Genomic DNA, 52,668 nt, shown 5'->3' with positions numbered 1-52,668 from the left:
TGCTGACCGAGCTGACCGGCGACACGTTCTACGACGGCGCGGCCTCGGTCGCCATCGGGTTGCTCCTGGCCGTCGTCGCGCTCACGCTCGCGCGGGCCAACGTGTCGCTGCTCGTGGGTCAGGCGCCTTCGCGGCGCTGGCAACATGCGATACGCCGAGAGCTGGAAGCGGATCCGGTGATCGAGCGGGTGCTGACCCTCAACGCCATGTTCCTCGGTCCGGACAGCGTGCTGGTGGCGGCCGAGGTCGACGTGTCGGACACCGCGACGGGCGCGCAGATCGAGGCATCCGCCGACGCGGCGGCGACCCGGTTGCGCGAGAAGTACCCGGTGATCCGCCACGTCTACCTCGACCCCACCGGCACCCCGCCCCGGTGATCACGGCGGACCAACGGGGCGGGGCCTACTCGGCGGGGGTGGACCGGGGCCGGACGGCGGGGTGCCGTGCCGGCCGGGACCGCCGCCGAGCAGGCCGAGCTTGGCCGCCTTCAGGACGGCGTCGGCCTCGGCCTGAGTCAGCTAGGCGTACCGTAGCGATCTTCGTCAGTTCCCCGAGGGCCGGCGGCGCCAGGCGAGCCCGGCGAAGACCGCGGCCAGGGCGGCCACGACCAGGGCCGCGACGGCCAGTCCGGTGGCGGCGCCGGACGAGCCGGACGAGTCGGCCGACGCCACGGTGACCGCGCCGGCCGACGGCGAGGCGGCGGTCTTGCCGGTCAGCTTGAGCACCGGGGCCGGGTGGTCGGGCTCGGCCTGGCCGTCGGCCGGCACCTCGATCCAGCGCACGACGTCGCCGTCGGAGTAGGTCTGGAGCGCCTTGAACACGATCTGGTCGGCCTGCGGAAGCGGTCCGGCCGACACGTCGAACTCCTGAAACTGGCCAGGCTTGATCGCGGCCTCGGCGCCGGCGGTCCACGTGATCTTCGTGACCGCCGCGGTGATCGTGCTCTCCCCGGCCTGCACGGAGGCCGGGAGCTTGGTCTTCTCGGTGGCCACGGTCCAGCCCGGCACGGGCCTGACCGAGATGTGCCCGATGGGCTGCTCGACGGGGAGGACGACCTCCACCTTCGTCGTCGAGGCCGAGTCCTTCTCGTTCGGCACCCGGAAGATCAGCTTGGCGTAGCCGCCCTGCGCCGCCTGGCTCGGGTTCACCGTGACGTGCGCGGACGCGGCGCTCGCCGACACCGCGACCGCGGCGGTGGCGACAGCCAGTGTCACGAGCGCGCGCTTGAAGAGACTTCTCATCGGACCTCATCCCAGGTGACCTGTCCCGAACCGGGACCGGTTCGGGTGCGCCATCCAGGTCGCCGAAGGGTCCGGTCTGGTTCCCGGGAGATCGCCGAATTCGCGCCGAATCAGTCGCTGGCGGGACGGGAATGGGGGATCTCCGGCGGAATGGGCGGCTCCCGGCCGACCTGTCCGGCGTCGGTCTCCGGCTGGGCCAGCCGGTCGAAGAACCGCAGCAGCTCGACCGGGACGGGCATGACCAGGGTCGAGTTCTTCTCCGCCGCCACCTCGACGACGGTCTGCAACAGCCGCAGCTGCATCGCGCCGGGCGTCTCGGCCATGATCGTGGAGGCGTCGGCCAGGCTCTGCGCGGCGCGGAACTCGCCGTCGGCGGTGATGACCCGGGCCCGCCGCTCGCGCTCGGCCTCGGCCTGCTTCGACATCGCGCGCTTCATCTGCTCCGGCAGCTGGACGTCCTTGATCTCGACGCGGTCGACGTGCACGCCCCAGGCCTGGGTCGGGGCCTCCAGCAGGAGCCGCAGTTCGCGATGCAGCTCGTCCCGGTTGGACAGCAGGTCGTCCAGCTCGCTCTTGCCGATGACGGACCGCAGGGACGTCTGCGCCAGCAGCTCCACGGCGACCATGTAGTCCTGCACCTCGATCACGGCCCGGTAAGGATCGGAGACGCGGAAGTAGACCACGGCGTCGACCTTGACCGAGACGTTGTCCCGGGTGATGCCCTCCTGCGAGGGCACCGGCAGGGTCACGATCTGCACGTTCACCTTGCGAAGGCGGTCCACCAACGGGAGGACCACCGCCAGCCCCGGCGGGCGTACGCGGGTGCGGGCCCGGCCGAAACGGAAGACGATGCCCCGTTCGACCTGATTGACGATCCGGACGCCGCCCAACAGCACCCACCCGAAGACGAACGCGGCCAGCGCGCAGAGCGCCATGCCCAGCAGTGTCGCGACGTCGCCGTCCTCACCCATGACGGGCACCTTATCGAACTTTCGCGATACTTTGGGGGTCGCTCAGACGCCGTCGTCCTCTTCGTACGCCGATTCCCGGCCCTGGAGGAAGATGCGCAGATCGTTGGAGATCGTGGAGCCGTCGACGGAGTCGCGCTTGCGCAGGCCCCGGCGGACCGGCTGCGACCGCTTCCCGTTGCGGGACGCTGGGGGCGCCTGCAGCGTACTGATCTGGGTCTGCAACTCGGCGCACGCGGTCTCCACTGTGGCGATCAGTCGCGCCTCGGTGGCGGCGAGCTCGCGCCGGACTCGGGCCACCTCCACTCGCGTATATCCGACCACCAGCGCCAAGACGGCCGCGGCCGACAGTCCGATCACGAGGCTGACCGTCTTGAGGCGTACGTCGCCGAGCCCGGCGAGGATCCATCCGAGGCTCACCACCAGCCCGGAGGCGGCGCAGATCGCCAGGCGGATGAGGAGTTCGCCGCCGCGTCCGGTCGGCGTCCGCGGCGGTACGAGGACGGCAGGCACCTGTTCGGAATCGGTCTCCGCCATGGCCGGCCTCCCGTACTGACTCATCGGTCAACGTGACTGGGGTATCACAACCAGCCGCCGGGCGCACGGCCTGGCGGCGAAGGTCGTGGACGAGGCTACCTTCGGCCGACCCCGGAAGGCTTCGGTCGGACGGGGTCGGGGATCCGCTCCGGTTCCGGCGCCGGTGGCCCGGCCGGAACGTTGTTCAGATCCAGTTGCTGCCGCCAGTACGCTATCGCGCCTTTCACCGTCGCGCGCAGGTAGTCCTTGACGTCTCCCGGCAGGTGCGGATCGGCCAGGTGCCGCTGGGCGTCGAGGAGCACGGGGTCGACGCGGGGCTTCGGCGACGGCGGCGCGACCATGCCGAGTTCCTCCCGAGTGGCCAGTCCGGATTCGACCATCAGCTCGCCGAGGCGTACGCCGAGCACGGGAGCGAGCTTGCGCAGGTTCTCCGGGGTCGGGGTGATCTCGCCGGCTTGATACCGCGAGATCAGCGACGCCGACACGCCCGAGGCCGCCTCCAGGTCGCCGTCCGACAAGAATCCATGCTTATCCATGAGTCGGCGGAGATACCACCCGAAGGGACTCTGCGGGTCTCTCCGGCGGCGGCTCACCAGTCCGATGGTACCGACCGGTAAGGGGCGACGAGAGAGCGCGGGTCGCCGCTTTCGTGCGTCCGTGAAAGAGGGACTCCTCCAAACGGCCCGCAGGCTGTCACCCATCCGGGCGACTAGGCGTCGTGCATGCATGGCTCTATAGTGCATGCGTGCACGAATTTAGCAAGCTTCCACGCCTGGCGTACAACGGAAAAGCATTCGACGAGATCTTCGAGCTGCTGGGTCTCCGTACCGACGCCGAGAAGGCCAGATTCCTGGGCATCGCGGAGAGCAGCTTCAACCGGATCCGGCGCGGCGTCTCCATCCCAGGCGGGCAGTTCGTCGCGAGCGCGCTGTACGCGATGAAGTCCGAACCCCGGCTCGGCGGCCTGCCGGCCGAGCACACCCGGTTCGACCGGCTTTTCACGGTTGCGGTGGGCCGGCCCAGGTGAGGCGCGCGCTGCGCCGTCACCTCCTCGCCCTGCTGCTGATGGTGCCGATCTTCGCGGTCGCGGTCGTGACGACACTGCTCGACCCGTGGGCCGCCGCACTGATCTTCAGCGGAATGGCGATCGCGCTGGGCGCGGGAGGTGAGGCGATGCGCGCGTTCACCGACGGCGACGCCGCCGAGACTTCGAAGGAGAGGCAATCAACGTGAGCGATTGGGTCAGGTGCACCACGGGGTCCTACCGCCTGATCGGCGGAGACTCCCGGCACCGCAGGCCGAACGGCGGCCCGCGGCCCCGGCCCGTGGTCGCCGGCGCGGGTCGGGGCCGGGCCGCGCCGGCGGCGGGCCGGACCGAGGCCTGGCACCTCGTGGAACGCATTCAGCGGGGCGACGTCGAGGCGGTCGGCGAGTTCTACGACCGCTTCAACACGGAGGTCTACAAGTACGTCTGGCTCTGGTGTGGTGAGGAGAAGCTCGCCCAGGAGCTGGTGCGGGAGGTCTGGGACCGGGCGCTGCGGCTCATCGGCGGGCTGCGAGCGACCGCCGACTCTCCCTTGAGCTGGCTGCTGGGACTGGCCCGGGATCGGGCGGTACGCCACTTCCACTCCCGCCGCTATCGGCTCGGCCTGGTGGAGCTGGGGGAGCTGCGGGGACCGGAGGACGACGGACGCGAACTGCTGGCGGCGGTACGCCGGTTGTCCCCGCCCCAGCAGGAGGCGATCGCGCTGACGTTCTTCTGCGGGCTCGACGACGTCGACGCGGCGGCCGTCATGGGGCGTACGCCGGCGATGGTCCAGGCGCTCACCAAGCGCGGCCGGGTGAAGCTGGCCGCGATGCTCACCGGCGGTGCGCTGTGAACACGCTGACCTCGCTGACCGTCGGCCAGCTCTGCCTGGCGCTCATCGCGATCGTCGTCATCGTGGCGACCGCCACCGCGCTCCTGGCCCATGTGCGGGGCCGGGAGATCCAGGAGCTGTACACGTACGTCAACCGGTGGGCGGGCGTCGACGACGACCTCGCCGGCAGCAACTTCATGGACGGCGTACCGCACGGGCCGGATCGCCGCCGGGTCAGTGACCCGAGGGCGGCCGCACGGCATCGGGCGGCGCTGCGATGAGCCGGGCGCGACGGTCCGGCGGCGCGGCGCGCGCGGCCAAGCGGACCCATCTGGCCCGCCGCAAGGCTCTCCCCGCCGCGGTACGCAAGTTGGAGGTGCGGTCGAGTGCTCCCGACACTGCGGCCGCACCTCCGACGGAGAGCCGGAAACGCAAGACTCCCGTGAAACGCACGGGAAAGACTCCCGTGAAACGCACGGGAAAGAGCGCGGCGGGATCGCCGGCGGCGGCTTCCCGGGGGAAGCCGAAGATCCCGCCGCCCCGTGAACCGCACCTGGAGGACCGGCGTCAGCCCGGACGTGCGGAGTCGATCGGCAACGGCCGCGCCGCGGTCGCGATCTTCGACACGTCCGTGCCGGTGTACATGCAGACGGTCCGGGAGACCAGCATCTGCCCCGAGCTGAGCCCACTGCGGTCGCTGGTCGCCGCGGCCGATGTGGCGGCCGCCGACCTGGCGGCGTACGCGTTCCGCGCCGGGGCCGCCGATCCCGTGGGACCGCCGCCCGGCCTGGACCCGGCCTTCCTGGCGGCTCAGCACGACAGCGCCGCAGATGACCCCACCGCGAATGACAGCGCCTCGAATGACACCGCCCCGAAAGACGGCCCGCCGAACCCGGCGGGAGAGGAGGAAAGATGGAGCTAGAAACGGTCGAGCAGACGCCGCACCACGCGCATCCGCTCATGCGTACCGGCGAGGTCGCCCGGCTGTTCCGGGTCGACCCGTCGACGGTGATCCGCTGGGCGCAGAAGGGAAAGTTCCAGTGCGGCCGGACTTTGGGCGGTCAACGGCGGTACCTCCGCTCGGAGATCGAGGCGCTGGCCGAAGCCGACGGGATGGGGATGATCTGGCCCTGAATCCGATCGGGCGGGCGCGTCGCCTCGGTGCTCAGAGCAGCCCGAGGCGACGCGCCCGCCCGACGGCGTCCCGCCGGGTGCCGACCGACAGCTTGCGGTAGATGCTGCGTACGTGGGTCTTCACGGTGTTCTGCGAGACCGACAGCTCGGCCGCCACATCGCGAACGGTGAGCAGGCTCGGTAGATAGCGCAGCACCGCCAGCTCCCGATCCGTCAGGTCTTCCAGCAACCGGTCGCCCCCGCTCGCCGTGACGGCCGGGCGTACCGCGTCGAGGCGGACGCTCAACAATGGATAGTCGGCCACGAGGTCCCGATTGCGATCGAGGAGGGCGCGCGCTTCGCCGCCCACCTCACCGAACGGGGCGACCAGTCCGTCGACGTCGGCGATGACCAGGGCGGTGCCGATCGCGATGCGTACGGCGCCTTCGTGGCCCAGCCGGTCGGCGATCAGACTCTCCGCCAGCCACGCGTTCACCTGCGCCCACGGTCCGGCGGTCGCACTCGTCCGGTGCACCGCTTCGAGGATCCGGGACGCCGCGTTCAGCTCTCCGCCCGCCAGATGCGCTCGGGCGGCCACGATGCACGCGTGACTGTCGAGCGGCGTACGCCCGTCGCGCATGGCGTACCGTGCCGCGGTCACGGCCTTCGCCGGGCGTCCCTCCGCCAGATGCAACTCCGCGGTGGTGACCGCACGCCAATCGTCGAGAAGGGACGGTCCCGTCGCCGGTCCCGCCACGGCCAGCGCGTCCCGGGCCGCCGGCACGTTGCCGAGGGTCAACAGGATGCGTGCGCGGACCAGCCCGGTCGCGTACGCGCTGGGCTGGTCGTCGGCGTCGCCGGATTCGGTGCCCACCACGGTCAGCGCGTCGGCGGCCGCTCCCCGGAGCCAGAGCACCAGGCCTCGGGCGAGGCGCGCGGGTCGCCGATACGCCGCCGGCACGTCCGAGGCCGCCGGATCCCGCGCGTACGCGAGTTGGGCGGCCTGTCCCACATCCCCGCGGAGGGCGTGTACCAGGGCGAGCCCGCCCAGCGCCGCTCCGGAGGACAGGGTGAGCTCGTGGCGGCCACTGTGGACGGCCGCGGCCTCCAGGCTGGACCGGGCCAGTGTCAGATCGCCGGTCCACAGCGCGGCGTGGCCGAGACATTCGGCGGCGATCGCCCGCATTCCGTCGGCGGCCGGCACCAGGCCCGGCACGGTCGCGTCGAGCAGCTCGAGCAGAGCCGTCATGGTGAGGCCGATCGCCTCGACGTCCTCCCGTTGCCGGGCGAGTAGCAGATCACCCAGGCACAAAGCCGCCTGCATGGGCAGCCGTCGTTCCGTGGTGACCTCGGCGAACCGATCGCGGGCCAGTCGTGCGTACGCCCCGGCGGTGTGCGCGTCGTCGCGAGCCGCCGCGGCCAGCGCCAGCACGGTCGCCGTCTCCGGATGGCGTACCGCGTCCCGGGCTGGAATCCAGGTGGGCAGGTCCAGGAAGACGTCCCGAGCGGCGCCCAGCACGAGCGGAGCGGCGACGCGTACGCCCACCTCGGCGGCCAGGTCGGCTTGGCGGGACGCGGCGGCGTGCCGCAGTGCCGCTTCCGGCCGGTCGTGTTCGGCGTAATGCTGGGCGGCTCGGGCGTGCACGTCCGTGACGTGTTCGGCGATCAGCAGCCCGGCCTCGTCGCGAAGGAAGGCGGCGTAGGGCCGCCGAAGCTGTAGCCGCTCCGGGTCCTCCGCTGGGCGTACCAGGAGATGATGTTCGCGGCGCAGGTGATCCAGCAGGCGCGCGGCGTCGCGGCGGCCGGTGATCGCCTCCGCGGACCGGGCGTCGAGGTCGTCGAGCAGACTGCAGCGCAGGACGAAGTCCTGCTGCTCGGCCGGAAGGCGGCCGAGCAGCTCGGCGCGCAGGAAGTCGGCGAGGACGTCGGTGAACCCGGCGGTGTGGACGTCGGGCGCGCACACTCCGGCGGCGAGCCCGCCGGTGCGTTCGACCAGCGCGGTGGCCTCCGCCGGGGTGAGCACGCGCTGTCGCATCGACCAGTACTGGGCCGCTTCGCGCGGGCTGAACGCGAGGTCGTCCGGGCCCACCTCGGTGAGCCGGCCGATGAGCCGCAGCCGGCTCAGGTGCGCGGCCGGCGCCTCGCGCGTGGCGAAGACGACCCGCACCTGGGGCAGGTCGTGACTGAGCAGTGCCGAGACGGTTCCGGCGGACCGGCGCAGATACTCGCCGTTGTCCAGGACGATGACCAGCGGCTGCTCCACCTGAGCCAAGGAGCGTGCCAATGCGCCGACCGTCTCCGGCTGCCCGGTGACGCCGGTGGCCCGGTCGAGGGCGGTCGTCAGCGTGCCCCAGAAGACCGCTGGGTCGCCGTCCAGGGGGCTCAGACCGACCCAGGCGACCTGCGCGGCTACGGCTGCCTCCGCGGCCCACATGGCTAGCGCGGTGGTCTTCCCGGATCCGGCCGGACCGGCGACGACCAGCAGATCTCCGGCGTCGGCGCGATCGAAGGCCTCGTGCAGCCGCCGCCGGAGCAGACCGCCGGCGACCGGCGGCACCCAACTGTCCACAGTGGCTATCGCCACGTTGTCGATGACGTGAGTCATGGTGTCCCCGACCCCCCGCGGGAGCGAAACCGCCCCGGCTGGGGGAGTCCGACGGGCTCCAAGCCTGGGCGCTTTCGTAGCATAAGCCCAATATGGTGGCGTTCGTGGGCGACTCCGGTCATGCGTTTTGGCATCCCCGCTCACGCGGCGGACCTACTTATCGCCTTGCTCAACTTGGTTGCTACGCAACCGTTTTCACCTGACGAGGGTGACGTCGGCACTCGTTCGGGCGGCGAAGGTGGGCAGGTGAACGCCGTCGAGTTACGCGCCCGGGTGGACGATCTGATGTCGTCCGCCCATGATGATCTGGCCAAACTGATCGCCATCCGGTCGGTCGCCGGGTCCGGGGACCACACTGCCGCCGAGTGCGAACGAGCCGCCGAGTGGGTGGCGGAAACCTTGCGGGGGGCGGGATTCCCGCATGTCCGGCTCGTGCCGGTTCCGGACGCCGCTCCGGCGGTGTACGCCGAACGCGCCGATGCCGGGCCGTCCGCGCCGACCGTCCTGTTGTACGCCCACTACGACGTTCATCCGGCGCTGGACGAGGAAGTCTGGAAGACTCCGCCGTTCGAGCTGACCGAGATGGACGGCCGTTGGTACGGACGCGGCGCCGCCGACGGCAAGGGCAACCTGCTCATGCACCTGACGGCCGTACGCGCGCTGGGCGAGCGGCTGCCGGTGAACCTCAAAGTGATCGTCGAGGGCTCGGCCGAACGCGGTTCGGGCAGCCTCGCCCACTCGCTGGGGGAGTACGCCGACCTGCTGGCGGCCGACGTGTTCGTCATCGGCGACGCGGGGAACCTGGCGGTGGGCGTACCGGCGATCACGGTGAGCCTGCGTGGTCAGGTGGCGTTGTCGGTGACGGTGCAGACGCTCAGCGCGCCACGCGAGGCCGGCCCGTACGCCGGACCGGCGCCGGACGCGCTTGCGGCGTTGCTGCACATGCTCGCGAGCTTCCGCGACCCGGCGGGCAACACGAACGTCATGGGGCTGGACAACATGAGTGCCTGGGCGGGCGCGATCTATGCCCCGGCACGGTTCCGGGAGGACGCCGCCGTGCTGGACGGCGTCGCGTTGCTAGGGCATGGCGCGGTCGCCGACAGCCTCTGGGCGCGCCCGGCGATCACCGTGCTCGACATCGACTTCCCCGTCCGCGGGGAGCACGCCATGATCCAGCCGTGGGCACGGGCTCGGCTGGATCTACGCGTACCGCCGCACGTCGACGAGGTCAAGGCGGCCCAGGCGCTCGTCGGCCATCTGCACACGATCGTGCCCTGGGGCGCCCACGTACGCGTCGAGCGGGAGTCGGCCGTCCCGCCGTTCCTGGCCCGTGCGGGCGGTCCGGCGTACGCCGCCCTGGCCGAGGCGATGCGTGAGGTGTACGGCGAGGAGCCCGCCCAACTCGGCCGGGGCGGCACCAATCCGCTCTGCGTGGGGCTGGCCGAGGCCTTCCCGGAGGCTGAGATCCTGCTGATCGGAGTGGAGGAGCCGCTGACCCGGCGGCACGAGCCGGACGAGAGCGTGGATCCGGCCGAGATCGCCGATATGGCCCTGGTCGAGGCCCTCTTCCTGCGACGATGTGGACGTGTCTCACCCATGGCGGGCGAAGACCCGGGCGGCGGGGGCCCCGGACGATGACCGGATGAGCAACCCGACCGAAGCGTTCTTCACGGAGCTGGCCGATCGCGGGCAGGACCCGCGACTGGCCGGCGCGTCAGGCGCCCTGCGGATCGACGTCCACACCGATGGTGACCTGGCCGGGAAACCGTCCGGGCACTGGCTGATCACATTCGGCGACGGCGAGGTGGCGGTGGCCCGGGGCAAGGCGCCCGCGGACTGCGTCGTGCAGATCACCGACGATCTGCTCGACCGCCTCGTGACCGGCGAGGCCAACGGGATGGCCTCGGTGCTGCGCGGCGCGATGTCGATCCAAGGCGACATCGAGCTGCCCATTCAACTGCAGCGGATCTTCCCGGGGCCGCCGGCCTCCCGGGTCTCCGCGCTCGAGGCGAGCGGGAGTGCGTCATGAGCGTGAGCATCCTGCACGGGAACACCTTCGTGGTCAGCGACGACCGCGGGGACATCGAGGCGAGCCCGACCGAACCGGACGGGCTGTTCGCCTGGGACACCCGATTCCTGTCCCGCTGGGTGCTGACCGTCGACGGACAACGGCTGCAGGCCCTGTCCACCGACGACATGCAGTACTTCGAGACCCGGTTCTTCCTGGTTCCGGAGACCGGCACGGTGTACGTCGACGCGAAACTGTCGGTCATCCGGCGGCGTACCGTCACGCCCAGCGGCTTCGACGAGCAGCTGACTTTGCTCAACCACGCGGACGAGGCGGTCGAGCTCGCGGTGCGGCTGGACGTGGCGTGCGACTTCGCCGACCTGTTCGACGTCAAGAACGCGCAGGAGAAGAAGGGCAAGCTCTACACCCGCCTCGACGGCGACCGGCTGGTGTGCGGCTACGAACGCGAGACGTACCACCGCGAGACGATCATCTCCAGCACCGTCCCGGCTGTCATGGACGACCACGGGATGTCGTTCTTCCTGCACATCGCGCCGCACGAGCAGTGGACCACCGACCTGCACCTGGCGGCGGCCATCGTCGGCCCCGGCGGCCATCCGGCGACGCTGGCCAAGGACCGGACCAAGCCCGACCTCGAGCACGACCTGGAGCACTGGATCCGGCAGGCGCCGCGGACCGAGTGCGACTGGCGGCCGCTGGCCGACATCTATCAACGCAGCCTGACCGACCTGGCCGCGCTGCGATTCTCGCCGCTCACCTCGGGCGGGCGGAGCCTGCCCGCCGCCGGGCTGCCGTGGTTCATGACGATGTTCGGCCGCGACAGCATCTTCACGAGCCTCCAGGCGCTGCCGTTCGAACCGGAACTGGCCGCGACCACGCTGAAGGAACTCGGCGCGCGGCAGGGCACCCGGATCGACGACTTCCGGGACGAGGATCCCGGGCGCATCCTGCACGAGATGCGGTACGGCGAGTCGGCCGCCTTCGAGGAGCAGCCGCACAGCCCGTACTTCGGCAACGCCGACGCCACCCCGCTGTTCGTCGTGCTCCTCGACGAGTACGAGCGGTGGACCGGCGACACGAAACTCGTGAAGGCGCTGGAGTTCCAGGCGCGGGCGGCGCTCGACTGGATCGACCAGTACGCCGACCTCATGGGCAACGGGTACATCTCGTACCAGCGGCGCAACGAGGAGACCGGCCTGGAGAACCAGTGCTGGAAGGACTCCTGGGACTCCATCTCGTACCACGACGGCCGGCTGCCGGGCTTTCCGCGAGCCACCTGCGAACTGCAGGGGTACGCGTACGACGCGAAGGTGCGGGGCGCCCGGCTGGCCCGGACCGTGTGGAACGATCCGGCGCTGGCGGATCGGCTGGAGAAGTCGGCGGCCGACCTGAAGAAGCGGTTCAACCGCGACTTCTGGGTGGCCGAGGGCCGGTACTTCGCCATCGCCGTCGAGTCGGACGGCAGCCAGGTGGACGCGTTGTCGTCCAACATCGGGCATCTGCTGTGGAGCGGCATCGTCGACAACGGCAAGGCCAAGGCCATCGCCGGGCACCTGATGAGCCCGCAGCTGTTCTCCGGTTGGGGCGTACGCACGCTGGCCACGGACGCGCAGCGGTTCAATCCGATCGGCTACCACACCGGCACGGTGTGGCCGTTCGACAACTCGTTCATCGCCTGGGGTCTGCGCCGGTACGGGTTCAAGCGGGAGGCGGCCCGGATCGCGGCGGGCATCCTGGACGCCGCGACGTACTTCGAGGGCCGCCTACCGGAGGCGTTCGGCGGATACGAACGCGACCTGACCCGCTATCCCGTGCAATATCCGACGGCGTGCAGCCCGCAGGCCTGGTCCACCGGGGCACCGCTGCTGTTCCTGCGTACCATGCTCGGGCTCGAGCCACTGGGCGAGCATCTGGTGGTCGACCCGGCCCTGCCGGCCGGCATGGGCCATCTGGCGTTGCTCGACATTCCCGGCCGCTGGGGGCAGATCGACGCGTTCGGCCGGGGCCGGATCGACGTCGGTCCGGGGCGGAGGTCCCGGCGGCAACTGGGAACCGAGCAGGGTCAGGAGAGTCTGTCGACCGGATCAGCGTGACCGCCTGGTTCCGGGCTCGGCTCGGCGCCCGGTTCAGGGCTCGTTGAAGCGGGACTCACGTCCCTGCAAGTACATCTGAAACTCGTCGGAGAGGATCTGCCCCGGGTTGTCGGCGTTCGGCCGTCGCTGAGTCGGCCGGCGCCGGCGCCGGGGGCGATTCGGCCGCTGTCGCTGCTGCTGCGGCGCGACGAGGTTGGCCTGGACCGAGACGGTCTGGGCCACCGCGGCCACCGCCGACTGCATTCTGGCCTCGGCCACCACGATCTCCCGGCGGACGCGGCCCACTTCCATCAAGGCGTGCCCGGCCAGCAGAGCCGCGGTCACGGATAGCCCGATGATCACCGACCATGCCTTGACCACGGGATCGACTGCGCTGCCGATGATCCAGACCAGGCTGACGACCAGGGCCGAGACCATTCCGTAGGCGATCCGCATGATCGTGTCGGTGCTGCTGCGCCCCGGTGCCTCCGGGGCTTGGGTGATGATGACCGGCCCGACGCCGGCCCAAGACTCCTTACGCTCCTCCGCCATCGTTGGCTCCTCCCGGCGGCGTGGTGGGTGCGTCCGGTCCATCGGGCCGACGTCCGCATCCGCCACGCGATCGAGTAGCCACCGTCCGTCACGACAGAGGCGGTGCGACATCGTACTTTCGGGTGGGCCTCCGTACCCGACTGGCCGCGTATGCAAGTTCCATGTTGCAAGCCGGGGTCGCACGTGCACGCATGGACAAACGTCGAATCATGACGTCAGGGACGACACGACCGGCAGATTTCGGCTGACATCCGTGGAACTTCCATCACGGATTTGCCGATCGGCTGAGTGCTGATCGTCCAAATAGGGGAACGCGCACGCGCGACGGAGTTGCTAACGCTCTGTCAATCAGGAGTCAGGCGGCGCGTACGCCCCGGCCGACGGCGCGCTCGGCGGCGCTCGGCTCGGCGGGCGACTTGAGTCCGGTCTGCTGCCGCCAGAACGCGATCGCCCCCCGGAGGGTGTCGCGCAGATAATCCTTGGCGGAGTCGGGACGCGTGGGGTCCGACAGCAAGCGCTGCGCCTCCGCGAGGCTGGCGTCCAGCTTGGTCGTCGCCGTCGCCCGGGGCACCATCCCGAGCTCCTCGCGGGTCGCGAGGCTCGCCTCGACCATCAGCTCCCCGAGGCTGACCCCCAGATATGGGGCGAGCCGGCGGAGGTTCTGCACGCTGGGCTCGATGTCACCGGACTGGTAACGAGAGATGAGCGAAGCGGAGACGCCGGTGGCGGAGGCCAGTTCGCCGTCGGAGGCGAAACCGTGGGCCTCCATGAGGGCCCGGAGGTACCACCCGAAGGGTGTCTGCGGGTCACGGCGCTTCTTGCTCACATGCAAGATCTTACGCCCCTGGTCAGACGCTCGTCACGAGATGGTGACGTATTTCTTGCACGTGTGCAGGACATTTCGGGTTATCCCGGGCTGGTATCACTCGAACGGTGGATATGATCCATGCATGCATGACTTTACTATGCATGCGTGCGTGAACACAAGAACGCTCTTCTGAGCCCGGTGGTGACGAGGTGACCTTGCGGAACATTCGTCACCCCGCACCCCGCACCGTCGATCACCCCTCCGGTTCCGGCCGCGTACGCGACCGGGCTGCCCTGCCCGATTCCGACGGCGACCCGTGGTCGCTGATCGAGCGGGCCCAACAGGGCGATGTCAGCGCCTTCGGCGAGCTGTACGCGCGGTACAACGCCGAGGTCTTCCGCTACCTGTGGCAGCGCTGCGGCCACGTCCAGCTGGCCCAGGATCTGGCCGGCGACGTCTGGGAACGGGCGTTGCGCGGCATCGGCCGGCTGAACTACCGGGGGGCGCCCCCGCTGGCCTGGCTGATGACGATCGCCCGCAACCGGGCGATCGACCACTTCCGGTCCGGCCGCTTCCGCATGGAGGTCCTCAGTGACGCGACCCGGGACATGGGACAGATCGACGACTCGGCCGACATCGAGCAGATCGCCGTAACCCGGTTGGAGTCGGCCGTCGTACTGCGGGCGGTCCAGGAGTTGTCAGCCGCTCAGCGACAGGCCATCACCTTGACCTACTTCGCCGGGCTGACCTGTCCCGAGGCGGCGGTCCGGATGGGCGTGACCGAGGACGCGGTCAAGGCGCTCAACATGCGCGCCCGCCGGACCATGGCCCGGCGGCTGAGCGTGGGCGTCGAACGCGCCGCCCTGGCCGGGTGATGCCGATGCTGCGTGAGATCCGGCCCCTGATCGGCGTCGGCCCCCGGCCGGGCTGGGCGGTCATCCCGCCGCCCGACCGTGGGCCGTACCGGCAGGCCGTCCAGCTGCCGACCGCCGAGGTCAAAGCACTCCGTGCGCACGGCGTCGCCGCCCTCGGCGACCTCTCACCGAGCCGGGTCGTCGCGATCGCGCGGGCGGCTCGCGTACCCAACTTCCGCACCGCACCGCGAAGGAGAACCCGGTGAGCCTGAACGACAACGTGACGGTCGGTCTGCTGTGTCTGTCCTGTGGTGCGGCCACCCTGGTGACGGTGGTGGCCACGGCGCTCGTCGTCCACGTCCGCCACCGAGACGTCCGGCGGCAGGCCGAACAGATCCGGCGCTGGGTGGACTCCCGCGTGGAGCGCAAGGCGTTGCCGCCGCTGCAGACGCTGCCCGACGGCTTCGAGGAGGTGCCGGAGGCCCCGGTCGTGTACGCCTGGTGGACGCCGTCCAAGGAGGACCTGACCGAGACGGCCGTCCTTCCCCGGATGACCGACGACATCCTGACGGCGGAGGCGCTGCGGTTCGAGGTGACCCAGGTTCTGCAGACGATCCCGTGGCGGGACGCCACCACGGTGCCCGTCCGGCGCGGTCACCTCGACGTCATCGACGGCTACGCCCGTGTCGGGCGGCACCGGGCGGGACCCCGGTGACCCAACCGACCGACACCGTCGCGCCCCCTGCGCCGGGCCGGCACCGTTCCCCGGAGCCGCCGTACGACCACCGCCGCGTCGCCGTCCTGGTGATCGCGGCGGTGGCCCTCGTCCTCGCGGCCGGGATCAGCGTCGCGGCGTTCGTCGCCGTCGCCTCTGATCCCGGCCCGCCGGCGGGCACCCGGCGGTAGCCGTAGACCGGTGGTGATCATGCCGTCGGGGAGTCGATCAGGACGCCAGGGACACGACACGCGGTCGATCACGACCGATAGTTCATGATCGTGCGGGGAGCGGGGCATCAAGCGGAGCGGGCGAGGGGGAGGGGTCCGCAGAGCACGACGGATGTCGGCGGGACGGTCGTCGCGAGCGCGACGACGAGGTCGCCGCCGACGCGTACGTCGGTCAGGTGAATGTCCTCCGTGGGCCAGTCCGCTGCCACGCCGTCGGCGATCGCGAGCGGCCCGCGAGTGTCTAGGGCGTCGAAGCGTACGGCGAGTCCGTGGCCGGTCAGTTTGACGGCCGCCTCTTTGCGGGTCCACCGGCGCAGGAACCACTCTGTCCGCGCCGGCTCGGGCACGGCCGCGAACTCGGTCCGTTCGGCGCCGGTGAGCGTACCGGTCAGGGAGTCCAGATCGCGGGTCGTGGCCTGGTGCTCCAGATCGACGCCGACTCGCCCGGACCCCACGACGGCAAGGACCACCCACTCGCGCGTGTGGCTCACGGACAGGTCGATCGGTCCCTGGACGGCGGGACGTCCGTGCGGCCCGCCGCAGCGGCGACAGGTCCGCTCGATCGTCACCTCTCCCGGCAAAACGCCCAGGTAGCGCGCGGCCACCTCGCGCTGCGCGCTGCGCGAGGTGAGGAATGTCCGGCGCGCGTGCTCGGCCAGGAATCGGTCCGCCTGGGCCCACTCTTCGTCGGAGATCCAGCTGGTACGCCCACCGACCGGAACGGGCCAGAGGTGACAGACGCCGGGCGGGGGAGCCGACGCCGCGACCGGTAGGGCGGCCTCGCCCCAGATCTCGTCCACGCGCTCACCTTAGCCGTTGACGCCCTGACAAAATGAGCCTAGATTGTCAGTGTGTCAGAGAATCGCCGCGACCAGATCGTGACGGCAGCCCTGGAGGTGTTCGGGCGCTACGGCTACCGCCGCAGTTCCATGGACCTGATCGCGCAGGCCGCCCGCATCTCCCGGCCGGCCGTGTACCAGTACTTCCCCGGCAAGGAGGCCGTCTTCCGGGCGGTCGGGCAGAAGATCGCCGACGAGGTGCTCGCCGCGGCGGCCGACGCGGGGGCGACCGGCTCCGGTGGCGTCGCCGACCGGCTCACCGAGGTGCTGGCCCAGAAACTCGACCTGTTCGGCGGCGCCATCGGGGCCGGCTTCAAAGCCGAGTTGTTCGCCGAGGCCGGGCAGCTCGCCGGGGACGTCATCGCGAGCTTCCACGACCGGTACGCCGACCTCGTGGAACGCATCGTCGCCGACTCCGGTCTGCCGGGGCTCGGCCGCACGATCAGTCCGCGCGACGTGGCGCTGGTGCTGACCGACGCACTGCCCGGCATCGCGCAGGAGCCCGACGCCGCAACAGCCCGACGCCGCCTGCGTCAGCTCGTCGACCTCGTCGTCCGAGGTCTGTCCGCTTAGGAGTTTCCGTGGTGCAGACGATCTTGTTGGGTTTCCTCGCCGGGGTGTTCGGGGCGAACGGCGTACCGCACTTCGTGCGGGGGATAACGAAGAGCACGTATCCCTCGATGTTCGGCTATGGTCCCGTCGTCAACCTGCTCAGTGGCTGGGCCATGTTCGTGCTCGCCGGAGTCGTGGCGTACGCCGCACACGTGGCCGACCATCCGGTCGCGGCCTTCACCGCCGCGGCGGCCGGCGTACTCCTCATGGGACTGTTCCACGCCGGCGTCGGGGCGTTCGGCCGTCGCCCGCCGGCCGACGTCAGCTCTTCAACCGGTAGGTGATCTGCACGAACTGACCGTTCTGCGCGGCCGAGACGAGTTCGAGCCGGTCGGGTCCCAGCCGACGGGGGAGCAGCGGCTTACCCGCGCCGAGGGTCGCCGGGGCCATTCCCAGGATCACCTCGTCGAGCAGGCCGGCGTCGGCGAAGCGGCCGACCAGCTCACCCCCGCCGACCAGCCAGATGTTCTTCTCCCCGGCGGCTTGGCTCAGCTGCTCGTGCACCGGGCGTACGTCGCCCTGCACGAACCGCAGATCCACGCCGGGGATGGGTGGCAGCTCGCGATGGGTGAAGACCCAGCAGGGAACGTCGGCGTAGTAGGACTTCCACTTCTCGGGGTTCTCGAGGAGGTCGTCGTGCGCGAGGACCCATTCGTAGGTCGTCGCGCCCATCGCGAACGCGCCGATTCCGGTGAAGAACTCGGCGAACCTGTTCTCGCCCTCCGCCACCGCGAACAGCCAGTCGAGCGAGTCGTCCGGGTCGGCGATGAAGCCGTCGATCGTGGTCGCCGTGTAGTACTGCGTCTTCGGCATGCCCTCACTTTCGCACGCTGCGCGCCCGGACGTGCAGCCGTTCGCCTTGGCGGCCGAAGAGGCTGAGCACCTCCACCGGCCGGTCGGTCGCGCTGCCGAACCAGTGCGGCAAGCGGGTGTCGAACTCGGCCGCCTCGCCGGTCGGCAGCTCGAGATCGTGGTCGGCGAGCAGCAGCCGCAGCCGCCCGGACAGGACGTAGAGCCACTCGTAGCCCTCGTGCGTCTTCCGGTCCGGCTCCTCGCCCGGCGGCAGGATCAGCTTGTACGCCTGAAGTCCGCCCGGTTGCCGGGTCAGCGGGATCATGGTGCGGCCGCCTTCGCGGATGGGCGTCGGCCGGATCCGCGGATCGCCGACGGCGGGGGCGCCCACGAGTTCGTCCAGCGGCACCTTGTGCGCCTGAGCGATCGGCAGCAGCAGTTCCAGGCTCGGCTTGCGCTGGCCGGTCTCCAGCCGGGACAGGGTGCTCTTGGAGATCCCGGTCGCCGCTGAGAGGGCGGACAGCGTCACTCCGCGCTTCTTGCGTACCTCTTGGAGGCGGGGGCCGACCTGCGCCAGCGTCTTCGTGATCTCGTCCACCCCTCCATTGCAGCGCGCCGTCCCGGTTTCGGCAACAAAGGTTGTCGAGATCGCGGCGGCCTCCGCACCATCGGACGCGGAGGTGAGCGCGATGGACGCGTACGACGTGGTGGTGATCGGAGGCGGCGCGGCGGGGCTGAACGCCGCCCTGGTGCTGGGCCGGGCCCGTCGCCGGGTGGCGGTGGTGGACGCGGGCGAGCCCCGCAACGCACCCGCCGCCCACATGCAGGGGTTCCTCTCCCGGGACGGGATGCCCCCGGCCGAGCTGCTGGCGGTGGGCCGGGCGGAGGTCACCCGGTACGGCGGGGTCATCGTCGCCGGCCGGGTGACCGCGATCGAACCGGGCTTCACCGTCCGGCTCGCCGACGGCTCGGCCTTGAGCGCGCGACGGATCCTGGTCGCGACGGGGCTGCGAGACGACCTGCCGGAGCTGCCCGGACTGGCCGAACTCTGGGGCCGGGACGTTCTGCACTGCCCCTACTGCCACGGCTGGGAGGTACGCGATCAGGCGATCGGCGTACTCGGGACCGACGAGCGCGCGGTGCACCAGGCGTTGCTGGTCAAGCAGTGGAGCGACGACGTGGTGCTCTTCGCCCACGCGTACGCCCCGACGGCCGAGGACCGGCGGAAGCTCGACGCCCGCAAGGTGCCCGTCGTCGAGGGACCGGCCGCCGGTCTCGTCACCGAAGACGGCCGGCTCCGGGGCGTACGGCTCGGCAGCGGCCGGATCGTCGAGCGGTCGGCGTTGTTCGTCGCACCCCGGTTCGTGCCGATCGACGAGCTGCTGCGCGACCTCGGCTGCGTGGTCGAGAACGGACTGGTCAAGGTGGACGCCTTCGGGCGTACCAGTGTGGACGGCGTGTGGGCCGCCGGGAACGTGGTCCTGCCGATGGCGTCGGTCGTGATGGCGGCCGCCGCCGGAGCCGCGGCCGCCATGGTCGTCAACGGCGATCTGGTGGACGCGGACGTCCGGGCGGCGCTGGGCTAGATCCCGGCGCGCGCGGCGCGGACGGCGTCGACGACGGCTTCGGCGTCGGCGCTGCCCATCCGGGGGTTGACCACGCAGGCCCGCAAGGCGAAGACCCCGTTCACCGTCGTTCCGGCGAGGAAGGCCCGCCCGGTGCGGTTCAGTTCGGTCAGCACCGCGCGGTTCTCCTCGTCGGTCAGCCCGGCGTACCGGAAGCAGACCACGCTCAACCCGTGGGCGAGCAGCTCCAGGCCGGGCTCGGCGGCCACCGCGGCGGCGAGCCGCCCGGCGACCGCGAGATCCCGGGCGATCAGCCGCCGGTAGCCGTCGAGGCCGAGGTGTCGAAGTTGCGCCCAGATCTTGAGCGCCCGGAACGGGCGGGTCTGCTCGAAGCCGAACTCGCTGAACCAAGGCTCGTCGTCGGTTCGCAGGTAGGGCGGGACGAGGCTGAACGCGTCCCGGGCGAGCTGGCGGTCCTTCAGGAGCACGAGGCCCGCGTCGACCGGGGCGTACAGCCACTTGTGCGGATCGAGGGCGATGCTGTCCACCGCGGACAACGCTGCCTTGACCGGGGCGTACTCGTCGAGGAGCAGGACCGCCGGGCCGCCGTAGGAACCGTCGACGTGCAGCCAGACGTCGTGGTCCGCGCAGACCTCGGCGATCTCGGCCAGCGGATCGATCGCTCCGGTGTTGACCGTCCCGGCACTCGCCATCACGGCGACCGGCACGGCACCCGCCGCTCGGTCCGCCACGATCTCCCGCCGCAGCAGATCCGGGCGCAGGCGGTGGCCGGCGTCGGCCGGGATGAGCCGGACGTTCGCCGACCCGATGCCGAGCAGTTCGGCCGCCTTCCGGGCGGATCCGTGCCCTTCCGTCCCGAGGTAGACGACGAATCTCCGCCCGGCCAGGCCGTCGCGGCGGACGTCGATCCCGTGCCGCTCGGCCGCGCGATGGCGGGCGACCGCGAACGCCGTGAGGGTGGCCATGGAACCGCCGCTGACCAGCAGGCCGGTGCCCGTCTCGGGAAACCCCGCGAGGTCACGGAACACCCGGACGACCTCGTGCTCGACGTGGACCGCCGCGTGATCGCCCCCGGCGACGCTCGGGTTCAGCGCGGCGGCCAGTGCCTCGGCGTACGCCCCGAGGACGTGCGGGGGAGAGTTCACCCAGGCCGCGTACCGGGGATGACCGTTGCCGAACGGGTACGCCAGGACGTGCCGGCCGATGTCGGCGAGCACCTCGTCCACGTCGACCGGGCCCCCGTCGGCCGGTGGCACGGTGGACGCGTACGGCTGCCAGACCGGTTTCTGTGACACCGTGGTCAGGTGGTCCGCGACGAGGTCGGCGACCCGGTGGCCGATGCGGCGTACCTCGTCGGCGTCCCACTCCCAGGCGGGCGCGATCGGCTCGTTCGGCGCGAGCGGCGCGTTCGGAAGGTTCGGCTCGCTCATCGCAGGTCCATGACCAGGTAGTAGACGCACGGCTCGACGCCGGGATTGGCGAACCCGTGATGGCAGTCGCCGGCGTAGTAGACGCTGTCCCCAGCGTCCAACTCGGTGACCTCGTCGTCGAGCGACAGGCGCAGCGTCCCGGCCTCGACCGCCAGATACTCACGGGTGCCGGGCGCGTGCGGGGTGAAGACTCCGGCGTCCACGCCCGCCTCGATGGTCGTGCGCATGAACTCGAACTCGACGCCGGGCACCACCGGGCTGAGGATGCGCCGCTGCCAGCCCTCGGCCTGGGCGACGTCCTGCTTGTCGTGTCGCAGCAAGACCCGGCGCTCGGGCGACTCCGGTCGCAGCAGGCGGGCGACGCTGGTGCCCAACCCGGTCGCGATGCGATCGAGGACGAGCACGGTCGGCGTACGGCTGCCGCGTTCCACTTCGGACAGCATGCTGCGGCTGACGCCGCTGGCGGCGGCCAGCTCGTCCAGGGTCAGGTTGCGGCGGCGGCGTTCGGAGCGCACGCGTACGCCGAGATCGTCGATCATGAAATCCACTATAGCGGAATTCCGCTATAGTGGAACAGGCCTGACGGTTGCTCAGTGCTTGCCGAAGCGCAACTTCCACGGCACGAGCGCGGATTCGAGCTGTACGCCGAGGCTCATCTTCGACGCGCCCTCGACCCGCTCCTCGAACCGGATCGGCACCTCGGCGATCCGCATCCCGCGGCTGACCACGCGATAGTTCATCTCGACCTGGAAGGCGTACCCGTTGCTCTGCACCGACGCGACGTCGATGTCCCGCAGCGTCTGGGCGCGCCAGGCCTTGAACCCGGCGGTGGCGTCCTTGACGTGCAGCCGCAGGATCGTGTTGACGTAGAAGTTCGCCCAGGCCGACAGCGCCTTGCGATGCCATGGCCATTCGCTGGCGGTCGCGCCGCCCGCGACATACCGGGAGCCGAGGACCACGGCGGCGTCGGTGGTCGCCAGCTTCTCGATCATCACCGGGATGGCGGTCACCGGGTGCGACAGGTCGGCGTCCATCTGCACCACGATGTCGGCGCCCTCGTCGAGCGCCCGCGTCATCCCGGCGACGTACGCACGGCCGAGCCCGTCCTTCACCGTGCGGTGCAGGACGCCGACCGGGATCGGGGCCTCGACCGCGAGCTTCTCGGCGACCTCGCCGGTGCCGTCGGGGGAGTTGTCGTCGACGACCAGGACGTGCAGATCGGGCAGTCCCAGACCGGCGAGCAGGCTGACGAGCTTGGGCAGGTTGTCGCGCTCGTTGTACGTCGGCACGACGACAGTGATCTTGGGCGCGCTGGTCATGTCCACCTTCGTCTGGTCGGTCATCGCCGATCTACGGCTCTTTCTCGGACACCCGAGCGTACTATTCGCCCCGCCCGATCAAGTAAAGGTGCAGGTCGGCGGACGTGTCGCCCGGCCGCCGTGCGGCCGGCAGCCGGGCGGTCCCAGCGTCAGGCCGGTGTGCAGGTGACCGTCGGCGCAGAGTTCGCGCTGTTGTTCCAGCTGCCGTTGAAGCCGAACCCGGCGGTGCCGCCGGGTGCGACGGAGCCGTTGTAGCTCACGTTCTTCACCGTCACCGTGCCACCGCTCTGGGTGAATGCCCCATTCCAGAGTTGCGTCACGATTTGGCCGTTCGGGAACACCAGCACGACCGTCCATCCGGTGAGGGCGACGGTCCCGGTGTTCGCGACGGTGACCTCGGCGCCGAAGCCGCCGGGCCACTGACTGGACACGCGGTAGGTCGCGGTGCACTTCTTCCCACTCGACGTGGTCGGCGAAACACTGGCCGGCGGCGAGGTGCTCGCCGACGGTGACGTGCTCGCGGAAGGCGAGGCGGTGGCCGAAGCCGTCGTGCTCGCCGACGGCGACGTCGCGCCGCCCAGCTGGGCGATCAGCGGCGGATACCACTTGTCGGACATCTTCTGGTCGCCGGCCGCGTTCGGGTGGACGCCGTCGTAGGTGTCGGTCGCGGTGGAGAAGCCGGTCCACTGGTCGACGACGACGATCGGCGACTGGGCCGTCGTCTTCCCGGCCGCCCAGGCCGGAATCGCGGCGTTGAAGTCGATCGCCCGCTGAGCGCACTCGGTGCAGCTCGACGGGTTCATCGGGATGATCTTCGCGACCAGGATGCGCATCGAGGCCTTGCTCGCCCGCATCTGGTCGACGAGGGTGCTGAACGCGGCCAGGATGGTGGCCGGCGGGATGTTGCTCCAGACGTCGTTGGTGCCGAGGTGCATCAGGACGACGTCCGGCTGGGTAGCGCCGAGCCAGCCGGGGAGCAGACTCTGGTTGGCGATGTTGGTGGCGAGATAGCCGCCGTGCCCTTCGTTGTCCCCGTCGTACGCCACTCCGCAGCCTTGTGGCGGCAGCGTCCCGACGAAGTCGACGTTGGTGTACCCGGTGGACTGCAGGCGATTCCACAACAGCGCCCGCCAGCAGCCGGGCGAACCGGTGATGGAGTCGCCCAGCGGCATGACGCGTACCGGGGTGGCGGCCTGGGAGACGGCCGGATGCAGCAGCATCGCGGCGAGAAGCGCGACGAGCGCGGCCAGCGCGGCGGCGACGGCCGCGCGGGGAGCGGGTCGGGACATGGGGGTCCTTTCGCAGGGCACGCAGGGGCAGCCCGCTGCCCATGCGGTCGCACCTGCGGGACAGGTGTCGTCGGCGACGCCTCAACCCGCTCCACTGAGGAGGTATCGCCGGAGGTTGATGTTAGTCGTCCCCGCTCCGCCGGTCCAGCGGCCCCCAGTCGGCGTCGCCGGCCGAATCGACCAGGCGCTCTGCCTCGTCGAGCACCCTCCCGGCCACCCAACCGACCGGTTCGCGGCACAGCACCAGTGGCTCGTTGTCCGGACCCCGGCCGGTCTGCTCGCCGCGCAGGACCCAGGGGCGTACGCCGGGACCCCGGGTCTGTTCGAGGTGGCTGTAGTCGTGCAGCCGCCGGGCCACCCAGAAGCGCCTCGACCGGTCGCCCCACCAGGGTTCGACTGCCAGCGGATTGGCCGACAGGCCGGGCAGCGAGGCGCCGGTCAGGTCGTCGTGGCTGGCCTGTGCCCGGTCGGCGTGCGGACCGCGGGACCACCGGACGAACAGATCGTCACCGGACTCGCCGACCAGACGGGCCAGCCGGTCCAGGCTCTCGATCACGGGCAGTTCGGCCATGCGGTGCTGATCCCCGCCGTAGCCGGATCTATGCGGGCCGTGTGGGCAATTTCACGACGGCCGACCCCGGCCTGCTAGCCGCCTGAGCTGCGTGTTCTCAGGCCGTGGACCTTGGCCCGACCCGCTTCACGATCGAGCGTGATTGACCTAACCTGTTGTAACTTTCGCGGAAGCGTCACCTTCGCGTGACAGACGGGAGCGGACATGGGTCAACGGCTCGGTGTGGTGGCGGAGGCGGACGCCGGGGAAACCCGGGTCGCCGCGACGCCGGCGACTGTGCGCCAGCTCGTGGGTCTCGGGTACGAGGTCATGGTCGAGGCCGGAGCGGGCGCGCGCGCCAGCTTCCCCGACGACGCGTACGCCGAAGCCGGCGCCAAGATCGGCAGTCATGACGACTGCTGGCAGTCCGACATCGTGGTGAAGGTGAACGCGCCGTCCGAGACGGAGATCGCCGAACTGCGCGACGGGGCTACGCTGATCGGCCTGCTCAGCCCGGCATTGCGGCCGGAGCTGGTGGAGGCGCTCGCGGCGCGGCCGGTGACGGCGCTGGCGATGGACGCGGTGCCGCGTATCTCGCGAGCGCAGTCCATGGACGTGCTCAGCTCGATGGCCAACATCGCCGGCTACCGCGCGGTCGTCGAGGCCGCGCACGCCTTCGGCCGGTTCTTCGCCGGGCAGGTGACCGCCGCCGGCAAGGTTCCGCCCGCGAAAGTCCTCGTGGCCGGCGCCGGAGTCGCCGGCCTCGCTGCGATCGGGGCCGCGAAGAGCCTCGGCGCGATCGTCCGCGCGACCGACCCCCGGCCGGAGGTCGCCGAGCAGGTCCGGTCGCTGGGCGGCGAATTCCTCGAGGTCACGGTCGACCAGGAGGTCAGTTCGGACGGGTACGCCAAGGCGACCTCGGCCGACTACGACCGCCGCGCCGCCGAGATCTACGCCGAGCAGGCCGCCGAGGTCGACATCGTCATCACCACCGCCCTCATCCCGGGCCGGCCCGCACCGAAGCTGCTCACCGAGGAGCACGTCGCGAGCATGAAGCCGGGCAGCGTCGTCGTCGACATGGCGGCGGCGCAGGGCGGCAACGTCGCCGGGTCGAAGGCGGGCGAGGTCGTCGTCACCGAGAACGGTGTGACGATCATCGGCTACACCGACCTGCCGGGGCGGCTGCCCGCGCAGGCCTCCCAGCTGTACGGGACCAACCTCGTCAACCTGCTGAAGCTGGTGACTCCCGGCAAGGACGGCCAGTTCACCCTCGACTTCGACGACGTCGTACAGCGGAACATGACGGTCGTGCGGAACGGCGAGAAGCTGTGGCCGCCGCCCCCCGTACAGGTGTCGGCGGCCCCGGTCGCCGCCCCGGTCGCCCAGGTGGCGGCGCCGGTGAAGAAGCCCGTCTCGACCGGCCGGCTCTACACCCTCGTCGGTGTCGCGGCGGCCGCGTTGTTCTTGGTGACCGCGTTCGCGCCGAACCAGCTCATCGGCAACTTCACCGTCTTCTCGCTCGCCGTGGTCATCGGGTACTACGTCGTCGGCAAGGTCCACCACGCGCTGCACACCCCGCTGATGTCGGTCACGAACGCGATCTCGGGCATCATCGTCGTCGGCGCGCTGCTCCAGATCGGTCAGGGTGACGCCGTCGTCACCGGGCTGTCGTTCGTCGCCGTCCTGCTGGCCAGCGTCAACATCCTCGGCGGCTTCGCCGTCACCCGGCGCATGCTGAGCATGTTCTCGAAGGGCTGATCGAGATGAGTGCTGTCACCGCCGCGCAGGCGGCGTACATCGTCGCCGCGCTGCTCTTCGTGCTGAGCCTGGCCGGCCTGTCCAAGCACGAGACGTCGCGCAACGGCGTCGCGTTCGGCATCGCCGGGATGACCATCGCACTGGTCGCCACCATCGGGCTCGCCTCCCGCAGCATCAGCGCCATGGGCGTTGCCCTGCTGGCGATCGCCCTGCTGGTCGGCGGCGGTCTCGGCATCTGGCGGGCCCGGGTCGTCGAGATGACCGGCATGCCGGAGCTGATCGCCGTCATGCACAGCTTCGTCGGCCTGGCCGCCGTCCTCGTCGGCTGGAACGGCTACCTCGAACACAACGAGATGACCGGCGCGCTGTTGCGCATCCACCACGGTGAGGTCTTCATCGGGGTGTTCATCGGCGCGGTCACCTTCACCGGATCGATCGTGGCGTACCTCAAGCTGTCGGCTCGCATCAAGTCCGCGCCGCTCATGCTGCCCGGCCGCAACGTGCTCAATCTCGGCGCGCTGGTGGCGTTCGCGGTGCTCACCGTCTTCTTCGTGGTACGCCCGAACGTGTGGCTGCTGACCGCGGTGACCGTCCTCGCGCTCGCGCTCGGCTGGCACCTCGTCGCCTCCATCGGCGGCGGGGACATGCCGGTGGTGGTCTCGATGCTGAACAGCTACTCCGGCTGGGCCGCGGCCGCCTCGGGGTTCCTGCTCAACAACAACCTCCTGATCGTGACCGGGGCGCTGGTGGGCTCGTCGGGTGCGTACCTGTCCTACATCATGTGCCAGGCGATGAACCGGTCGTTCATCTCGGTCATCGCGGGTGGCTTCGGTGTCGAGGCGGCCACCGGCGGCGACGAGGATCTGGGCGAGCACCGCGAGACGAACGCCGAGGAGGTCGCCGAACTGCTGCGCAACGCGACCTCGGTGGTCATCACCCCCGGGTACGGCATGGCCGTGGCCCAGGCGCAGTATCCGATCGCCGAGCTGACCCGGATTCTGCGGGCGCACGGCGTCGAGGTGCGCTTCGGCATCCACCCGGTCGCCGGCCGCCTGCCCGGCCACATGAACGTGCTGCTCGCCGAGGCCCATGTGCCGTACGACATCGTGCTGGAGATGGACGAGATCAACGACGACCTCGCCGACACCTCGGTGGTCCTCGTGATCGGCGCGAACGACACGGTCAACCCGGCCGCGGCCGACCCGGGCAGCCCGATCGCGGGCATGCCGGTGCTGCGTGTGTGGGAGGCGGCCAACGTCGTCGTCTTCAAGCGCTCGATGGCCACCGGGTACGCGGGCGTGCAGAACCCGCTGTTCTTCCGGGACAACACGCAGATGCTGTTCGGTGACGCCAAGCAGCGGGTCGACGACATCCTGCGGGCGCTCGCCCCGTCGGTCGGCGGTCAGCGGGAACCCGCCGACGCGGTACCCGCCGGGGCGCGCTGACCTACAACGAATGCGGCAGGGCGAGTTCCGCACGGGACTCGCCCTGCTTCGCGTACCAGGCCGGATCGTCGGTGAGGGCGACGTCGACGCGCAGGCGTATCCACGACTCGACGGACGGCAGGTCGTCGGGCCGGAACCAGGCGACGGCGAGTGATTCGTCATCGTTGACGCGGGCCTGGCCGCCGACGGCCCGGCAGCGGAACCACACGTTGAGGTATTCGCACTGATCGCCGTTGGGGTAGACGACCGGGTGCATCGCGACGCCGGCGAGGCGTTCCACGACCACTTCGACGCCGGTCTCCTCGAAGACCTCGCGGACGATCGCGTCGGCGGGCTGCTCGCCCGGATCGATCGCACCGGCCGGCAGGGACCACTGCCCGGAATCGCTGCGCTGCCCGAACAGGATCTCCCCGGCGTCGTTCAGGACGACGGCGCTGACGCTGGGCAACAGGAGGACGTCGTGGCCGACCAGGCCACGCAGGCGGCGGACGTACGGAGACATCGGCATCCGCCGGACAATACCGCAGGCCCCGCCGATCGGCGGGGCCTGCGGTCGGAAGCTATGGGGCCGTCAGTCGGCGAGGGTGACGATCGCCTGCGCCCACTTGAAGTGCTTCTGCTTGGCCAGGTCGCGGACCGTCTTGATGCCGAACGCCTTGTCGAGGTACTCGGCGTCCTCCTTGGTCAGGCCCTCCAGAGCGGTGACGGGGGCGTCGGCGAGCTCCTGCGCGCTCTTGCCCTCCCACTGCTTCATGAGCTTCTTCTCGAGTCCCAGCAAGGGATCTCTCCTTACGTTGTGGTTCACGGGGGCTGGCGGCGAACCGCCGCGACGGATGCTATCGGCCGGGCTGTCCGGTTGCGACAGTGGTGCCGGGACTCCGACAGTCAGGGCGTACGCGCGTCCCGGACGATCTCCCCGTTCTTCATGATCACGACAAGGTTGGCCGGGTCGGCGAGCACGGAAAGATCAGTGAGCGGGTCGCCGTCGACGAGCAGGAGGTCGGCGTACGCACCCGGCTCGATCACACCCAGCGGCCGGGGATAGGGATCGCGCTCGCCCGACAGCGCGAGGAGTTCGGCGTTGCCGGAGGTCGCCATGCGCAGCACTTCGAACGGCGTGAACCAGCGGGACATCTTCGCCAGCTGCGCGCCCTGCCGGGTGGCCAGCTTCGGATCGAACAGGGTGTCGGTTCCCCAGGCGAGGCGTACGCCGTGCCTGCGCGCCAGTTCGTATGCGTTGTCGGTGCCCTGGACCATGGTGAGCTGCTTGGCGCGGTTCACCGGGTCGGCCATCGGGATGGCGTCCTCGTCGTCCAGGAACGGCTGCAGACACCACCAGACTTCCTGGATCGCCATCTGCTCGGCGGTCTCGTCGTCCAGCAGGTGCCCGTGCTCGATGCACCGCACTCCCGCCCGGATCGCCTGCTGCACCGATCGCGGCGTGTACGCGTGCACCATCACGTAGGTGCCCCAGTTCTCGGCCGCGTCCACCGCCGCCCGGAGTTCGTTCTCGGTGTACTGGGTGACATCCAGCGGATCGTGCGGGGAGGCGACGCCGCCGCCCGCCATGAGCTTGAGCTGGCTCGCACCCCGCATCAGCTGTTCCCGGGCGGCTCGCAACACCTCGTCCGCGCCGTCGGCGATCGCCGTCACGCCGGCGGTCTCGATGAAGGTCAGCCCTTGTTTCGGCAGGTCGTGGCTGGTGCGGAAGTCGCCGTGGCCGGACGTCTGACTGATGAAGGCGCCGCTCGGATAGATCCGGGGTCCCGGGAGGAGTCCCTCGTCGATCGCCTGCTTGAGGCCGAAACTCGGGCCACCGGCGTCGCGGACCGTGGTGAACCCGCGCAGCAGCGTACGCTCGGCTTCCCGGCCGGCGGCCAGGTAGATGTAGCCCAGGTCGGCCGTGGCCAGCTGGGTCATCGGCAGGCTCGCCATCATGGCGTGCCAGTGGGCGTCGATCAGGCCCGGCATGAGCACCCGGCCGCCGCCGTCGATCACCGTCCCGGCCGGACCGTTTGCGGCGTCGGCGGCGTCGAGGCCGGTGACCGCGCCGATGAGGCCATCCTCGACGACCACCCGCGCCGGTGCCGACAGGTTCTCCCGCACACCGTCGAAGATCCGGACGTTGTCGAAGATCAGCTGCATGCTGTCGAGTGTCTCGGCCCTTGGCCGATTTGTCCGGCGAATCGGCGAGTTCGGGCCACGGCTGCGGTGTGGATCTCCGGAGCGTCCGATACCTGATCTTGAGGCTGTGAGGTATCCAGACTTCCGGAGATCGTCATGACGGACTACGGACGGAAGACGATCACCGGAAGCCCGGCGGCGACGAGCCCATCGGCCGGGTCGGGCCGGGGGTCAGGACGCGGAAGCCGACGGGGCCGGCTGAGTTGGCGAGGCCGGCTGCGATGGCGGGGCGACCGGCCACTGACGCTGCTGGAACGGCGGCCGGTCGCGGCGCTGACGCTCCCGGTCGGAGCGGTCGTGGCGGTCATGGCGGTCGTCGAACTTCGAGTGGTGCCGGTCGAACCGATCGTGGCGGCCGTCGAGGTGGACGCCGGCGGCGAAGCCGACGCCTAGCCCGATCACGCCGCCGAGCACGAGCCCGGCCAGGCCGATCGCGGCGAACTGGAGCGGACGGTTGGTGGACAACTGCACCCGCCGAGGCGCAGCCTGCGGCTCGGCGGGCGCAGCCGGGGTTTCAGCGGCGGCCGGAGTGGGTTCTTCAGGGGCGGTCATGTCAGAAACCTGTGCCTTCTACCTCAAAGGAAGCTCAGAAAGGTAGAACCATTGTCCGTCTTCGCGGCGAAACTCGCTGTTCTCTTCCAGCACACCGGCGGTGTGGTAGGCCCGGAAGTGCACGGTCGCGGCCGTCTCGAACAGCGATCCGCCGGTCTGCCCGAGGATCTCCAGCCGGGTGTAGCGCGGGCCGCCGGTCAGGTCGAGTCGCCGGGGTCGCGTGCTCGCATGCCACGTACGCAGCAGATATGCGGTGTCGCCCCGGACGAAGGCGGTGAACCGGGACCGCATCAGCAGCTCGGCGGTCGGCGCGTCGGCGTGCTGCCAGCGGCCGCAGCAGTCGGCGTACGCCGGCCCGAGGCCACATGGGCAAGAACTCATGCTGTCATCGTCGCAGCAAACCCCACACAATGGGCTTGGGGGTGATCGATGTGGCGCGCGCCATCTGGACCGGTGTCATCAGCTTCGGCCTGGTCTCCGTCCCGGTCGAGCTGTTCTCGGCGACCAAGGAGCACGAGGTCTCGTTCCACCAGTTCCAGCGGGGCACCAACGACCGGATCCGCTATCTGCGGGTCAACGAGCGGACCGGCGAGGAGGTGCCCTACGGCGACATCGTCAAGGGCGCCGACGTCGGGGAGGGCGAGCATGTCCTGATCGAGAAGAAGGAACTCGACGAGATCGCGCCCGGCCGCTCGAAGATCCTGGACATCCACCAGTTCGTCGACCTGGACGAGATCGATCCGATCTTCTTCCAGAAGACCTACTACCTGGGGCCGGGCAGCGACGAGACGGTCAAGACCTACGCCCTGCTCCGGGACGCCATGGCCGAGACGAACCGGGCGGCGATCGCCACCCTCGTCATGCGCAGCAAGGAGTACCTGGCCGCGATCCGCGTCGACAAGGATCTGCTGGTCCTGGAGACGATGTACTTCGCCGACGAGGTCCGCGACCCGGCCGAGGTGATCGAGCGGATGCCCGGAAAGGTCCGCAGCACGTCGCAGGAGCTGCGGATGGCGGGTCAGCTGATCGACTCGATGACCGACGAGTGGCGGGCGAGCGACTTCCGCGACACGTACACCGATCGGGTGAAAGATCTCGTCGAGGCCAAGCGGGCCGGCGCCGAGGTGGTCACCGAGGCGAAGGCGCCCGAGGCGACCAACGTCATCGACCTCATGGACGCGTTGCGGCGCAGCGTCGAGAAGGCCCGCAAGGAGCGGTCCGCCACGACGGAGGACGAAGAGGTGCCGCTGGCCGACATGAGCAAGGCGGAACTGCTCGAGATCGCCCGTGAGCTGGACATCTCGGGTCGCTCGTCGATGAGCCGCGCGGAGCTGGAGAAGGCGATCGGCAAGTCGCGCAAGGCGGCCTAAGTCAGTCGCTCGATGCCCGCGATCATCAGGTCGCGGGCCAGCTTCGCGCGGGACCCGCGCTCGCGGTCGCTCAGGGCAACCGTCTCGCCTCCGCGCCGCCGGGCGATCTCTTCGCGCAGATCATCTGGTACGCCGAAAGCAGCGAGTCGCTCGATCGCCTCGCGTTTGGTGATCAATCGGTTCTCCGTGAGCGTCGCCTGCACCCGGGCGAGCGTGGTCAGCCCGAGGTCGACGTAGACGTCCTCCCGCCACAGGTGCGGCTTGCGTACCGCCTTCGACCAGTAGCCGGTGAGTTCGCCGAGGGCGGCGGCCCGGAGGGTGGCGTCGTCGACGGGCGGAATCAGGTCGGCCGGAGGCGGGCCGTAGACGGTGATCCCGCCGCGGAGCACTTCGGCGCGGGCGATGCCGCTGATCGTCCGGCGGTACAGCTCGCCGTGCGCCCAGTAGCGGTGCTCGTGGGCTAGGTCTTCGGCCGCCCCCCGCCACAGGTACGCGCAGTGCAGCTTCGTGTCCGGTATGGACAGATGCAGCTCGGTCACCTGGCGGCGCTGCCGCCGGTCGAGATCCTGGTCGATCACGGCGATGACGTCGAGGTCGCTGACGCCGGGGCGGTAGTCCCCGAACGCCAGCGATCCGCCGACGTAGAGTCCGACGACCCCGAGGTCGCGTACGCGGTCGCCGAAGCTCGTCAGGTGCGCCGCCGGTCTGAGCCGATCATCCATACCGGCATGATGTCTCACAGCAGCGTCGGCTGCAGGACGCCCTCCAGCGTCAGCAGCTCCCGCTTGCGGTCCAGGCCACCGGCGTACCCGGTGAGGGAGCCGTCGGCGCCGATGACTCGGTGGCAGGGGCGTACGACGAGCAGCGGGTTCGCCCCGACGGCGGCGGCGACCGCCCGGATCCGGTCCCGGGGTGCCCCGATGCGCTCGGTCAGCTCCCCGTAGCTGATCGTCGCCCCGTACGCGATCTCGTCGAGCGCGGCCCACACCCGTTGCTGGAACTCGGTTCCGGCTGGAGCGAGCGGCAGATCGAACGTCGTCCGCGCCCCCTCGAAGTACGCCGTGAGCTGCCGGACCGCTTCGTCGGGCGGCCCGGCGGCGGGGTCGCCGCCGAAGCCGATCCGGGTCAGCGCGCCCGCCTGGGTGATGATCGTCAGCGGTCCCAGCGGGCTGTCCATCGTGGTCTGTTTCGTGGTCATGCTTCCACGTTATTGCTGCCGAACTTGCTTGGCTGGCGGAATTCGGCCGCGGCGTCGCGCGATGATCACGAGAATTCAGCGGGAGTTATCCACAGGGGGTTCCGGCGAGCCGCAAGGTCGCCTACGGTCGCACGCATGGCGCAGCTCTTCGATATCGACGAAGGCCTCCGGGAAGCGACCGCCGAGGCCCGGCAGCATGCCGCCCGGCTTCGCGATCTGACCTCCGCCGAGGTCGGCGGGGCCGATCCGGCCGGCGCCGTGACGGTGACCGTACGCTCCGACGGTGCGTTCGTCGATGCGCGACTGCACGAAGACTGGCGTAAGCGCAGCGCCGGCGACCTGTCGGCCGCAGTGGCCGCCGCCCTCGGTGTGGCGCAGCAGTCGGCTGCGGACGCGTGGTCCGCGGCGGTCGCGGCTGATCCGCCGGCCCCGCCGGACGTCCGGGAGGACCCTGCGCCGTCCACGGCGGACCGAGCCGATCCGGCCGTGTTCGCTCAGTCGCTGAACAGCCTGCTGCAACAGGTCGAGGACCGGCTTGCCGAGCTGCCGGAGATCGCCGCCCAGGCGGCCACCCGCGTCGTCGAGGCGACCGGGCCGTCCGGCGGGATCACCGCCGTCGCACGGGAGGGCGCGCTGATCCGGCTCGACTGCGACGACCGTTGGCTCGCCGACGCGCCCCGCAGCCGGATCGAGGCCGAGCTGTGCGCGGCGCTGGGGAAGGCGCTGCCGGGCCTGCGCAACCAGGTGGACGACGCGATCCGCGTCGGGCCGGTGGGCGAACTGCTCGACCTGGCCGCCGATCCGGCGGCGCTGTTTCGCAAGCTCGGCCTGACCAGCTGAGCGTCACCGCAACCGACACCAGACTCCAGAGCGCACGAGGAGCGAGTATGCAACCGGACGGGCAGCAGGTGCAGGCCGCCGTCGAGGCCATGCGGGCCGACGCCGCGATGTGGCGCGACATGGCGTCCGAGCTGCGGGGGGCGGCGAGCACGGCCGACGCGCTCGACCTCGGCCGCCGCCAGTTCTCGATGATCGCCGACCAGCTCGGCATGACCGAGCTGTACCAGCAGGTGCAGGAGCGGCTCGTGCAGTTGATCGGGCAGGGCGCCGAGACCTTCGAGGCGACCGCGTCCGCGCTGACCACCGCAGCCGCGGGCTACGAGGCCGACGAGGCCGCCGCCGTGCACCGCCTCCACAACATCTACTGACGCGCTGAGGCGTCTACTGAGGAGAAACAGCCGATGACCGTGATGAGCGCCGCCGAGTTCGACTCGCTGCTGAACCGCGTGGACGACAAGATGAGGCGGATGCGCGAGGCGACCGAGCACCTGTTCGACAAACTGCAGACCTGGGCGCATCGGCTCGGCCCGCTCGGTCACTCGATCATGCAGGTGCTGGCGTACGTGCCGAAGCTGATCGGCAAGGTCTTCGAGTGGATCGGCCAGCTCATCGTCAACCCGGGAGTGCCGTGGACGCTGTGGAACCACGGCAACGACTGGTCCGGCGCCCCGGTCGCCGGGCGGGTGAGCGCCCTCGTCGGCAAGGCCACCCTCGACGAGGTGCGGGTGGACGACTTCTGGCAGGGGCGGGCGGCGGACGCGTACAAGAACACGTTGCCGCGGCAGAAGGAGGCGCTGGCCAAGATCGTGTCGGCCGCGCAGGCGGTGGACGACGCGCTGACCAAGATGGCGATCGCGATCGGGGCGCTGTGGCTGGCCCTGCTCACCGCGATCCTCTCCGCAGTCATCGAGTACATCGCCGAGGGGGCCGCCGCCTCGACCGGCGTGGGCGCCCCACCGGCGGCCGCCGGAGCCGCGGCCACCACCGCCAAGGTGCTGGCCCTGGTGACCGCCGCCCTCGACGTGTTCTTCGTCTTCATCGTGGCCAACACGCTGCCGGCGCTCAAGGCCATGCGGCACGACCTGCTCGACAGCTCCGCCTTCCCGGACGGGCACTGGCCCCGGTCCACCACCGACTTCTCGGACGGCAGCCTCAGCGACGGCGACCCGACCGACTGGCATTTGCGGGTGAGCTGATGCGAGACATCCTGCGCGGCATCGTTTCCGTCATCTTCGTGGTGCTCCTCGGCGGCACCGCGATCACCGGCGCGACCGACCCGTCGGCGTACGGGGACGTCAAGCCCGGTGGCGTGATCGCGCCGTTCCTCGTGTGCGGCGTCGGCGCGGTCGGCTTCGCCGTCCTCGCCTGGGCGGCGTTCGGGCTGGCCGCCGGGGCTGCCGTGGCGCGGGCTCAGTCGGCGTACGCGGCCGCGAAAGTGTTCGTCCCCGTCATCGCGGTCGCCGGGCTCGGCGCGGGCACGATCACCGCCGTCGCGTACGGGGAGGCCGAGAATCTGCTCACCGCCGCGTGGAGCACCGCGCTCGTGCTGTTGGCGTACCTGCTGACCTTGCGCGGACAGCGCAAGAGCGTGGCGCGAGCGGCCCGCGTGGGCGACCCGGCGGCGAAAACGAGCTGAAGCCGCCCGCGGCCCTCGGGCATGATCGTCCCATGACGTCACCGTTGGCCGTGGGCGGCAATCGCGCCCGCTGGGAGGATCTGCCGGAGAGTGTTCACGCCGTGATCGAGCGCGCCGTGGGCGGGCGTGTGATCGGTGCGGCCAGTCAGCCAGGCGGGTTCTCCCCGGCCATGGCGTCGGTGCTGACGCTGGCCGACGGGCGCACGGTGTTCGCCAAGGCGGTGACCGAAGAGCGCAGCGAGTACGCCGCCGGCGCGATCCGCCGGGAGACGGACATCCTCGCCGGGCTGCCGCCGCGGGTGCCGGCGCCCGCCCTGATCTGGGGTGGCGACCACATCGACGAGGCCGGCGACTGGGCGATCATGGTCACCGAAGCGGTCGACGGGTGGACTCCGGCGCAGCCCTGGCAGCCGGACGAGCTGCGGCGCTTCCTGGACGCGGCGACCGTGCTCGCCGATTCGCTCACCCCCGCGCCGTTTCCCGCGCCCGCGGTCGCCGAGGACCCGGACTTCGTCGGCAACTGGGCGACGCTGACCCATCCACACCTCGATGAGCTGGTCGAGCTGGAGTTCGGCTGGGTCGCGGCGACCGAGGGCGACGCGTTGCTGCACGGTGACCTGCGGGCCGACAACTTTCTGCTGACCAGGACCGGCTTCACGGTGGTGGACTGGCCCGCCGCGTGCCTGGGCGTTCGATGGCTCGACCTGATGATCAGCCTGCCGAGTGTCGCCATGCACGGCGGCGGCGATGCCGAGGCGCTCTGGTCGGCGCATCCACTGAGCCGGGAGGCGGATCCGGGTGCGGTGGACTCGGTCCTCGCCACACTGGCGGGATACTTCCTGGCCCGCGCGGTGTTGCCGCCGGTGCCACTGCTGCCGACGCTGCGTGACTTCCAGCGGGCTCAGGGCGAGGTGGCCCTGCGCTGGTTGAGCGGTCGCCGAGGCTGGTCGTGACGATCCTGCAGACGTGTCCGGAGTGCGGCTGCTGGGAGTACGCCGGAGCGCCGGACTGCACCCGCTGCGCCGCCCTCATCGACGCTCTCGTGGCCGACGGCTGGCAGCGGTTCCTCACCGAGTCCGGCTTCGAACCAGGCTTCCGGCCCGACGACGAGCAAGCCGTCGCCGCAATGGTCGCGGAGGAGCCGGACCGGCATCCGTGGCGGGTCGTCGACGCCGCGTTGGACCGGTTGACCTGCCCCGACTGTGGGAGCCGGTGGAGCCGGGGCCCAGCGGGCTGTCCCGCCTGCGATCTGGCCGACGGCCACCGGTACGCCGCGATCGAGGTCGACCGGGCGGGCGTACCACCCGGCAACGAGCACGCCATCCGCGTCAACGTCGCCGTCGTACGCCGGGCGCACGCCCACTCGCCGGCCGAGGTGCTCACGCGACGGGCGATCCTCCCGGCGTTGCTGGCCGGTGCGCTGCCGACGATCGCCGAAGCGCAGCGGATCGGGGTGCTGGCCAAACGCGGGATCACCTACGCCGAGCTGGCCCCGATGGTCGCCGAGCTGGCCGAACGTGCCCCCACCGGCGTCGAGCCGTAGGCGAGGCCGCCCAGCACGGTGACGATGTCCCGGCCGATGCGGTCGCGATGCCCGGTGTCGTGCGCGAGGTACGCCTGCGCCGTGCGTACGCCGGACCAGGTGGCGTAGAAGCTGACCAGTCCGTCGGGGGCCAGTCCGCCGGTGGCGTAGAACGGGTGCGACCGCCCGGCGTTGTCCACCGCGCCGTCGGCGATCTGCACCCAGCGCAGGGTGGCCGGGTCAAGGGCGTCCCGGCCGCCGACCACGTCGGCGTCGACCACCACGTAGAGGTCGGCGCGCCCGTCGGCGGCGACGCTGTGCGACCGGACCTTGAACCGGTAGTGGCCGAGCAGCCCGCCGAGGTAGAAGAACGAGAAGCCGGGAAAGGCGCCGTCGAGGGTCGCGCGGAAGTCGTCGTCGGGGATCTGCGAGTACGCCAGCTCCATCAGTCCGGCGTCATGTCCTTCGACCCGCGCGACGTGCCCGCCGACGGTGTGCGCGGGGTTCACCGGCCAGCCGTGCGGCCCGCTCGGCGCGTACGCCGCCACGATGGGAAAGGTTGCCATGCCGCCATTCGACCGGACGCGATGTTGCCTGGCCGTAAGCGTTCGCGATGACGCCGGGGCAACATCGGACAGGTCCGGCGTGGTTGACTGGCGATCATGAACGCGGCCGACGCAGGTACCTGGACCCTGGGCGATCGAGTGGTGAACCGGCTGGGCTTCGGCTCGATGCGGCTCACCGGCAATCCGGATCCGCAGGTGCCGATCGGTGTTCTGCGGCGCGCGACCGAGCTGGGCGTCAACCACATCGACACCGCGACCTACTACTTCGACACGCATTACGCGACCGAGCTGATCCGGGCCGCGCTGTCGCCGTACCCGGACGACCTGGTCATCACCACCAAGGTCGGTTTCTTCCGCGACGACGCCGGCGACTGGCACGAGGATCGTTCCGCCCAGGGCCTGCGCGAGCAGGTCGAGGACAATCTGCGCCGGCTGGGCCGCGACCATCTCGACGTCGTCAACCTGCGCATCATCAAACGACCCGGTCGCGACTCGATCGCGGAGTCCTTCGGCGTGCTCGCCGACCTGCGGGCCGAAGGCCTCATCCGCCACCTCGGGATCTCCAACGTCCGCGTGGACCACCTCGACGAGGCCCAGGCGATCGCGCCGGTGGTCTGCGTCCAGAACAACTACGCGATCGACAATCGGGCCGACGACGAACTGCTGCGGGTTTGCGGCTCGCGCGGCGTCGCGTACGTCCCGTTCTTCGCGATCGCGGGCTCCGGGCGGGAGGGCGGCGCGACGACCGATCACAGCGAGGCCGTGGCCGCGGTCGCGGCCGAGCGCCATCTCTCACCACATCAGGTACGCCTGGCGTGGACGCTCCACCAGGGCGACCACGTCCTGGCGATCCCGGGTACCTCCGACCCGGCCCATCTGGAGCAGAACGTCGCCGTGGCCGGGATCCGCTTCACCGACGCCGAGCTGGCCCGCCTGGCAGGCTGACCCGCTCGACGAGCTGACCCGTCAGGGCAGTCGTTCGACCCGACGACCGGGTATGTCCACAGTGAACGCATCCGGCAGCTGAAGCGCCGACCAGAACCCGCCGGGGTCGTCGAGCCCGACGGCGGCAGTGAGCCAGACGGTCAGCGCCATCCCGTGGCTCGCCACGACGAGCGGCCGGAGCCCGGCCCGCTCCTGCCATTCGGCGACGGCGTCACCGAATCGGGTGACGACGTCGGCACGGCGCTCCCAGTCCGGATACGCGACCCCTTCGACGTACGCCCGCCGCCGCGCCCGGAAGTCGCCGTCGTACGGTTCGTCCCGGCGTACTTCGCCGAAGCGATCGTCCACCGCGACGTCGCCGTAAGGCTCCAGCGTCTGCCGAGCCTTCGGTTCCGCGCTGGCCACGACCAGCGCCCCGGACGGCAGCCGTCCCCGAAGGGCGACCGCGCCCGCCCGCCCGGCCGGGCTCAGCGGCCACTCCTCCGGCGGCCGGTCCGGTCCGAACTCCGGCATCGCATGCCGCACCACCACCAGCACTGCCGAGTCCTCCTTTCGGGGAAGGTTAACCGGACGGTGTCGGAATCCGACTCGGCGCCTGCCCGCACGGTGGTTCCGATCAGGGGGCGTCGGTGCCTACGGTGACCGGTGTGGACGAATCCGTGCTGGTCACGGCGCTGTCGCGGGGTGACCGAGAGGCTTTGAGCACCGCATACCGGCAGTACGCCGGTCGTCTCCAGGCGTACGCCTGGCGGCTGCTGGGCGACGCCGAGGAGGCCGGCGCCGTCGTCCAGGACACCTTTGACCTGGTCGCCTGGCATGCCGACGAGCTGCGCGACCCGCATCGGCTGCGCGCCTGGCTTTACGCGATCGTGTGGCAGGAATGCCACCGCCGGGGCCGTAAGGCCCGTCGCGACGCCGGCGAGGTCCGGCCGCTGGAGGCCGACGGCGTCGACCCGGCCTCGGCGACCCGTTCGGCGTACGCGGTGGATCTCGTGCGGGCGGCGATGGCGACGCTGACCGCCCGCGACCAGGAGATCGCCGAGCTGTCGATCCGCCACGGGCTCGTGGCGGGGGAGATCGGCGCGGTGCTGTCCGTGTCGCCGAGCCGCGCGTACGACCGCTCGCTGCGAGCGCGCGCCCAGCTGGAGGACGCGGTGGACGCCCTGATCGCGCTGGCCGACGGCCGATGCCGGCTGGTGCGGTCGCTGCCGGGGTGGTCCGGTCCACTCAACCGGCATCGCCTGCGCCGGGTGACCGAACACATCGAGGACTGCAGCGCCTGCCGGGCGATCCGCCGGGAGCTGCCGTCGGCGGCGACCCTGCTCGCCACGTACGCAAGCCTGCCCTTCGTACAGGCGTCGAGCTGGCTGACCGTGCGCGCGACGCCGGACTGGGAACCCCGCTGGAGCCACCGCACCGGATTCCCACAGCCACCCGTGCGGCGCACGCGGCGCCTTCTCGTCGCGACCGCCACGCTTGCCGTCGCGTTCGTCGTGGCCGGGGTGGCGCTCCGGGTCTCCGACGGCACCCCGGCCGGTGCGACCGCGCAGGAGAGCCCGTCGCCGGGTGCTTCGACCGGAGCGCCGTCGCCCTCGTCGACCCCCTCGCCGGCCCTGCTGTCGCCGAGTCCGTCCCTCGCCTCCCCGAGCCCGCTGCAACCGGGGGAGGAACTGCCCGCCCGCGAGCCGACGCCGGGTTCGTCGGCGGTCGTCGTGCGGCTCCCGTTGACCGTCGGCGCGTCCGCGGCCGCCAGCTGCGGCGACAAGGCCCGATTCGTGCTGGCGGTCGCCGTGACGGCCGGAGCGGATCTCGCCTCGGCGACGTTGACCTGGCAGGTGGGGGACACCCGGACTGCGGCGATGGCGGTCGATCAGCGCACCGCGTACGCCGAGGTGTGGTCGGCAAAGCCGCGCAGCCCGATCACCTGGTGGGTCACGGTGACCAGCCGAGACGGGCGTACCGCGACCACCTCGGCGGTGACGACCGCGCACCCGTGTGCTTGACGGCCGGGCGTTCTCCCGGGTCGCGCCGTGCGGAAGATGAGTTACGGTGTGAGCCCATGGGACTGCTCGACCGGCTCGTCGGATCGCCGCGGGACAGGTTCGCCGCCAAGGCGGTGCGAATCGCGCGGCGAGTTCCGGGCGTCACCCGTGTGCGGTACGACCAGGGGCAGTTCGCCGTGGTCGTGGAGCGGCCCGGCCGGCGTACGCCGACCTGGATCTACCTCACCAACGTGTACGCGGAGACGCAGGGCCTGTCCCGGGCCGAGCGGCACCGCGCGCTGCTCCAGCTCGTGCACGGTGTCACCGGGGCGCCCGAGGTCCCGGACACCTGGGAGGCGGTGCGGCCACGACTGCGCCCGGTGCTGCGGGCGGCCACCTTCGGCCAGGCCGGTACGCCGGGGATGCAGCCGCCCATCTCACGCGCGGCGTTGCCGCACCTGCGGGAGCTGATCGTCGTCGACATGCCCGACTCGATGGCGTACGTGTCGCCGGCGAGCGTCGAGCGCTGGGGCGTGACGGTCGAGGAGATCTTCCGCGCCGCGCACGCGAACCTGGCCGCGTTGGCCGAGCGTACGCTGCGCAGCGAGTTCGAGCCGGGCGCGCTCATCCGGATGGTGGACAGCGGCGACGGCTACTTCACGTCTCTGCTGCTGTCGCCGGGCTGGCTCGCCGAGATCTCCCGCCGGGCCGGCGACCGGGTCGTGGCGTTCGTGCCGAACTACACGAACATGGTGCTGTGCCCGGTCGGCAGCGGGGCGATCGGTCAGCTCTACGAGATCGTCGAGCAGGAGTACGGCGACGCGGTTCGCAGCCTGTCGCCGGTGGGCTACGTCGCCGACGACTACGGCCGGGTGGTGCCGTACGCGCCCACTCCGGACGAGCCGGATCACCTGCCCGCCCGGCGGGCCGAGGTGATCCTCGCCGTCACCGAGTACGCCGCCCAGACGGCCTGGCTGGGCTCGCAGTACGCGCAGGCCGGCATCGAGGTGTTCGTCAGCGGCCTGCTCGCCGACGTACGCCCGGAGTCGCCCGCGGTCACCGTGGCGACCTGGTCCGACGGGATCGCCCAACTGCTGCCCCGCGCGCATTACGTGCTCTTCCAGCGGGCCGACGAGCCCGGACCGCTCGTTCCCTGGGACGTGGTGGTCGAGCGCGTCGGCCTCGAACCCGAGCCGCTGCTGGCTCCCGTGCGTTTCCGTGTCGACGGCTGGCCGCCCGCCGAGGTCATGGACGAGCTGCGGGCGCACTCCATCGGCTGACGCCATTTTCTTGTGATCATCGCGCCAGCCAAGGTGTTTCAGGCCGCGAAATGTCCGGTGTAACGACGGGTGTGGCGCGATGATCAAGCCTCAACCGGCGACCGGCAGCCGCAAGGGCCCGCGAATGGTCGTGGCGTTGCGGCGGCGTACTCGCCCGGCGAGGCGCAGGCCCGGCCGGCGTTCGGCCAGGACCTGCAGGGCGATCGTCGCCTCCAGCCGCGCCAGCGGCTGGCCGACGCAGTAGTGGATGCCGCTGGAGAACGCCAGATGGTCTACGGAACGTTCGCGTTCCAGGTCGAACACGGCCGGGCGTTCGTACACCTCGGGGTCGCGGTTCGCCCCGCCGATCAGCGTGAACACCCACTGTCCCTTAGGGACAGAGCGGCCGCCCAGTTCCAGTGGCTCCAGCGCCACCCGCGCGGTCCGCTGCACCGGCGGGTCGTACCGCAGCGCCTCCTCGACCGCCTTGGGTGCCAGGCCCGCCGGGTCGTCACACAACGCCCGCCACTGGTCCGGGTTCCGGTGCAGGGCGAGCACCGCGTTCCCGATCAGGTTCGTCGTGGTCTCGAAACCGGCGATCAGCAGCAGTACGCACATCGGCAGCACCTCGGCCGGTTTGATCTGGTCTCCCTCGACGGCGAGGAGCCGGCTCACGATGTCGTCGGCCGGTTCGCGGCGGCGTAGGTCGAACAGGCTCTCGAAGAGCGCCCGGAGCTTGGCGTCGTTGGCCTGCAGCCGGGCCGCGTGCCGCAGTCCGCGTACGCCGTCGAGGGCGCTGCCGATGACCATCCCGTAGCGGGCGAACTCCTCGGCGTCGGCGTCGGGGACGCCGAGCAGGTCGGTGATCACGGCGATCGGCAGGGGAGTGGCGTACGCCGAGACGAGGTCGAACTCGTCTCCGGCCCGGTCCAGCAGCGAATGCACGGTCCGCTCGACGCGCTCGCGGTAGCCGGCGGTCGCCTTCGGGCTGAACGCGGGCTGGGCGAGCCGCCGCAGCCGGGTGTGGTCCGGCGGGTTCATGTCGAGGAAGGACAGGTCGAAGTCGTCGGAGCGGCGTTCGACGCCGTCCGGGCGTACGCCGAACCGCCGGTCGCGCAGGACCGCGTCGCAGAGCCGGTGACTCGTCGTCGACAGGTTGCCGAACCGGGTGGGCAGCAGCGGACCGGCCGCGCGCATCTGTTCGTAGATCGCGTACGGGTCCTCCCGGCCGGGGCGCAGCCGGAGGCGGGCGAGGTGATCGCGCCGCAGGTATCCGGCCGCGACCAGATCGGCCCGCTGCCGCCACAACTGCGTGGCGAAGGCGAGGGCACTCATGCGGGGTCCTTTCCGAGGCCGGTCAGGAAGGTGGACAGCAGGAGATCGGGGGCGTCCGCGGGGGCGAGTTTGCCGTTCATGACGCACTCGGCGGCGACGTAGATCAGCGAGTAGAACGTCTGCAGCAGCCACCACGGCGGCGCCGTACGCAGCACGCCGTGCGCCTGGGCCCGCTGGAGGACGGCCAGCCCCCGCGCCTCGACCGCCCGCCAGCGGTCGCCGATCTCGACGACGTGGTCGAAGGCCGGCGTACGCCACAGGAACTCCAGCTGCGGACCGATCGGGATCATCGCCTCCGCCAGGGTCCGGAGCCCGCCGTCCGGCCCGTCCGGAATGGACGAGACGGCGTCTTCCCACAGCTCCAGCGCCCGATGCGCGACCGCGTAGAGGAGGTCGTCCCGGGTCGCGTAGTGCTTGTGCAAAGTGGTGCGCCCGATCCCGGCCGCCCGGGCGACCTCGGCGAGCGAGGCGGCCGGATCGGCCACGAGGACTTCGGCCGCGATGTCGAGCAGCGTCCGACTCTGAACACTCATGTTCGCGACGGTACGCCGATGTTCCCAATCGGACAAGGGCTTGCGGCATACCGTTTGATGATCTAACGTTTGTCAGACAAACGTTAGAACGACAAATGATTGGACCCGTCATGACGCTCACCACCCAGGTCATCGGCCAGACCGAGAAGGCCCTGAACGCGATCCTCGACCGCCTGCTGGCCGGCACCGACATCACCGAGCCGCAGTGGGTCACGCTGACGCTCACCGTCGTCAGCGGCGGACTGCCCGCCGACGCCCTCACCGCGCGCGTCTCCAACGCCTTGAAGGTGGACTCCGCAGTCGCGCGAGAGCGGCTCGCCGAGCTGACCTCGGCCGGGCTCGTGCGGCAGAATCCGGACGGCGTCGTCGAGGCGACCGAGCGCGGCAAGGCCCAGTGGGAGGCGGTCCGTGCGCAGGTCACCGAGATCACCCAGCGGCTCTGGGGCGACCTGCCCGAGGAGGATCTCGCCGTCGCGGGCCGGGTCCTCAGCACTGTCCTCACGCGTGCGAGCGCCGCCCTCGCGACGGTCTGACCCGTTAGGGCCGCAGCACCTGCTTGCCCACCGTGCGGCGGGCGAGCAGGTCTTCGTGGGCGCGGCGGGCGTCGGCGAGGGCGTACTCCCGGCCGACCAAGGGCCGGATCACCCCGTCGGCCGCCAACGTGAGCAGCGCGTCCAAGGGACGCAAGTCGTCGACGACCGGCCGGAGCCAGAAGCCCGCCACCGTCCGGTTGTGCTCGGCGAGCGCCCCCGGATCGACCGGCGGCCGGCCCTGCCGGGACGAGTTGCCGAAGGTCACGAGGCGACCGAACGCCGCCAACGCGGCCAGCGACTCCGTGAACACCTGGCCGCCGGTGGACTCCAGAACCACGTCCACCGGCCGGCCGCCGTTGGCCGCCACCACGCGCTCGGCGAAGCCGTCCGGCGTACTGTCGACGGTCACGTCCGCGCCCAGGTCGGCGGCGAGCGCGCGTTTGTCCGCAGTGGACGCGGCGGCGATGATCCGTCCCGCGCCGAAGTGGCGGGCCAGCTGAACGGCGAGCGAGCCGACGCCACCCGCCGCGGCCGTCACCACGACCGACTCGCCCTCGGAGAACCTGGCCGACGACCGCAGCACATGCCACGCGGTCATGCCCTGCACCAGCAAGGCCAACGCCGCTCCGTCGGACACGGCGGGCGGGACCTCGACCGCCTGGTTCGCGGCGACCACCGCCAGGTCGGCGTACCCGCCGCCGGGAAACACCGGCGCGAGCAGCCGCCGTCCCTCCAGGTCCACTCCGACCACCTCGGTTCCCGGCACGAACGGCAGTGGTTGCTGCGCGCGGTACGACCCCTCGGTCCGATGCGTGTCGGCGTAGTTGACCCCGGCCGCCAGTACTCGCAGCAGCACCTGCCCCGGCCCGGGGACGGGGTCCGGCAACTCCGCCGGCGTGAGAACTTCGGGACCGCCGAACCGGCGTACGTGAACAGCTCGCATGCCGCAACGCTAAGATCGCACCCGCCGCCGCACCCATCCCAGCGCGCTCATGCGTCGGACGGTCCCATGAAAGCCGTTCATCGTAAGTAGGGTGCCGATCATGGTTCGGCATTCCCTTCCGGCCGGTAGCCGCGCAGCGGGTGAGCCGCCCTTCTGGCGCACCGGTGAAGTGATCCGATGGCAGGAGCGCGCACCCGACTGGCAGCCGGGTCGCCCGTGGAGCGTCACGCCGGTCCGCGTGGTCCGCGACGACGCCGAGGGGCTCGTCGTCTGGCTCGCGCCGGGCACGCCTCGCCTCGTCCCGGTGCTCCCGGGCGGTGTTGATCCGCGCTCATTGCCCCTCGATCGGCTCTTTCGATCCCCGCGCGAACAGGCCCGCGTCAGCTGGCGAGGTCCGGGCGTGCTCATGATCGCGCCGACGGGTACGCCCTGGTCGGTCTGGCTGTTCCGGTCGGAGTCGGGAAGCTTTCGCGGCTGGTACGTCAACCTGGAGGAGGCGCACCGGCGGGACGCGGCCGGCACCTGGACCTGTGATCACGAGCTGGATGTGTGGATCGAACCCGACGGTGCCGCCCGGCTCAAGGACGAGATCGAGCTGGCTGCCGCAGCCGACGCGGGCCGGTTCACCGCCGAGGAGACGGAGGTGATCCGAGCCCGCGCCGACGCGGCGCGGAAGGCTTACGCCGCCGGGCATTGGGCTTTCGCCCGCACCTGGACGGTGTGGCGTCCCGATCCGCAGTGGACGGTCCCGGCTCTTTAGACCCGGCGCTGGACGTGCAGCAGGTACTCCTTGCGGTCCAGCGGGTTGTGGTCGGTCCGCCTACGGTTCGGCACGGGGCCGCGTACCGGCTCGTAGTGGGAGAACGCGAACTCCAGCGCCCCCTCGCCCCGGGTGAGGCCCGGGAGCGCCACCTGAACCTCGTGTACGCGGGCAGCCGGGATCTGGCCGTCGAGCACGCAGGTGTCGGCGTGGAGGATCGGCGTACCCGGGGTGGCGCCGAGGCGGGCCAGCGCGGCCGGGATCGCGCTGAGTACGTCGACCGGGAACTCCAGGTCGAATCGGTGCACGGGTTCGAGGACCTCCGTGCCCGCCTGCCGCAACGCGGCCAGGAGGACCAGGGGAGTGAGGTTGCGGAAGTCCCCGGCCGTGCTGGACATGCTCTTGTCGAACGTCCCGTGCGCATGGCTCTGGCGTGCCCAGTAGCCGGAGTGCGTCATCGTCACCGCGACGTCGGTCACCGGCCAGCCGTGCAGGCCCTGCTGCAGGGTTTCGTGGACGGTCTCCTCGACCGCCTTGAAGAACGAGTAGGGCATCGAGCCGAGTTCGACGCCGAGCTGGAAGGTGACGCCGCTGCCGGGCGGGCCGGGGTCGACGCGGAGGCCGACGGTCGCCAGGAAGGGATTCGGCTCCTTGGCGATGAACTCCACGGCCGCTCCGTTCGCCACCGGCCGTTCGATGCACAGGGTGGTGGTCTCCCGGAACTCGACGTCCAGGGCGTACTGCTCGGCCAGGGTGGTCTGGATGACCTCCTTCTGCACCTCGCCGTAGAGCGACAGGAAGAACTCCTGGCGGACGTCGTCCTTGCGGAGGTTGATGAGCGGGTCCTGCTCGGCGAGCTGGGTCAACGCCACATGCAAGCGACCTTGGTGGGCCGGGTCGACCGGCACGACGACCGTCTCCAGGGTCGGCGGCGCGAAGTGACCCCCGCCTTCGGCCGGCACGGAACCGAGGGTGTCGCCGATGCGGACGTCGGTCAGGCCCCAGACCTTCGCGATCCGCCCGGCCTCGGCCGACGTTCGCGGGACTGCGGCGCCGTCGTCGAACACCTGGATCGCGGTCACCTTCGCTTCGGCTCCGCGTACCGGTATCCGGTCACGCACCCGCAGACTCCCGGACAAGATCTGCGTGTACGCGATCTTCTCCCCGTTCACACCGCGCTCGACCTTGAACACCACCCCCGACACCGGACCGTCCACCGGCGCACACCGCGACGGCAACAACCCCGGCAACCCCCGCAACAGCACATCCACCCCGTCACCGGTGATCGCCGACCCCGCGTACGCCGCCTGCACCACACCCGCCCGCGACAACACCCGCAACGACGACAGGATCCCCGCCTCCGTCAGCGTGCCATCCACAAACGACGCCAACACACCGTCGTCATGCCGGGACAACACATCAGCCGCCGACGACACGTCGACCGGCATCGGCACCAGCGCCGGACTCAACCGCGACCGGATCTGCGCCAGCACCCGCGGCACATCCGCACCCGCCCGGTCGGTCTTGTTCACGAACACCACCACCGGCAAACCCAACCGGCGCACCGTGCGGAACAACACCCGGGTCTGCGCCTGCACACCCTCGACCGCCGACACCACCAGCACCACCCCGTCGAGCACACCCAGCACCCGCTCGACCTCGGCGATGAAATCCGGATGCCCCGGAGTATCGATCAAATTCACGACCGTGCCGTCCACCACGAACGACACCACCGCCGACTTGATCGTGATCCCCCGGCGCCGTTCCAGCTCCAGCGAATCAGTCTGCGTACTACCGGCGTCGACGCTCCCCAACACGTCGATCACCCCGGCCGCCAGCAGCAGCCGCTCAGTCAGGCTCGTCTTACCGGCGTCGACATGCGCCAGGATCCCGAGATTCAAAGTTGGACGAAGAGTAGGCACGAACTGGCATGTCCTTCTGCGTGGACGGCATGGGCAGCGGAATGGACATGAATGCAGCTCGCATCGGATCTCCTACTGTCTCGGCAGACGCGTACGCCGACCAGGGAAACAAACGGGGTTCGCCGGACACAACCGAGTTTCCAGCGGCGAGCCGCAAACGCGAGGTATGCCCGATTTGTTAATAAGGACGGATGCGCGCAAGATCTTGGCTGGTCGCCGGGGCGACCGCCGCTCTGCTGCTGGGCCTCCCGGCTACCGGCAGCCAGGCCGCCGTCGTCCTGAACCCGTTGGTGGGCAACGAGGGCTTCCTCGTGCTCGTGGAGCAGGACGCGGACCTCATCGCGCACGAGATCGAGGGGACCGTCGCGATCGGCGGGGACCTGCGGTTCGGCAGCGGGTTCACCACGCTCACCCAGAGCACCGACCCGTTTCTCGTGCCGGGTGACGTGGCGTCGACCGCGCTCATCGTGAACGGCCGGGTCGACCTCGCCGGCAGCACGGCGGGCGGGGAACTGCGCGTGACCGGCGGCGGATACGTGAAGATCGGCGACCTGACCGGCGTGGTCGTCAAGGACACCGACAACAACAACGCGGACACGTTGACGCGGATCGTGCCGAGCAACGACTACAACGCCACGCCGAACCTCGAGGTGGCCGTGCACCAGCCGGCGTCCTCGGTCGGCCCGACGATCCCGTTGGACGTCGCCGGTTTGTTCCCGACCTATCGCAGCCTCTCGACGCGCATGGCGGTCGAGTGCCCGGACAACGTCGTCCTGCGGGACGCGGCCGGCAACCCGCTGACCAAACCTTATCCGGCCGACACGCACGCCTTCCTGACCCTGACGCCGGGCCGGACGAACGTCTTGAACATCACGGCGGAGGATCTCGACAACCTAGCCGAGATCACCTTCACGAACCCGCCGTCGGCGGACATGCCGTTGATCGTCAACGTGGACACCACGGGAGTCGGCGGGGACTTCGCCTGGGACTCGCCGAACCTGGCCGGGGCGGGCAGCGCGCAGGCGCCGTACATGCTGTGGAACTTCCCGGACGCGACCGCACTGCAGCACGTCGGCGGGGACTCGCTCGAAGGCACCCTGTACGCGCCCGGGGCCGACTTCGTCGACCTCAACCCGACCAACATCGAGGGTGCGGTCGTGGTGAAGTCGCTGGTGATGGGCAGCGGCCGGGTCGACGGCGGCGAGGTGCACCTGTTCCCGTTCGTCGGCAGGGTCGAGTGCGGCGAGATCACTCCGACGCCGTCGTCCAGCACGGGCACCACGCAGCCGACGACTGGAGCGCCGACGCCGAGCGCCCCCACGTCGTCGCCGGGTGGGCCGATCCTGCCGGACACCGGGCAGCCCGTCGTCTACATCGGAGTGACCAGTCTGGGCCTGCTCATGGCGGGAGTGACATTCCTGATCGTCGGGCGGCGGCGGCGCGACTGGTCACGGTAGCGGCATGCGGTCGCTCTCCCCGGCCGCGACCAGCCCGCCGTCGCAGTACAGGCGCACCTGGGCGTACACCGGACCAGCGCCGGTGCGCAGCAGGTCGCTCCAGTGGTAGTCGTAGCAGTACTCCGTGCGGAAGGAGACCGCGACGCCGTCGCTGACCCGGCACGCCGCCACTTCGATCTCGACCGTACGCTCGGAGGCCAGGTGGTCGAGGGGACCGAAGCCCCAGAAGCGGGACCAGGCCGCCCCATAGGTGGGGGAGTACCGCAGTTCCACCCGGCCGAGGATGGTCCGCGTACCGGGGAGGGCGATCTTGCGCGCGTGTGCGGTGACAGCGTCCGGTCCGCAGCCCGCCGCGTCGGGATCGACCCCGTCGTCGGGCGGCTGATAGGGCCACGGCGAGGCGGCCAGCTCGGGCGTCACCGGGCGAGCGGTGACCTCCAGCCCGGCCCGGACCTCGGCCCATCGCGTACGCCAGACCTGCGGATCGCCGCCGCACGCCTGGACGTAACCGAGCAGTACCGGCAACGTCGGCAGCACCCGGCCGCCCGCCGCCTGGGCGAGCGCGGATCGGGAGAAGTGCACTCGTCCGGCCATCGTCCGGTAACTGGGGCGGCCCGCGTCGGCGCGCAGCGCCCGCAGCTCGGCGGCGAACCGGCCGAGCAGACCACTGCCCGGGTCCAGCGGGCGTTCGGCACGTCCCATGGGTCCTCCGCCAGATGCGTGCAGCAAAGATCGAGGTATCGAGATTGTCCACGGACATCGGGACCCTGGCCAGCCCCGTGATCCGGCGTCGATGCTGAGAAGACCGCCGGGGCGAGCGACCCCAGGTGCGGCGGTCGTCCCCAAGGAGCGCATATGGCAAAGGCGTACCCCCTCCTCCTCGCGATCGCCCTGGGCGGCGTGCTGTCCGGCGGCCCGGCCGCGGCCGCGCCGTCCGGCGTACCGTCGCTGCCGGACGCGGTCACGGCCGCGCTGCTGAGTCACACCCCGACGACGCCGGCCGCGACCGCGCGCAGCCGGACGCAGGTCACCGTTCAGCGCCGGGCCGGCTCCGGCTGGGCGTTCGGCAGCGCCGTCCTGACGGCGCCCGCGCAGCCCGACGCGTACCCCGTGGGCTGGCTCTTCCTGGCGCACCGCGAAGCCGGCGGCTGGCGTGTGGAGCTGGAGGGCGACCGAGGTTTCGCGGACCTCGCGGGCGGCGCGGCCGTGCTGTCGCAGACCGAACGTGAGGTCTTCACCACTCCGTCCAGAGTGGAGTACGCCGGTGGCGACTTCCGGACGGGCATGCGGCTGCCGTACGCGGTGGGCCAGTCCTGGAGTCTGACCGGCGGCCCGCACGGGTGGGGCGGCAGTGAGGCCCCGTGGAGTTCGATCGACCTGGCCGGCGGCGACGGGCGGGTGCTGGCCCCGCGAGCCGGGCTGGCCTACACGATGTGCGGCAGCGGCCGGGGCTGGATCCGCGTCGTCCACGATCGCGGCTACGCGACCGACTACTACCACCTGTTCAACAACATCTCGGCGAACGGGCTGTCCGTCGGGGAGGGCGCGTTCCTCGGCAACATCGGCACAGACGTCTCGTGCGGCGGTTCGGCCACCGGCGCGCACGTCCACTTCGCCCTGCGGCAGAACGGCGCCTACGTCCCGATCGCCGACCACAACTTCGGCAAGTGGGTGATCCGGTCGGGCGGCGCCGTCTACCAGGGTTCGGCACTGCACGGCAGCGCGCAGGTCGGCGTCGGCGGAGCGTTGTACAACTACGGCGCGCTCGGCCTGACCCAGGGCGTGATCGACGCCAACGGCGGCGGCGCGGTCAACAAGCGGTCGGGTCCCGGCACCGGCTACGCCATCGTGGGCAGCGTCGCCGACGGGGCGACCGTGTCGATCGCGTGCTCGGCGACCGGCACCACCCACACCGGACGGTGGGGCACCACGAGCCTCTGGAACAAGCTCACCGACGGGACCTGGATCAGCGACGCCTTCGTCTGGACCGGCAGCAACGGAACGGTCAACGGGACCTGCTGAGCTCCGGCACGAGCCCGCGGGCCAGCGCACGCGCCTGGTCCGCGGGCTCGGTCGTGCGTTCGCGGAGGGCGGTCACCGTCGCGCCGTCCATGAGCAGCACGAACTGCGGCGCGGTCGTCGCCGGGTCGGGTACGCCGTGCGCGCGCAGCAGCCCCTCGACGTACGCCGTCACCTTCGCCTTGTGCTCGGCGGCGACCTGATGGGCCGGGCTCTCCGGATCGGCCGTCTCGATCATGGTGTTGATGAAGGCGCAGCCGCGGAAGTCGGCGCGGGCGAACCGTTCGGCGAGCGCGTCGAAGACCGCGAGCGGCCCGCCGCCCAACGCCGCCACCCGCTCGGCCAGCCATTGCCGCCATCGTTCGTCCCGGCGCCGGAGCACCGCGACGACCAGCTCGTCCTTGCCGGTGAAGTGCCGATAGAACGACGCGCGGCCGACGCCGGACGTGGTCAGGATGCGTTCGAGGCCGACCGCACGGATGCCGTCGGCATAAAAGAGCTCCTCGGCGGTGTCGAGGAGGCGTTCGCGGGCACGGGTGGCCATGACCCGAGTCTAACCGGATCTTGACGAAGACGGAACCGATCGGTACCGTCTAGAAACGGAACCAGTCAGTACCGTTTTTGGGGGACCAGTGATGCCGCGTCTCAACCCTGTCACCGATGACCCGTCCGGCCTGCTCGACAAGGTCAGCGAGCAGCTGGGCAGAGTTCCGAATCTGTACGCCACCATGGCCAACGGCCCGGCGGCCCTGGAGGGATACCTCGCCCTGCGGGGGCACCTCGTCAAAGGCAAACTGCGCGCCCGGATTCGCGAACAACTCGCCCTCCTCGTCGCGCAGGAGAACGGCTGCGACTACTGCGTGGCCGCGCACACCTTCCGGGGCAAGCTGATGAAGCTGACCGATGAGGAGCTGCTGGCCACCCGGGTGGCCGAGGACGCCGACCCGCACGCCGAGGCCGTGCTGCGCCTGGCGCGCGAAGTGATGCGTACGCGGGGAAAGGTGGACGACGCCACCCTCGCCGAGGTTCGGGCGGCCGGGGTGACCGACGCCGAGGCGGCCGAAGTCGTCGCGCACGTGGCGCTCAACGTCCTGTCGAACTACTTCAACCACTTGGCGCAGCCGGAGCTGGACTTCCCGGCCGCGCCCGCCCTCACCGGGCCGGACGAGGAGGTCGCGCGATGAAGCGGCAGTGGCGTCGGGGCAGTATCGAACTGGTCGGCGGATACACCTTGCTCGACCGGACCGGCGAGCCGGTCGATCGGCTCGAGGACATCCGGTTCGCGGTCGAGGGCGGGTTCGTCAACGTCCGCGTACCGGGACGGCCGGGCACCCAGCTCGTCTCCGCGCCGAGCGTCCGCCGCATCCAGTGCGAGTGGGCGGACTAGCGGGTTCCCCGCACCGCCCAGGCTCGGGCGGTGAGCTCGATCGGACCGTCGCCGAGCCGGCCGCGCAGCTCCTCGCGCAGGCCGGCTCGGCGCTGCTCGTCCAGCGACATGGCGTACGCGGGACCGGGTCCCTGCCCGCCGAGGAAGGGCTCCCAATAGTCGGCGAACGTGGGGAACACGGTCGGGATCTCGATCGAGTCGACCACGACGTCGCCCAGCCCGGCGCCGGTCCACAGAGCGCGAAGCGGATCGGGATGGCACAACGCGAACCGCGATCCCTCGTGGAACCGCTCGGCGCCGGGGTCGAGCGCTACGGCGGCCGCCCAGAAGTGCCGCATGAGCTGCATGCCCTCGGCGTAATCCCAGACGTAGGCCGCGACGACCGCGCCGGGCGCGGCGACCCGGGTGAACTCGGTGAGCGCCGCCCCAGGCTCGGGCACGAAGTTGATCGCGAGCCCGCTGACCACCGCGTCGTACGCCGAACTCGGCAACCTCAGCTCGCGGGCGTCACCCAGGTAGAAC

At 70.8% G+C, this 52,668-nt stretch carries 66 protein-coding genes (2 of these 66 cut by a window edge); 35 read left to right on the top strand and 31 right to left on the bottom strand.

What is annotated here, in order from left to right:
• On the top strand, positions 1-377 hold the 3' end of the coding sequence (locus AB0H43_RS16525) for a cation diffusion facilitator family transporter (RefSeq protein ID WP_360000191.1). Its footprint begins 571 nt before the window's first position; only the last 377 of its 948 coding nucleotides appear in the window; the start codon falls outside the window, past its left edge; it ends in the stop codon at positions 375-377.
• A gap of 165 nt (positions 378-542) precedes the next feature.
• Here AB0H43_RS16525 and AB0H43_RS16520 read toward each other — a convergent pair whose 3' ends face one another.
• From AB0H43_RS16520 to AB0H43_RS16505, 4 genes are all read right to left on the bottom strand, one after another.
• Positions 543-1,241: a YcnI family protein gene (locus AB0H43_RS16520; RefSeq protein ID WP_360000190.1), complete on the bottom strand. Its 699-nt coding sequence runs from the start codon at positions 1,239-1,241 to the stop codon at positions 543-545.
• A gap of 110 nt (positions 1,242-1,351) precedes the next feature.
• Entirely contained in the window at positions 1,352-2,176 is an 825-nt protein-coding gene (locus tag AB0H43_RS16515) for an SPFH domain-containing protein (protein ID WP_360000365.1), read from the bottom strand.
• A gap of 78 nt (positions 2,177-2,254) precedes the next feature.
• On the bottom strand, positions 2,255-2,746 hold the full coding sequence (locus tag AB0H43_RS16510; RefSeq protein ID WP_360000189.1) for a hypothetical protein: 492 nt from the start codon (positions 2,744-2,746) through the stop codon (positions 2,255-2,257).
• Positions 2,747-2,841: 95 nt separating this feature from the next.
• On the bottom strand, positions 2,842-3,447 hold the full coding sequence (locus tag AB0H43_RS16505) for a helix-turn-helix domain-containing protein (RefSeq protein ID WP_360000364.1): 606 nt from the start codon (positions 3,445-3,447) through the stop codon (positions 2,842-2,844).
• Between the two features lie 44 nt (positions 3,448-3,491).
• On the opposite strand from AB0H43_RS16505, the gene AB0H43_RS16500 reads away from it, so the two are divergent.
• The 6 genes from AB0H43_RS16500 to AB0H43_RS16475 all read left to right on the top strand — a co-directional run bounded on the left by AB0H43_RS16500 (position 3,492) and on the right by AB0H43_RS16475 (position 5,739).
• Positions 3,492-3,773, top strand: coding sequence for a hypothetical protein (locus AB0H43_RS16500; protein ID WP_360000188.1), 282 nt, complete (start codon positions 3,492-3,494; stop codon positions 3,771-3,773).
• A complete protein-coding gene (locus tag AB0H43_RS16495; RefSeq protein WP_360000187.1) occupies positions 3,770-3,979 on the top strand; it encodes a hypothetical protein in 210 nt (69 codons plus the stop codon). The genes AB0H43_RS16500 and AB0H43_RS16495 overlap by 4 nt, the downstream gene beginning before the upstream one ends.
• Complete coding sequence (locus AB0H43_RS16490; RefSeq protein ID WP_360000186.1) at positions 3,976-4,626, top strand: sigma-70 family RNA polymerase sigma factor; 651 nt, start codon at positions 3,976-3,978, stop codon at positions 4,624-4,626. Before AB0H43_RS16495 ends, AB0H43_RS16490 begins: the two co-directional genes overlap by 4 nt.
• Positions 4,623-4,886 (top strand): hypothetical protein, encoded by a 264-nt coding sequence (locus AB0H43_RS16485; RefSeq protein WP_360000185.1) that lies wholly within the window; start codon positions 4,623-4,625, stop codon positions 4,884-4,886. The genes AB0H43_RS16490 and AB0H43_RS16485 overlap by 4 nt, the downstream gene beginning before the upstream one ends.
• Before the next feature lie 185 nt (positions 4,887-5,071).
• Complete coding sequence (locus AB0H43_RS16480; RefSeq protein WP_360000184.1) at positions 5,072-5,527, top strand: hypothetical protein; 456 nt, start codon at positions 5,072-5,074, stop codon at positions 5,525-5,527.
• The gene (locus tag AB0H43_RS16475; protein WP_360000183.1) at positions 5,518-5,739 is read left to right on the top strand and encodes a helix-turn-helix domain-containing protein; all 222 of its coding nucleotides are present in this window, start codon (positions 5,518-5,520) and stop codon (positions 5,737-5,739) included. The genes AB0H43_RS16480 and AB0H43_RS16475 overlap by 10 nt, the downstream gene beginning before the upstream one ends.
• A gap of 31 nt (positions 5,740-5,770) precedes the next feature.
• Here AB0H43_RS16475 and AB0H43_RS16470 read toward each other — a convergent pair whose 3' ends face one another.
• Positions 5,771-8,323 (bottom strand): LuxR C-terminal-related transcriptional regulator, encoded by a 2,553-nt coding sequence (locus AB0H43_RS16470; RefSeq protein ID WP_360000182.1) that lies wholly within the window; start codon positions 8,321-8,323, stop codon positions 5,771-5,773.
• 246 nt (positions 8,324-8,569) lie between these two features.
• Here AB0H43_RS16470 and AB0H43_RS16465 point away from each other — a divergent pair, with 246 nt between their 5' ends.
• From AB0H43_RS16465 to AB0H43_RS16455, 3 genes are read left to right on the top strand one after another with little or no spacing between them, the layout of a single operon-like run.
• The gene (locus tag AB0H43_RS16465) at positions 8,570-9,961 is read left to right on the top strand and encodes a M20/M25/M40 family metallo-hydrolase (protein WP_360000181.1); all 1,392 of its coding nucleotides are present in this window, start codon (positions 8,570-8,572) and stop codon (positions 9,959-9,961) included.
• A 4-nt stretch (positions 9,962-9,965) separates the two neighbouring features.
• Positions 9,966-10,352, top strand: a complete 387-nt coding sequence (locus AB0H43_RS16460; RefSeq protein WP_360000180.1) for an SCP2 sterol-binding domain-containing protein — start codon at positions 9,966-9,968, stop codon at positions 10,350-10,352.
• On the top strand, positions 10,349-12,445 hold the full coding sequence (locus AB0H43_RS16455) for a glycogen debranching N-terminal domain-containing protein (RefSeq protein ID WP_360000179.1): 2,097 nt from the start codon (positions 10,349-10,351) through the stop codon (positions 12,443-12,445). The genes AB0H43_RS16460 and AB0H43_RS16455 overlap by 4 nt, the downstream gene beginning before the upstream one ends.
• A 33-nt stretch (positions 12,446-12,478) precedes the next feature.
• Here the strand turns inward: AB0H43_RS16455 and AB0H43_RS16450 are convergent, their stop codons facing one another.
• Together AB0H43_RS16450 and AB0H43_RS16445 are read right to left on the bottom strand one after the other, a co-directional pair.
• A complete protein-coding gene (locus tag AB0H43_RS16450; protein WP_360000178.1) occupies positions 12,479-12,976 on the bottom strand; it encodes a hypothetical protein in 498 nt (165 codons plus the stop codon).
• Between the two features lie 355 nt (positions 12,977-13,331).
• Positions 13,332-13,802 (bottom strand): helix-turn-helix transcriptional regulator, encoded by a 471-nt coding sequence (locus tag AB0H43_RS16445; protein WP_360000177.1) that lies wholly within the window; start codon positions 13,800-13,802, stop codon positions 13,332-13,334.
• A 191-nt stretch (positions 13,803-13,993) separates the two neighbouring features.
• On the opposite strand from AB0H43_RS16445, the gene AB0H43_RS16440 reads away from it, so the two are divergent.
• The 4 genes from AB0H43_RS16440 to AB0H43_RS16425 are packed head-to-tail and all read left to right on the top strand — an operon-like array spanning position 13,994 to position 15,544.
• Complete coding sequence (locus tag AB0H43_RS16440) at positions 13,994-14,659, top strand: sigma-70 family RNA polymerase sigma factor (RefSeq protein WP_360000176.1); 666 nt, start codon at positions 13,994-13,996, stop codon at positions 14,657-14,659.
• A 5-nt stretch (positions 14,660-14,664) separates the two neighbouring features.
• Entirely contained in the window at positions 14,665-14,904 is a 240-nt protein-coding gene (locus AB0H43_RS16435; protein WP_360000175.1) for a hypothetical protein, read from the top strand.
• Entirely contained in the window at positions 14,901-15,353 is a 453-nt protein-coding gene (locus AB0H43_RS16430) for a hypothetical protein (RefSeq protein ID WP_360000174.1), read from the top strand. Before AB0H43_RS16435 ends, AB0H43_RS16430 begins: the two co-directional genes overlap by 4 nt.
• Positions 15,350-15,544 carry a hypothetical protein gene (locus AB0H43_RS16425; protein WP_360000173.1) on the top strand — a complete coding sequence of 65 codons (195 nt, stop codon included), beginning with the start codon at positions 15,350-15,352 and terminating at the stop codon, positions 15,542-15,544. Before AB0H43_RS16430 ends, AB0H43_RS16425 begins: the two co-directional genes overlap by 4 nt.
• Before the next feature lie 107 nt (positions 15,545-15,651).
• Here the strand turns inward: AB0H43_RS16425 and AB0H43_RS16420 are convergent, their stop codons facing one another.
• The gene (locus tag AB0H43_RS16420; RefSeq protein WP_360000172.1) at positions 15,652-16,383 is read right to left on the bottom strand and encodes a 4'-phosphopantetheinyl transferase superfamily protein; all 732 of its coding nucleotides are present in this window, start codon (positions 16,381-16,383) and stop codon (positions 15,652-15,654) included.
• 51 nt (positions 16,384-16,434) lie between these two features.
• On the opposite strand from AB0H43_RS16420, the gene AB0H43_RS16415 reads away from it, so the two are divergent.
• Together AB0H43_RS16415 and AB0H43_RS16410 are read left to right on the top strand one after the other, a co-directional pair.
• The gene (locus AB0H43_RS16415) at positions 16,435-16,995 is read left to right on the top strand and encodes a helix-turn-helix domain-containing protein (protein WP_360000171.1); all 561 of its coding nucleotides are present in this window, start codon (positions 16,435-16,437) and stop codon (positions 16,993-16,995) included.
• Between the two features lie 8 nt (positions 16,996-17,003).
• Complete coding sequence (locus AB0H43_RS16410; protein ID WP_360000170.1) at positions 17,004-17,318, top strand: hypothetical protein; 315 nt, start codon at positions 17,004-17,006, stop codon at positions 17,316-17,318.
• On the opposite strand, the gene AB0H43_RS16405 is transcribed toward AB0H43_RS16410, so the two are convergent.
• Together AB0H43_RS16405 and AB0H43_RS16400 are read right to left on the bottom strand one after the other, a co-directional pair.
• Positions 17,296-17,847, bottom strand: coding sequence for a dihydrofolate reductase family protein (locus tag AB0H43_RS16405; RefSeq protein ID WP_360000169.1), 552 nt, complete (start codon positions 17,845-17,847; stop codon positions 17,296-17,298). The genes AB0H43_RS16410 and AB0H43_RS16405 overlap by 23 nt on opposite strands.
• Before the next feature lie 4 nt (positions 17,848-17,851).
• A complete protein-coding gene (locus AB0H43_RS16400) occupies positions 17,852-18,424 on the bottom strand; it encodes an XRE family transcriptional regulator (protein WP_360000168.1) in 573 nt (190 codons plus the stop codon).
• A 91-nt stretch (positions 18,425-18,515) separates the two neighbouring features.
• Between AB0H43_RS16400 and AB0H43_RS16395 the strand changes: the two genes are divergently transcribed.
• Positions 18,516-19,412 (top strand): NAD(P)/FAD-dependent oxidoreductase, encoded by an 897-nt coding sequence (locus tag AB0H43_RS16395; protein ID WP_360000167.1) that lies wholly within the window; start codon positions 18,516-18,518, stop codon positions 19,410-19,412.
• On the opposite strand, the gene AB0H43_RS16390 is transcribed toward AB0H43_RS16395, so the two are convergent.
• From AB0H43_RS16390 to AB0H43_RS16370, 5 genes are all read right to left on the bottom strand, one after another.
• The gene (locus AB0H43_RS16390) at positions 19,409-20,842 is read right to left on the bottom strand and encodes a pyridoxal-dependent decarboxylase (protein WP_360000166.1); all 1,434 of its coding nucleotides are present in this window, start codon (positions 20,840-20,842) and stop codon (positions 19,409-19,411) included. The genes AB0H43_RS16395 and AB0H43_RS16390 overlap by 4 nt on opposite strands.
• Positions 20,839-21,381, bottom strand: a complete 543-nt coding sequence (locus AB0H43_RS16385) for an XRE family transcriptional regulator (protein ID WP_360000165.1) — start codon at positions 21,379-21,381, stop codon at positions 20,839-20,841. Before AB0H43_RS16385 ends, AB0H43_RS16390 begins: the two co-directional genes overlap by 4 nt.
• Positions 21,382-21,432: 51 nt before the next feature.
• Positions 21,433-22,185, bottom strand: a complete 753-nt coding sequence (locus AB0H43_RS16380) for a polyprenol monophosphomannose synthase (RefSeq protein WP_360000164.1) — start codon at positions 22,183-22,185, stop codon at positions 21,433-21,435.
• A gap of 125 nt (positions 22,186-22,310) precedes the next feature.
• Positions 22,311-23,450 (bottom strand): cellulose binding domain-containing protein, encoded by a 1,140-nt coding sequence (locus tag AB0H43_RS16375; protein WP_360000163.1) that lies wholly within the window; start codon positions 23,448-23,450, stop codon positions 22,311-22,313.
• A gap of 121 nt (positions 23,451-23,571) precedes the next feature.
• Positions 23,572-24,021: a DUF6098 family protein gene (locus AB0H43_RS16370; protein WP_360000162.1), complete on the bottom strand. Its 450-nt coding sequence runs from the start codon at positions 24,019-24,021 to the stop codon at positions 23,572-23,574.
• A 204-nt stretch (positions 24,022-24,225) separates the two neighbouring features.
• Between AB0H43_RS16370 and AB0H43_RS16365 the strand changes: the two genes are divergently transcribed.
• Both AB0H43_RS16365 and pntB read left to right on the top strand, forming a co-directional pair.
• On the top strand, positions 24,226-25,758 hold the full coding sequence (locus tag AB0H43_RS16365) for a Re/Si-specific NAD(P)(+) transhydrogenase subunit alpha (RefSeq protein WP_360000161.1): 1,533 nt from the start codon (positions 24,226-24,228) through the stop codon (positions 25,756-25,758).
• Between the two features lie 5 nt (positions 25,759-25,763).
• The gene (gene pntB, locus AB0H43_RS16360) at positions 25,764-27,203 is read left to right on the top strand and encodes a Re/Si-specific NAD(P)(+) transhydrogenase subunit beta (protein ID WP_360000160.1); all 1,440 of its coding nucleotides are present in this window, start codon (positions 25,764-25,766) and stop codon (positions 27,201-27,203) included.
• Position 27,204: 1 nt separating this feature from the next.
• Here the strand turns inward: pntB and AB0H43_RS16355 are convergent, their stop codons facing one another.
• The 5 genes from AB0H43_RS16355 to AB0H43_RS16335 all read right to left on the bottom strand — a co-directional run bounded on the left by AB0H43_RS16355 (position 27,205) and on the right by AB0H43_RS16335 (position 30,320).
• The gene (locus AB0H43_RS16355) at positions 27,205-27,711 is read right to left on the bottom strand and encodes an NUDIX domain-containing protein (protein WP_360000159.1); all 507 of its coding nucleotides are present in this window, start codon (positions 27,709-27,711) and stop codon (positions 27,205-27,207) included.
• Positions 27,712-27,774: 63 nt separating this feature from the next.
• On the bottom strand, positions 27,775-27,981 hold the full coding sequence (locus AB0H43_RS16350; protein ID WP_253752733.1) for a hypothetical protein: 207 nt from the start codon (positions 27,979-27,981) through the stop codon (positions 27,775-27,777).
• A gap of 107 nt (positions 27,982-28,088) precedes the next feature.
• Positions 28,089-29,348 (bottom strand): amidohydrolase family protein, encoded by a 1,260-nt coding sequence (locus AB0H43_RS16345; protein WP_360000158.1) that lies wholly within the window; start codon positions 29,346-29,348, stop codon positions 28,089-28,091.
• Positions 29,349-29,558: 210 nt separating this feature from the next.
• Positions 29,559-29,939, bottom strand: coding sequence for a hypothetical protein (locus AB0H43_RS16340; RefSeq protein WP_360000157.1), 381 nt, complete (start codon positions 29,937-29,939; stop codon positions 29,559-29,561).
• Positions 29,940-29,957: 18 nt separating this feature from the next.
• Complete coding sequence (locus tag AB0H43_RS16335) at positions 29,958-30,320, bottom strand: YchJ family metal-binding protein (RefSeq protein ID WP_360000156.1); 363 nt, start codon at positions 30,318-30,320, stop codon at positions 29,958-29,960.
• A 50-nt stretch (positions 30,321-30,370) separates the two neighbouring features.
• Here AB0H43_RS16335 and AB0H43_RS16330 point away from each other — a divergent pair, with 50 nt between their 5' ends.
• A complete protein-coding gene (locus AB0H43_RS16330; RefSeq protein ID WP_360000155.1) occupies positions 30,371-31,309 on the top strand; it encodes a Ku protein in 939 nt (312 codons plus the stop codon).
• Here the strand turns inward: AB0H43_RS16330 and AB0H43_RS16325 are convergent.
• The gene (locus AB0H43_RS16325; RefSeq protein WP_360000154.1) at positions 31,306-32,031 is read right to left on the bottom strand and encodes a nucleotidyltransferase domain-containing protein; all 726 of its coding nucleotides are present in this window, start codon (positions 32,029-32,031) and stop codon (positions 31,306-31,308) included. The two genes, AB0H43_RS16330 and AB0H43_RS16325, sit on opposite strands and share 4 nt — an antisense overlap.
• Before the next feature lie 14 nt (positions 32,032-32,045).
• Positions 32,046-32,507: a methylated-DNA--[protein]-cysteine S-methyltransferase gene (locus AB0H43_RS16320; protein WP_360000153.1), complete on the bottom strand. Its 462-nt coding sequence runs from the start codon at positions 32,505-32,507 to the stop codon at positions 32,046-32,048.
• A gap of 135 nt (positions 32,508-32,642) precedes the next feature.
• Between AB0H43_RS16320 and AB0H43_RS16315 the strand changes: the two genes are divergently transcribed.
• The 6 genes from AB0H43_RS16315 to AB0H43_RS16290 are packed head-to-tail and all read left to right on the top strand — an operon-like array spanning position 32,643 to position 36,526.
• On the top strand, positions 32,643-33,347 hold the full coding sequence (locus AB0H43_RS16315; protein WP_360000152.1) for a hypothetical protein: 705 nt from the start codon (positions 32,643-32,645) through the stop codon (positions 33,345-33,347).
• A 47-nt stretch (positions 33,348-33,394) separates the two neighbouring features.
• Positions 33,395-33,715, top strand: a complete 321-nt coding sequence (locus AB0H43_RS16310; RefSeq protein WP_360000151.1) for a hypothetical protein — start codon at positions 33,395-33,397, stop codon at positions 33,713-33,715.
• A gap of 33 nt (positions 33,716-33,748) precedes the next feature.
• Positions 33,749-34,543: a hypothetical protein gene (locus AB0H43_RS16305; protein ID WP_360000150.1), complete on the top strand. Its 795-nt coding sequence runs from the start codon at positions 33,749-33,751 to the stop codon at positions 34,541-34,543.
• Positions 34,543-34,983, top strand: a complete 441-nt coding sequence (locus AB0H43_RS16300; RefSeq protein ID WP_360000149.1) for a hypothetical protein — start codon at positions 34,543-34,545, stop codon at positions 34,981-34,983. The genes AB0H43_RS16305 and AB0H43_RS16300 overlap by 1 nt, the downstream gene beginning before the upstream one ends.
• Positions 34,984-35,015: 32 nt before the next feature.
• On the top strand, positions 35,016-35,936 hold the full coding sequence (locus AB0H43_RS16295; protein WP_360000148.1) for a phosphotransferase: 921 nt from the start codon (positions 35,016-35,018) through the stop codon (positions 35,934-35,936).
• The gene (locus AB0H43_RS16290; protein WP_360000147.1) at positions 35,933-36,526 is read left to right on the top strand and encodes a hypothetical protein; all 594 of its coding nucleotides are present in this window, start codon (positions 35,933-35,935) and stop codon (positions 36,524-36,526) included. Before AB0H43_RS16295 ends, AB0H43_RS16290 begins: the two co-directional genes overlap by 4 nt.
• On the opposite strand, the gene AB0H43_RS16285 is transcribed toward AB0H43_RS16290, so the two are convergent.
• Positions 36,460-37,071 carry a hypothetical protein gene (locus AB0H43_RS16285; RefSeq protein ID WP_360000146.1) on the bottom strand — a complete coding sequence of 204 codons (612 nt, stop codon included), beginning with the start codon at positions 37,069-37,071 and terminating at the stop codon, positions 36,460-36,462. The two genes, AB0H43_RS16290 and AB0H43_RS16285, sit on opposite strands and share 67 nt — an antisense overlap.
• A 96-nt stretch (positions 37,072-37,167) precedes the next feature.
• Here AB0H43_RS16285 and AB0H43_RS16280 point away from each other — a divergent pair, with 96 nt between their 5' ends.
• A complete protein-coding gene (locus tag AB0H43_RS16280) occupies positions 37,168-38,016 on the top strand; it encodes an oxidoreductase (protein ID WP_360000145.1) in 849 nt (282 codons plus the stop codon).
• Between the two features lie 21 nt (positions 38,017-38,037).
• On the opposite strand, the gene AB0H43_RS16275 is transcribed toward AB0H43_RS16280, so the two are convergent.
• Positions 38,038-38,553 carry a histidine phosphatase family protein gene (locus AB0H43_RS16275; RefSeq protein WP_360000144.1) on the bottom strand — a complete coding sequence of 172 codons (516 nt, stop codon included), beginning with the start codon at positions 38,551-38,553 and terminating at the stop codon, positions 38,038-38,040.
• A gap of 92 nt (positions 38,554-38,645) precedes the next feature.
• Between AB0H43_RS16275 and AB0H43_RS16270 the strand changes: the two genes are divergently transcribed.
• Together AB0H43_RS16270 and AB0H43_RS16265 are read left to right on the top strand one after the other, a co-directional pair.
• Positions 38,646-40,019 carry a sigma-70 family RNA polymerase sigma factor gene (locus tag AB0H43_RS16270; RefSeq protein ID WP_360000143.1) on the top strand — a complete coding sequence of 458 codons (1,374 nt, stop codon included), beginning with the start codon at positions 38,646-38,648 and terminating at the stop codon, positions 40,017-40,019.
• A 56-nt stretch (positions 40,020-40,075) separates the two neighbouring features.
• Positions 40,076-41,278, top strand: coding sequence for a hypothetical protein (locus tag AB0H43_RS16265; RefSeq protein ID WP_360000142.1), 1,203 nt, complete (start codon positions 40,076-40,078; stop codon positions 41,276-41,278).
• 90 nt (positions 41,279-41,368) lie between these two features.
• On the opposite strand, the gene AB0H43_RS16260 is transcribed toward AB0H43_RS16265, so the two are convergent.
• Together AB0H43_RS16260 and AB0H43_RS16255 are read right to left on the bottom strand one after the other, a co-directional pair.
• Entirely contained in the window at positions 41,369-42,592 is a 1,224-nt protein-coding gene (locus tag AB0H43_RS16260) for a cytochrome P450 (protein ID WP_360000141.1), read from the bottom strand.
• On the bottom strand, positions 42,589-43,125 hold the full coding sequence (locus AB0H43_RS16255; protein ID WP_360000140.1) for a hypothetical protein: 537 nt from the start codon (positions 43,123-43,125) through the stop codon (positions 42,589-42,591). Before AB0H43_RS16255 ends, AB0H43_RS16260 begins: the two co-directional genes overlap by 4 nt.
• A 110-nt stretch (positions 43,126-43,235) precedes the next feature.
• Between AB0H43_RS16255 and AB0H43_RS16250 the strand changes: the two genes are divergently transcribed.
• Positions 43,236-43,658, top strand: coding sequence for a hypothetical protein (locus AB0H43_RS16250; protein ID WP_360000139.1), 423 nt, complete (start codon positions 43,236-43,238; stop codon positions 43,656-43,658).
• A gap of 4 nt (positions 43,659-43,662) precedes the next feature.
• Here the strand turns inward: AB0H43_RS16250 and AB0H43_RS16245 are convergent, their stop codons facing one another.
• Positions 43,663-44,601 (bottom strand): zinc-binding dehydrogenase, encoded by a 939-nt coding sequence (locus AB0H43_RS16245; protein WP_360000138.1) that lies wholly within the window; start codon positions 44,599-44,601, stop codon positions 43,663-43,665.
• Between the two features lie 100 nt (positions 44,602-44,701).
• On the opposite strand from AB0H43_RS16245, the gene AB0H43_RS16240 reads away from it, so the two are divergent.
• Entirely contained in the window at positions 44,702-45,361 is a 660-nt protein-coding gene (locus AB0H43_RS16240; RefSeq protein ID WP_360000137.1) for a DUF402 domain-containing protein, read from the top strand.
• Here AB0H43_RS16240 and AB0H43_RS16235 read toward each other — a convergent pair.
• Positions 45,358-47,262, bottom strand: a complete 1,905-nt coding sequence (locus AB0H43_RS16235) for a translation factor GTPase family protein (protein ID WP_360000136.1) — start codon at positions 47,260-47,262, stop codon at positions 45,358-45,360. The genes AB0H43_RS16240 and AB0H43_RS16235 overlap by 4 nt on opposite strands.
• 212 nt (positions 47,263-47,474) lie before the next feature.
• Here AB0H43_RS16235 and AB0H43_RS16230 point away from each other — a divergent pair, with 212 nt between their 5' ends.
• Positions 47,475-48,740: a choice-of-anchor A family protein gene (locus tag AB0H43_RS16230; protein WP_360000135.1), complete on the top strand. Its 1,266-nt coding sequence runs from the start codon at positions 47,475-47,477 to the stop codon at positions 48,738-48,740.
• Here AB0H43_RS16230 and AB0H43_RS16225 read toward each other — a convergent pair.
• Positions 48,732-49,442, bottom strand: a complete 711-nt coding sequence (locus AB0H43_RS16225) for a helix-turn-helix domain-containing protein (protein ID WP_360000134.1) — start codon at positions 49,440-49,442, stop codon at positions 48,732-48,734. The two genes, AB0H43_RS16230 and AB0H43_RS16225, sit on opposite strands and share 9 nt — an antisense overlap.
• Positions 49,443-49,595: 153 nt before the next feature.
• On the opposite strand from AB0H43_RS16225, the gene AB0H43_RS16220 reads away from it, so the two are divergent.
• Positions 49,596-50,762: a peptidoglycan DD-metalloendopeptidase family protein gene (locus AB0H43_RS16220; protein WP_360000133.1), complete on the top strand. Its 1,167-nt coding sequence runs from the start codon at positions 49,596-49,598 to the stop codon at positions 50,760-50,762.
• Here the strand turns inward: AB0H43_RS16220 and AB0H43_RS16215 are convergent.
• Positions 50,746-51,303, bottom strand: coding sequence for a TetR/AcrR family transcriptional regulator (locus AB0H43_RS16215; RefSeq protein ID WP_360000132.1), 558 nt, complete (start codon positions 51,301-51,303; stop codon positions 50,746-50,748). The two genes, AB0H43_RS16220 and AB0H43_RS16215, sit on opposite strands and share 17 nt — an antisense overlap.
• 91 nt (positions 51,304-51,394) lie before the next feature.
• On the opposite strand from AB0H43_RS16215, the gene AB0H43_RS16210 reads away from it, so the two are divergent.
• Positions 51,395-51,943 carry a carboxymuconolactone decarboxylase family protein gene (locus AB0H43_RS16210; protein ID WP_360000131.1) on the top strand — a complete coding sequence of 183 codons (549 nt, stop codon included), beginning with the start codon at positions 51,395-51,397 and terminating at the stop codon, positions 51,941-51,943.
• A complete protein-coding gene (locus tag AB0H43_RS16205; protein WP_360000130.1) occupies positions 51,940-52,146 on the top strand; it encodes a hypothetical protein in 207 nt (68 codons plus the stop codon). Before AB0H43_RS16210 ends, AB0H43_RS16205 begins: the two co-directional genes overlap by 4 nt.
• Here the strand turns inward: AB0H43_RS16205 and AB0H43_RS16200 are convergent.
• A protein-coding gene (locus AB0H43_RS16200; protein ID WP_360000129.1) for a class I SAM-dependent methyltransferase crosses the window boundary here: on the bottom strand, positions 52,143-52,668 show its 3' portion. It continues 251 nt past the right edge of the window; only the last 526 of its 777 coding nucleotides appear in the window; the start codon falls outside the window, past its right edge; its stop codon occupies positions 52,143-52,145. The two genes, AB0H43_RS16205 and AB0H43_RS16200, sit on opposite strands and share 4 nt — an antisense overlap.

Origin of the sequence: Hamadaea sp. NPDC050747 (genome assembly GCF_040654195.1) — a bacterium.
Lineage (GTDB): Bacteria > Actinomycetota > Actinomycetes > Mycobacteriales > Micromonosporaceae > Hamadaea.
This window is presented reverse-complemented; position numbering and strand designations above follow the sequence as displayed.

Excerpts from the sequence above, each read along its gene's own strand:
- AB0H43_RS16520 (WP_360000190.1), bottom strand. The coding sequence starts at position 1,241 with ATGAGAAGTCTCTTCAAGCGCGCGCTCGTGACACTGGCTGTCGCCACC.
- AB0H43_RS16515 (WP_360000365.1), bottom strand. The coding sequence starts at position 2,176 with ATGGCGCTCTGCGCGCTGGCCGCGTTCGTCTTCGGGTGGGTGCTGTTG.
- AB0H43_RS16510 (WP_360000189.1), bottom strand. The coding sequence starts at position 2,746 with ATGGCGGAGACCGATTCCGAACAGGTGCCTGCCGTCCTCGTACCGCCG.
- AB0H43_RS16505 (WP_360000364.1), bottom strand. The coding sequence starts at position 3,447 with ATGGGTGACAGCCTGCGGGCCGTTTGGAGGAGTCCCTCTTTCACGGAC.
- AB0H43_RS16475 (WP_360000183.1), top strand. The coding sequence starts at position 5,518 with ATGGAGCTAGAAACGGTCGAGCAGACGCCGCACCACGCGCATCCGCTC.
- AB0H43_RS16470 (WP_360000182.1), bottom strand. The coding sequence starts at position 8,323 with ATGACTCACGTCATCGACAACGTGGCGATAGCCACTGTGGACAGTTGG.
- AB0H43_RS16460 (WP_360000180.1), top strand. The coding sequence starts at position 9,966 with ATGAGCAACCCGACCGAAGCGTTCTTCACGGAGCTGGCCGATCGCGGG.
- AB0H43_RS16455 (WP_360000179.1), top strand. The coding sequence starts at position 10,349 with ATGAGCGTGAGCATCCTGCACGGGAACACCTTCGTGGTCAGCGACGAC.
- AB0H43_RS16450 (WP_360000178.1), bottom strand. The coding sequence starts at position 12,976 with ATGGCGGAGGAGCGTAAGGAGTCTTGGGCCGGCGTCGGGCCGGTCATC.
- AB0H43_RS16435 (WP_360000175.1), top strand. The coding sequence starts at position 14,665 with ATGCTGCGTGAGATCCGGCCCCTGATCGGCGTCGGCCCCCGGCCGGGC.
- AB0H43_RS16405 (WP_360000169.1), bottom strand. The coding sequence starts at position 17,847 with ATGCCGAAGACGCAGTACTACACGGCGACCACGATCGACGGCTTCATC.
- AB0H43_RS16395 (WP_360000167.1), top strand. The coding sequence starts at position 18,516 with ATGGACGCGTACGACGTGGTGGTGATCGGAGGCGGCGCGGCGGGGCTG.
- AB0H43_RS16390 (WP_360000166.1), bottom strand. The coding sequence starts at position 20,842 with ATGAGCGAGCCGAACCTTCCGAACGCGCCGCTCGCGCCGAACGAGCCG.
- AB0H43_RS16385 (WP_360000165.1), bottom strand. The coding sequence starts at position 21,381 with ATGATCGACGATCTCGGCGTACGCGTGCGCTCCGAACGCCGCCGCCGC.
- AB0H43_RS16380 (WP_360000164.1), bottom strand. The coding sequence starts at position 22,185 with ATGACCGACCAGACGAAGGTGGACATGACCAGCGCGCCCAAGATCACT.
- AB0H43_RS16375 (WP_360000163.1), bottom strand. The coding sequence starts at position 23,450 with ATGTCCCGACCCGCTCCCCGCGCGGCCGTCGCCGCCGCGCTGGCCGCG.
- AB0H43_RS16370 (WP_360000162.1), bottom strand. The coding sequence starts at position 24,021 with ATGGCCGAACTGCCCGTGATCGAGAGCCTGGACCGGCTGGCCCGTCTG.
- AB0H43_RS16365 (WP_360000161.1), top strand. The coding sequence starts at position 24,226 with ATGGGTCAACGGCTCGGTGTGGTGGCGGAGGCGGACGCCGGGGAAACC.
- pntB (WP_360000160.1), top strand. The coding sequence starts at position 25,764 with ATGAGTGCTGTCACCGCCGCGCAGGCGGCGTACATCGTCGCCGCGCTG.
- AB0H43_RS16355 (WP_360000159.1), bottom strand. The coding sequence starts at position 27,711 with ATGCCGATGTCTCCGTACGTCCGCCGCCTGCGTGGCCTGGTCGGCCAC.
- AB0H43_RS16345 (WP_360000158.1), bottom strand. The coding sequence starts at position 29,348 with ATGCAGCTGATCTTCGACAACGTCCGGATCTTCGACGGTGTGCGGGAG.
- AB0H43_RS16340 (WP_360000157.1), bottom strand. The coding sequence starts at position 29,939 with ATGACCGCCCCTGAAGAACCCACTCCGGCCGCCGCTGAAACCCCGGCT.
- AB0H43_RS16335 (WP_360000156.1), bottom strand. The coding sequence starts at position 30,320 with ATGAGTTCTTGCCCATGTGGCCTCGGGCCGGCGTACGCCGACTGCTGC.
- AB0H43_RS16325 (WP_360000154.1), bottom strand. The coding sequence starts at position 32,031 with ATGGATGATCGGCTCAGACCGGCGGCGCACCTGACGAGCTTCGGCGAC.
- AB0H43_RS16320 (WP_360000153.1), bottom strand. The coding sequence starts at position 32,507 with ATGACCACGAAACAGACCACGATGGACAGCCCGCTGGGACCGCTGACG.
- AB0H43_RS16315 (WP_360000152.1), top strand. The coding sequence starts at position 32,643 with ATGGCGCAGCTCTTCGATATCGACGAAGGCCTCCGGGAAGCGACCGCC.
- AB0H43_RS16310 (WP_360000151.1), top strand. The coding sequence starts at position 33,395 with ATGCAACCGGACGGGCAGCAGGTGCAGGCCGCCGTCGAGGCCATGCGG.
- AB0H43_RS16305 (WP_360000150.1), top strand. The coding sequence starts at position 33,749 with ATGACCGTGATGAGCGCCGCCGAGTTCGACTCGCTGCTGAACCGCGTG.
- AB0H43_RS16300 (WP_360000149.1), top strand. The coding sequence starts at position 34,543 with ATGCGAGACATCCTGCGCGGCATCGTTTCCGTCATCTTCGTGGTGCTC.
- AB0H43_RS16295 (WP_360000148.1), top strand. The coding sequence starts at position 35,016 with ATGACGTCACCGTTGGCCGTGGGCGGCAATCGCGCCCGCTGGGAGGAT.
- AB0H43_RS16285 (WP_360000146.1), bottom strand. The coding sequence starts at position 37,071 with ATGGCAACCTTTCCCATCGTGGCGGCGTACGCGCCGAGCGGGCCGCAC.
- AB0H43_RS16280 (WP_360000145.1), top strand. The coding sequence starts at position 37,168 with ATGAACGCGGCCGACGCAGGTACCTGGACCCTGGGCGATCGAGTGGTG.
- AB0H43_RS16265 (WP_360000142.1), top strand. The coding sequence starts at position 40,076 with ATGGGACTGCTCGACCGGCTCGTCGGATCGCCGCGGGACAGGTTCGCC.
- AB0H43_RS16260 (WP_360000141.1), bottom strand. The coding sequence starts at position 42,592 with ATGAGTGCCCTCGCCTTCGCCACGCAGTTGTGGCGGCAGCGGGCCGAT.
- AB0H43_RS16255 (WP_360000140.1), bottom strand. The coding sequence starts at position 43,125 with ATGAGTGTTCAGAGTCGGACGCTGCTCGACATCGCGGCCGAAGTCCTC.
- AB0H43_RS16250 (WP_360000139.1), top strand. The coding sequence starts at position 43,236 with ATGACGCTCACCACCCAGGTCATCGGCCAGACCGAGAAGGCCCTGAAC.
- AB0H43_RS16245 (WP_360000138.1), bottom strand. The coding sequence starts at position 44,601 with ATGCGAGCTGTTCACGTACGCCGGTTCGGCGGTCCCGAAGTTCTCACG.
- AB0H43_RS16240 (WP_360000137.1), top strand. The coding sequence starts at position 44,702 with ATGGTTCGGCATTCCCTTCCGGCCGGTAGCCGCGCAGCGGGTGAGCCG.
- AB0H43_RS16230 (WP_360000135.1), top strand. The coding sequence starts at position 47,475 with ATGCGCGCAAGATCTTGGCTGGTCGCCGGGGCGACCGCCGCTCTGCTG.
- AB0H43_RS16225 (WP_360000134.1), bottom strand. The coding sequence starts at position 49,442 with ATGGGACGTGCCGAACGCCCGCTGGACCCGGGCAGTGGTCTGCTCGGC.
- AB0H43_RS16220 (WP_360000133.1), top strand. The coding sequence starts at position 49,596 with ATGGCAAAGGCGTACCCCCTCCTCCTCGCGATCGCCCTGGGCGGCGTG.
- AB0H43_RS16215 (WP_360000132.1), bottom strand. The coding sequence starts at position 51,303 with ATGGCCACCCGTGCCCGCGAACGCCTCCTCGACACCGCCGAGGAGCTC.
- AB0H43_RS16210 (WP_360000131.1), top strand. The coding sequence starts at position 51,395 with ATGCCGCGTCTCAACCCTGTCACCGATGACCCGTCCGGCCTGCTCGAC.
- AB0H43_RS16205 (WP_360000130.1), top strand. The coding sequence starts at position 51,940 with ATGAAGCGGCAGTGGCGTCGGGGCAGTATCGAACTGGTCGGCGGATAC.